The organism is Cognatilysobacter terrigena (assembly GCF_004361065.1).
Lineage (GTDB): Bacteria > Pseudomonadota > Gammaproteobacteria > Xanthomonadales > Xanthomonadaceae > Cognatilysobacter > Cognatilysobacter terrigena.
In genome coordinates, this window is sequence record NZ_SELT01000023.1 from 1 (window position 1) to 46360 (window position 46360).

General features: G+C 68.6%; 41 protein-coding genes, 1 rRNA gene and 1 riboswitch. Of the genes, 21 read left to right on the forward strand and 21 right to left on the reverse strand.

The features are described from left to right. Window positions 1-107: ribosomal RNA gene (locus tag EVS83_RS12410) — 16S ribosomal RNA — on the reverse strand; the annotation flags it as partial. Between the two features lie 485 nt (window positions 108-592). On the opposite strand from EVS83_RS12410, the gene EVS83_RS12415 reads away from it, so the two are divergent. Further along, window positions 593-1039 (forward strand): DUF192 domain-containing protein, encoded by a 447-nt coding sequence (locus EVS83_RS12415; protein ID WP_133501357.1) that lies wholly within the window; start codon window positions 593-595, stop codon window positions 1037-1039. A gap of 4 nt (window positions 1040-1043) precedes the next feature. On the opposite strand, the gene EVS83_RS12420 is transcribed toward EVS83_RS12415, so the two are convergent. Further along, window positions 1044-1238: a rubredoxin gene (locus tag EVS83_RS12420; RefSeq protein ID WP_133501358.1), complete on the reverse strand. Its 195-nt coding sequence runs from the start codon at window positions 1236-1238 to the stop codon at window positions 1044-1046. A gap of 61 nt (window positions 1239-1299) precedes the next feature. Between EVS83_RS12420 and thiE the strand changes: the two genes are divergently transcribed. Next, window positions 1300-1941, forward strand: a complete 642-nt coding sequence (thiE, locus tag EVS83_RS12425) for a thiamine phosphate synthase (RefSeq protein ID WP_133501359.1) — start codon at window positions 1300-1302, stop codon at window positions 1939-1941. Continuing rightward, window positions 1938-3221 carry a glutamate-1-semialdehyde 2,1-aminomutase gene (gene hemL / locus EVS83_RS12430; protein ID WP_133501360.1) on the forward strand — a complete coding sequence of 428 codons (1284 nt, stop codon included), beginning with the start codon at window positions 1938-1940 and terminating at the stop codon, window positions 3219-3221. The genes thiE and hemL overlap by 4 nt, the downstream gene beginning before the upstream one ends. 52 nt (window positions 3222-3273) lie before the next feature. Here the strand turns inward: hemL and EVS83_RS12435 are convergent, their stop codons facing one another. From EVS83_RS12435 to EVS83_RS12450, 4 genes are all read right to left on the reverse strand, one after another. After that, window positions 3274-4506 carry an aspartate aminotransferase family protein gene (locus tag EVS83_RS12435; RefSeq protein ID WP_133501361.1) on the reverse strand — a complete coding sequence of 411 codons (1233 nt, stop codon included), beginning with the start codon at window positions 4504-4506 and terminating at the stop codon, window positions 3274-3276. Window positions 4507-4649: 143 nt separating this feature from the next. After that, window positions 4650-5069, reverse strand: coding sequence for a VOC family protein (locus EVS83_RS12440; protein WP_133501362.1), 420 nt, complete (start codon window positions 5067-5069; stop codon window positions 4650-4652). Between the two features lie 9 nt (window positions 5070-5078). Continuing rightward, window positions 5079-5894 carry an SDR family oxidoreductase gene (locus EVS83_RS12445; RefSeq protein ID WP_133501363.1) on the reverse strand — a complete coding sequence of 272 codons (816 nt, stop codon included), beginning with the start codon at window positions 5892-5894 and terminating at the stop codon, window positions 5079-5081. A 19-nt stretch (window positions 5895-5913) separates the two neighbouring features. Continuing rightward, window positions 5914-6564, reverse strand: a complete 651-nt coding sequence (locus EVS83_RS12450; protein WP_246022933.1) for a protein kinase family protein — start codon at window positions 6562-6564, stop codon at window positions 5914-5916. A gap of 94 nt (window positions 6565-6658) precedes the next feature. Here EVS83_RS12450 and EVS83_RS12455 point away from each other — a divergent pair, with 94 nt between their 5' ends. Continuing rightward, window positions 6659-8644 carry a bifunctional DedA family/phosphatase PAP2 family protein gene (locus EVS83_RS12455; protein WP_133501365.1) on the forward strand — a complete coding sequence of 662 codons (1986 nt, stop codon included), beginning with the start codon at window positions 6659-6661 and terminating at the stop codon, window positions 8642-8644. A gap of 43 nt (window positions 8645-8687) precedes the next feature. On the opposite strand, the gene mpl is transcribed toward EVS83_RS12455, so the two are convergent. Next, window positions 8688-10088, reverse strand: coding sequence for a UDP-N-acetylmuramate:L-alanyl-gamma-D-glutamyl-meso-diaminopimelate ligase (gene mpl / locus EVS83_RS12460; RefSeq protein WP_133501366.1), 1401 nt, complete (start codon window positions 10086-10088; stop codon window positions 8688-8690). 102 nt (window positions 10089-10190) lie between these two features. Continuing rightward, entirely contained in the window at window positions 10191-10769 is a 579-nt protein-coding gene (locus tag EVS83_RS12465; protein WP_133501367.1) for an adenylate kinase, read from the reverse strand. A gap of 115 nt (window positions 10770-10884) precedes the next feature. Between EVS83_RS12465 and EVS83_RS12470 the strand changes: the two genes are divergently transcribed. From EVS83_RS12470 to EVS83_RS12480, 3 genes are all read left to right on the forward strand, one after another. Further along, window positions 10885-12141: a 6-phosphofructokinase gene (locus EVS83_RS12470; RefSeq protein WP_133501368.1), complete on the forward strand. Its 1257-nt coding sequence runs from the start codon at window positions 10885-10887 to the stop codon at window positions 12139-12141. A gap of 324 nt (window positions 12142-12465) precedes the next feature. Continuing rightward, on the forward strand, window positions 12466-12930 hold the full coding sequence (locus EVS83_RS12475; protein WP_133501369.1) for a hypothetical protein: 465 nt from the start codon (window positions 12466-12468) through the stop codon (window positions 12928-12930). Window positions 12931-12933: 3 nt separating this feature from the next. After that, entirely contained in the window at window positions 12934-13392 is a 459-nt protein-coding gene (locus EVS83_RS12480) for a DUF2846 domain-containing protein (protein ID WP_133501370.1), read from the forward strand. 73 nt (window positions 13393-13465) lie between these two features. On the opposite strand, the gene EVS83_RS12485 is transcribed toward EVS83_RS12480, so the two are convergent. Beyond that, window positions 13466-13966: a hypothetical protein gene (locus tag EVS83_RS12485; RefSeq protein ID WP_133501371.1), complete on the reverse strand. Its 501-nt coding sequence runs from the start codon at window positions 13964-13966 to the stop codon at window positions 13466-13468. A gap of 204 nt (window positions 13967-14170) precedes the next feature. Here EVS83_RS12485 and EVS83_RS12490 point away from each other — a divergent pair, with 204 nt between their 5' ends. The 3 genes from EVS83_RS12490 to ppa all read left to right on the forward strand — a co-directional run bounded on the left by EVS83_RS12490 (window position 14171) and on the right by ppa (window position 18695). Continuing rightward, window positions 14171-16207 (forward strand): sodium-translocating pyrophosphatase, encoded by a 2037-nt coding sequence (locus tag EVS83_RS12490; RefSeq protein WP_133501372.1) that lies wholly within the window; start codon window positions 14171-14173, stop codon window positions 16205-16207. A 150-nt stretch (window positions 16208-16357) separates the two neighbouring features. Further along, the gene (locus EVS83_RS12495; protein WP_166636896.1) at window positions 16358-18007 is read left to right on the forward strand and encodes a mechanosensitive ion channel; all 1650 of its coding nucleotides are present in this window, start codon (window positions 16358-16360) and stop codon (window positions 18005-18007) included. A 139-nt stretch (window positions 18008-18146) separates the two neighbouring features. Further along, window positions 18147-18695, forward strand: a complete 549-nt coding sequence (gene ppa / locus EVS83_RS12500; protein WP_133501374.1) for an inorganic diphosphatase — start codon at window positions 18147-18149, stop codon at window positions 18693-18695. Window positions 18696-18754: 59 nt separating this feature from the next. Here ppa and EVS83_RS12505 read toward each other — a convergent pair whose 3' ends face one another. The 3 genes from EVS83_RS12505 to thiC are packed head-to-tail and all read right to left on the reverse strand — an operon-like array spanning window position 18755 to window position 23339. Beyond that, window positions 18755-19699 (reverse strand): aspartyl/asparaginyl beta-hydroxylase domain-containing protein, encoded by a 945-nt coding sequence (locus tag EVS83_RS12505; protein ID WP_133501375.1) that lies wholly within the window; start codon window positions 19697-19699, stop codon window positions 18755-18757. 42 nt (window positions 19700-19741) lie between these two features. Next, the gene (locus EVS83_RS12510; protein WP_133501376.1) at window positions 19742-21424 is read right to left on the reverse strand and encodes a sulfotransferase family protein; all 1683 of its coding nucleotides are present in this window, start codon (window positions 21422-21424) and stop codon (window positions 19742-19744) included. A gap of 40 nt (window positions 21425-21464) precedes the next feature. Continuing rightward, a complete protein-coding gene (gene thiC, locus EVS83_RS12515; RefSeq protein WP_133501377.1) occupies window positions 21465-23339 on the reverse strand; it encodes a phosphomethylpyrimidine synthase ThiC in 1875 nt (624 codons plus the stop codon). A gap of 70 nt (window positions 23340-23409) precedes the next feature. Beyond that, a riboswitch (TPP riboswitch) is annotated at window positions 23410-23505 on the reverse strand. Between the two features lie 326 nt (window positions 23506-23831). Between thiC and EVS83_RS12520 the strand changes: the two genes are divergently transcribed. From EVS83_RS12520 to EVS83_RS12555, 8 genes are read left to right on the forward strand one after another with little or no spacing between them, the layout of a single operon-like run. Then, the gene (locus tag EVS83_RS12520; RefSeq protein WP_246022935.1) at window positions 23832-24980 is read left to right on the forward strand and encodes a homoserine dehydrogenase family protein; all 1149 of its coding nucleotides are present in this window, start codon (window positions 23832-23834) and stop codon (window positions 24978-24980) included. Window positions 24981-25006: 26 nt separating this feature from the next. Continuing rightward, on the forward strand, window positions 25007-25972 hold the full coding sequence (locus EVS83_RS12525; RefSeq protein ID WP_133501396.1) for a homoserine kinase: 966 nt from the start codon (window positions 25007-25009) through the stop codon (window positions 25970-25972). Next, a complete protein-coding gene (thrC, locus tag EVS83_RS12530; RefSeq protein WP_133501378.1) occupies window positions 25969-27252 on the forward strand; it encodes a threonine synthase in 1284 nt (427 codons plus the stop codon). The genes EVS83_RS12525 and thrC overlap by 4 nt, the downstream gene beginning before the upstream one ends. 51 nt (window positions 27253-27303) lie before the next feature. Next, window positions 27304-27681, forward strand: a complete 378-nt coding sequence (locus EVS83_RS12535; RefSeq protein WP_166636897.1) for a DUF805 domain-containing protein — start codon at window positions 27304-27306, stop codon at window positions 27679-27681. Continuing rightward, window positions 27668-29917: an FAD-binding protein gene (locus EVS83_RS12540; RefSeq protein ID WP_133501380.1), complete on the forward strand. Its 2250-nt coding sequence runs from the start codon at window positions 27668-27670 to the stop codon at window positions 29915-29917. The genes EVS83_RS12535 and EVS83_RS12540 overlap by 14 nt, the downstream gene beginning before the upstream one ends. Then, window positions 29914-30963: a hypothetical protein gene (locus EVS83_RS12545; RefSeq protein WP_133501381.1), complete on the forward strand. Its 1050-nt coding sequence runs from the start codon at window positions 29914-29916 to the stop codon at window positions 30961-30963. The genes EVS83_RS12540 and EVS83_RS12545 overlap by 4 nt, the downstream gene beginning before the upstream one ends. Before the next feature lies 1 nt (window position 30964). Then, window positions 30965-31957 (forward strand): alpha/beta fold hydrolase, encoded by a 993-nt coding sequence (locus EVS83_RS12550; protein WP_133501382.1) that lies wholly within the window; start codon window positions 30965-30967, stop codon window positions 31955-31957. A 52-nt stretch (window positions 31958-32009) separates the two neighbouring features. Continuing rightward, window positions 32010-32810: a class I SAM-dependent methyltransferase gene (locus tag EVS83_RS12555; protein ID WP_133501383.1), complete on the forward strand. Its 801-nt coding sequence runs from the start codon at window positions 32010-32012 to the stop codon at window positions 32808-32810. Window positions 32811-32813: 3 nt separating this feature from the next. On the opposite strand, the gene EVS83_RS12560 is transcribed toward EVS83_RS12555, so the two are convergent. Both EVS83_RS12560 and EVS83_RS12565 read right to left on the reverse strand, forming a co-directional pair. Then, the gene (locus EVS83_RS12560) at window positions 32814-36020 is read right to left on the reverse strand and encodes an efflux RND transporter permease subunit (protein WP_133501384.1); all 3207 of its coding nucleotides are present in this window, start codon (window positions 36018-36020) and stop codon (window positions 32814-32816) included. Between the two features lie 9 nt (window positions 36021-36029). Beyond that, window positions 36030-37121 carry an efflux RND transporter periplasmic adaptor subunit gene (locus tag EVS83_RS12565; protein WP_133501385.1) on the reverse strand — a complete coding sequence of 364 codons (1092 nt, stop codon included), beginning with the start codon at window positions 37119-37121 and terminating at the stop codon, window positions 36030-36032. 87 nt (window positions 37122-37208) lie between these two features. Between EVS83_RS12565 and EVS83_RS12570 the strand changes: the two genes are divergently transcribed. From EVS83_RS12570 to EVS83_RS12580, 3 genes are all read left to right on the forward strand, one after another. Next, window positions 37209-37874 (forward strand): TetR/AcrR family transcriptional regulator, encoded by a 666-nt coding sequence (locus EVS83_RS12570; RefSeq protein ID WP_133501386.1) that lies wholly within the window; start codon window positions 37209-37211, stop codon window positions 37872-37874. A gap of 136 nt (window positions 37875-38010) precedes the next feature. Continuing rightward, a complete protein-coding gene (locus EVS83_RS12575; protein ID WP_133501387.1) occupies window positions 38011-38664 on the forward strand; it encodes a protein-L-isoaspartate O-methyltransferase family protein in 654 nt (217 codons plus the stop codon). 96 nt (window positions 38665-38760) lie between these two features. Further along, window positions 38761-40179, forward strand: a complete 1419-nt coding sequence (locus EVS83_RS12580) for a TolC family outer membrane protein (protein ID WP_133501388.1) — start codon at window positions 38761-38763, stop codon at window positions 40177-40179. Between the two features lie 176 nt (window positions 40180-40355). Here EVS83_RS12580 and waaA read toward each other — a convergent pair whose 3' ends face one another. The 7 genes from waaA to EVS83_RS12615 form a co-directional block, all read right to left on the reverse strand. Further along, complete coding sequence (waaA, locus tag EVS83_RS12585; protein WP_133501389.1) at window positions 40356-41660, reverse strand: lipid IV(A) 3-deoxy-D-manno-octulosonic acid transferase; 1305 nt, start codon at window positions 41658-41660, stop codon at window positions 40356-40358. After that, window positions 41660-42580, reverse strand: a complete 921-nt coding sequence (gene lpxL / locus EVS83_RS12590) for an LpxL/LpxP family Kdo(2)-lipid IV(A) lauroyl/palmitoleoyl acyltransferase (protein WP_133501390.1) — start codon at window positions 42578-42580, stop codon at window positions 41660-41662. The genes waaA and lpxL overlap by 1 nt, the downstream gene beginning before the upstream one ends. Continuing rightward, the gene (locus tag EVS83_RS12595; protein WP_425456103.1) at window positions 42577-43896 is read right to left on the reverse strand and encodes an O-antigen ligase family protein; all 1320 of its coding nucleotides are present in this window, start codon (window positions 43894-43896) and stop codon (window positions 42577-42579) included. The genes lpxL and EVS83_RS12595 overlap by 4 nt, the downstream gene beginning before the upstream one ends. Continuing rightward, window positions 43877-44998, reverse strand: a complete 1122-nt coding sequence (locus EVS83_RS12600) for a glycosyltransferase (protein ID WP_133501392.1) — start codon at window positions 44996-44998, stop codon at window positions 43877-43879. Before EVS83_RS12600 ends, EVS83_RS12595 begins: the two co-directional genes overlap by 20 nt. A 25-nt stretch (window positions 44999-45023) precedes the next feature. Further along, window positions 45024-45230 carry a zinc-finger domain-containing protein gene (locus EVS83_RS12605; protein WP_133501393.1) on the reverse strand — a complete coding sequence of 69 codons (207 nt, stop codon included), beginning with the start codon at window positions 45228-45230 and terminating at the stop codon, window positions 45024-45026. Between the two features lie 58 nt (window positions 45231-45288). Further along, the gene (locus EVS83_RS12610; RefSeq protein WP_133499463.1) at window positions 45289-45996 is read right to left on the reverse strand and encodes a pirin family protein; all 708 of its coding nucleotides are present in this window, start codon (window positions 45994-45996) and stop codon (window positions 45289-45291) included. A 4-nt stretch (window positions 45997-46000) separates the two neighbouring features. Next, window positions 46001-46360, reverse strand: a 360-nt coding sequence (locus EVS83_RS12615; RefSeq protein WP_133501394.1) for a YceI family protein, incomplete at its 5' end; no start/stop codon positions are given.

Here is a 46360-nt window from a genome sequence, read left to right on the forward strand (position 1 = left end):
CCCGTCCGCCGCTCGCCGGCATCCCGAAGGACCCGCTGCCGCTCGACTTGCATGTGTTAGGCCTGCCGCCAGCGTTCACTCTGAGCCAGGATCAAACTCTTCACTTAAGTTTTGCAACCAATCCCGAAGGATCGGCTAAAGCTTTGAAGTGCAGAGCCCGTCCAGGCATCAAAAACTCGCTTGCATTTGCATGCATGTAAATCTTTGTGCTTGGTACGAGACATCTGCGATGGACAGTCATCCACCACCAGACGCCCGCACAAGTCACCTGCGCACACTGTCAAAGATCACCAGACTTCGGCCTCAGCGCCTCGTCCCTTTTCCCTCTCGAACCGACCTCAGTCCGTCCGAGTGAGCCGCCCATTTTAGAGCAGTTTCGATCACTGTCAACACCCTGTGATCGAGGTTTTTTTGCTCCGTTGGGGTCCCGAATCGCGCTTGGCGATGCGTTCCCTTCAGCGGGGCCGCGCATTGTGCACATGCCCCTGATGTTTGGGAAGAGGCAATTTGCGATGCGCTGAAATCGGTTCATCGACACTTGACCGAGACACGTGCGTACCGGAACGTCGTCCGCACTTTCGGAGGGCGTGCGATGAAAAACGGCTGGCTTTTGGCGTTCGCGATGCTGCTGATCAGCGGCTGTGCGACCGGTCATGACGCATGGGTCGAACTCGGCGGCAAGCGCTACGTGGTGGAGATCGCCAACACCGAGGAGACGCGCGAACGCGGCCTCATGTTCCGCGAGGAGATGGCCGCCGACCACGGCATGCTGTTCCTGCACGACCGCGAGGAACCCCTCGCCTACTGGATGAAGCACACCAAGATTCCGCTCGACATCCTCTACTTCGACACCGGCCGCAAGCTGGTCTCACAGCAGCGCGATGTGCCGCCCTGCACGCTGGGCGACGCCTGCCCGCCGTATCCCAGCGGAACGCCGGCGCGCTACGTGCTGGAGCTCAACGCGGGCCAGGCCGAACAACTGAAGCTGCAGAACGGCGCAGAACTGAAGCTCGGGCCAGGGATTCCGCCGCTCAAGTAAGCGATCAGACTTCGGTCATCTCGAAGTCATCCTTGGTGACACCGCAGTCCGGGCACGTCCACGTGTCCGGCACGTCTTCCCAGCGCGTACCCGGCGCGATGCCCTCTTCCGGGAGTCCCTTCGCCTCGTCGTAGATGAAACCGCAGACGACGCACATCCACGTGCGGTAGGGAGCGGCGTTTTCTGCGGGGATCGACATGAGCGGATAATGCGTGGATTGCGGGCCCGCATTGTCCCACCCGCCCCGTTTTGCGGAAAGCATGCCTTCCAACCAGCCGCTTTGGCCGCGCCGTGGCCTGTATGCGATCACGCCGGATGAGCCCGAGACCGGCCGCCTCGTCGCGCGCGTCGCACCCGTACTCGACGCGGGCGCCGCGGTGCTGCAGTACCGCAACAAGGCAGCCGACGACGCGCGTCGTCGCGAGCAGGCGTTGGCACTTCAACCGCTGTGTCGCGATTACCACGTGCCGCTGATCGTGAACGACGACTGGCGTCTTGCGGCCGAGATCGGTGCGGACGGTGCGCATCTCGGCGGCGATGACGGCGACCTCCACGACGCACGCCGCGCGATGGGGACAAGCGCTGTCATCGGCGCGTCCTGCTATGACGACCTCAACCGCGCGCGTCGTGCGATCGACGCCGGCGCCAGTTACATCGCGTTCGGCGCGTTCTTTCCGTCCGGCACCAAACCGAATGCGCGACGTGCATCGCCACAACTGCTACTCGACAGCGCGGCGTTCGGCGTTCCGCGCGTCGCCATCGGTGGCGTCACCCCGGCCAACGCACCGCTGCTCATCAACGCCGGCGCCGATCTCATCGCAGTGATCGGCGGCCTGTTCGAATCGCCCGACCCGCGCGCCGCTGCGCGCGCCTACATCGACTGTTTCAAGGATCCTGCATGAACCACACCACGTCCGAGCGCCTGTTCGCGCGCGCGTCCGAATTGCTGCCTGGCGGCGTGAACTCGCCGGTTCGCGCGTTCCGCTCCGTCGGCGGCACGCCGTTCTTCGCGCAGCGTGCGGAGGGTGCGTACCTGTACGACGTCGACGGCAATCGTTACGTGGACTACGTCGGCTCGTGGGGGCCGATGATCGCGGGCCACGCGCATCCGCGTGTGCTCGAAGCCGTCGAACGCACGATGCGCAACGGGCTCAGCTTCGGCGTGCCGAATCCGCTCGAGGTCGACATGGCGGAAGCGATCACGCGCATCGTGCCGAGCTGCGAGATGGTGCGCATGGTGAACTCGGGCACCGAAGCGACACTGTCGGCGATCCGCCTTGCGCGCGGCGCGACCGGCCGCTCGCGCATCGTGAAGTTCGAAGGCTGCTACCACGGGCACGGGGACAGTTTCCTCGTCAAAGCCGGCAGCGGTGTCATGACGCTGGGCCTTCCGAATTCGCCGGGCGTGCCGTCCGCTTTGGCCGATCTCACGCTCACGCTTCCGTACAACGACTTCGACGCCGCCACTGCGCTGTTCGAGGAAGTCGGTGCGGACATCGCCGCGCTCATCATCGAACCCATCGTCGGCAACGCGAACTGCATCCTGCCGCGCGACGGCTACCTGCAGCACCTGCGCGCGCTGTGCACCACGCACGGCGCGCTGCTGATCTTCGACGAAGTGATGACGGGCTTCCGTGTCGCGCTCGGCGGCGCGCAGCAGCGTTACGGAATCACGCCGGACCTGTCGACGTTCGGAAAGATCATCGGCGGCGGCATGCCGGTAGGCGCATACGGCGGGCGTCGCGACCTCATGCAGCAGATCGCGCCGGCCGGACCGATCTACCAGGCGGGCACGCTGAGCGGCAATCCGGTCGCCATGGCAGCGGGCCTCGCGACGCTGGAGCTCATCCAGGCACCGGGCTTCCACCAGGCACTGGAGCGCACGACGCACGCGCTCTGCGACGGCCTCGAAGCCGCCGCGCGCGACGCCGGCATCGCGTTCCACACCACGCGCGCACCGGGCATGTTCGGCCTGTACTTCCGCAAGGGTCCGGTGGAGACGTTCGAGGACGCGAAGGCGTCCGACACCGCGCGCTTCAATCGATTCGTCCACGCGATGCTGGAGCGAGGCGTCTACCTCGCGCCGTCCGCGTTCGAGGCCGGCTTCGTGTCGAGCGCACACGGCGAAGCCGAGATCGCGCACACGATCGCCGCAGCGCGCGAGGCGTTCGCCGCGCTGTGACGACCGGCGCGCCGTCGCGGGTGCTGTTCGACCCCGACGGCGTGCCCGCGTACTACGGCTTCGGCTGAGCGACGAAATCGCGCAGCGCGTCGCCGAGACGGCGCAGGCCGTCGGCGATGTCGGCGTCGCTGATGTTGAGCGCGGGCACGAAGCGCAGCACGTCCGGGCCGGCCTGAAGCAGCAGCAGGCCGTGGTCGACGCAACGGTCGAGGATTTCTGCGGCGCGACCGGCGAATTCCGGTCGTAGCTGCGCGCCGATCATCAGGCCGCGTCCACGCACTTCCGCGAACAGGCCGAGTTCGCGATCGAGCGCGGCAAGCGCGTCGCGGATCACCTGCGCCTGCTTCGCGACGTTGCCGAGCACAGTCTCCGACGACAGTTCGCTCAGGGCCGCAAGCGCGACGGCCGCCGCGAGCGGGTTGCCGCCGAACGTCGTGCCGTGCGCGCCGAACTGCAGCGTCTCCGCAGCGCGCGATCCGGCGAGCATGGCGCCGATCGGGAAACCGCTGCCGAGCGCCTTCGCGAGCGACACGACGTCGGGTTTCACACCGTAGTCCTGCCACGCGAACAGCTTGCCGGTGCGGCCCATGCCGCACTGGATCTCGTCGAACATCAACAGCGCGCCGTGCGTGTCGCAGAGTTCGCGCAACGCGGCGAGGAATTCGGGTGCGGCCGGCATGACGCCGCCCTCGCCCTGCACGGGCTCGACGAGCACGGCGCAGACGTCGCCCGCGGCCATCGCCGCGCGCGCGCCGTCGACATCATTGAACTTCGCGTAGCGGAAGCCCGGCGGCAGCGGTTCGAAACCTTCCTGGTACTTGGGCTGCGCCGTCGCGGTGACGGTGGTCAGCGTGCGGCCGTGGAAGCTGCCTTCGAAGGTGAGGATGGTGCGGCGCGACGGCTCGCGGCCCTGCGCGGTCGCCCAGCGACGCGCGAGCTTGATGGCGGCTTCGTTCGCTTCCGCGCCGGAATTGCAGAGGAACACGCGCTCGGCGAAACCGGACGCTTCCACCAGCGCTTCGGCCAGCCGCAGCGGCGGCTCGGAGACGAAGACATTGCTGGTGTGCCAGAGCTTGGCGGACTGCGTCGTCAGCGCGTCGATCAGGGCGGGGTGCGCATGGCCGAGCGCGTTGACGGCGATGCCGGCGCCGAAATCCACGTATTCGCGGCCGTCGCGATCCCAGACGCGGGCACCGCGGCCGTGGTCGAGCACGATGCGGCGCGGGCGGTAGACGGGGACGTAGTAGCGGTCGGCGAGACCGAGAAGCGAGTGGGAATCGGACATCGGAATGGCAGGCGGGCGCCGGCTCGGCGCGTCGCCATTGTCGGGCATCCGTCAGCGGCAGGACGCGACGCGTGACGCCTTCCGTCGAACGCTGCGTCGCAAAGCGAGCTCAGTCGAGCGCTTGCTCAGGCCGAGCCGCCGCGTTACCAGACGCCGGTATTCGCCATCGACTGCCACGGCTCCTGCGGCGCGAGCGGCGAGCCCTTCTGCAGCAGTTCGACGGAGATCAGGTCCGGCGAGCGCACGAACGCCATGTGGCCGTCGCGCGGCGGGCGGTTGATCGTGTAGCCCATCGACAGCAGGTGTTCGCACTTCGCGTAGATGTCGTCCACCGCGAACGCGAGGTGGCCGAAGTTGCGCGCGGTGCCGTAATCCTCGTCGTCGTAGTTCCAGGTGAGCTCGATCTCCGACTCCGGGTTCTCGGGCGCGCCGAGGTAGACCAGCGTGAAGCGGCCCTGCGGATAGTCGCGGCGGCGGTTCTCGACCAGGCCGAGTCCGTCGCACCAGAAGCGCAGCGAGGCGTCGAGATCGCGGACGCGGACCATGGCGTGCAGGTACTTCATCGGATCACCTCAGAGGAACAGGTCGGGCAGGAGCGGCTTGGAAGGATCGACGGCATAGCGTGCGAAATCGGTGACACCGGCTTCGCGCAGCACGTCCTCGTCGATGAAGAAGCGGCCGGTCGCTTCGCGTGCGGGGCGCGTCAGGATCGCGTGCGCGGCGTCGGCGACGATCTCGGGGCGACGGCACATTGCGGCGTCTACGCCCGGGATCATGTTGATCGCATCGGTCGCAATGATCGTCTTCGGCCACAGCGCGTTGATCGCAACGCCCTGCTCGCGGAATTCGGCGGCGAGACCGAGCGTCACGAAGCTCATGCCCATCTTCGCGAGCGTGTAGCCGGTGTGCGGGCCCCACCATTTCGGGTCGAGGCTCGGCGGCGGCGCGAGCGTGAGCACGTGCGGATCGGGCGATTGCAGCAGCTGCGGCAGGCAGGCCTGCGTCACGAGGAACGTGCCGCGCGCGTTGACCTGCTGCATGAGGTCGAATCGCTTCATCGGCGTGTCGAGCGCACCGCGCAGCCAGATCGCGCTCGCGTTGTTGACGAGGATGTCGATGCCACCAAACGTGTCGGCCGTCGCGGCGACCGCCGCACGTACTTCGTCTTCTTCACGGATGTCGCACTGGAGCGCGAGCGGATTGCCGCCGGCTTTCGCGACTTCCTCGGCGACGGTGTGGATCGTGCCGGGCAGCTTCGGATTCGGCACGCCGGACTTGGCGACGATCGCGACATTCGCGCGGTCGGCCGCTGCGCGCAACGCGATCGCGCGGCCGATGCCACGGGACGCGCCGGTGATGAAAACGGTCTTGCCGGAAAGGGTGGTCATGGGGCCGTCCGTTGGTGGATCAGGGCTTGGGACCCTGCCCTTCGTTGTCTTCCCAGTGCAGGACGCGCCGGGTGATGAAGCGGTAGCCGTGCTTGCCCGTCGCGAACCAGGCCTCGCGCACCCACGAGCGGCGTTTGAGCACGCGGCGTTCGACCGGCGTCAGCGCGTCGGGGCAGTACGTGCGCTTGTGCTTGAGCAGATGACGCAGATCCTCGCGCGCGAGGAGGCGCATCCACGGCGAGCGGGCGCGACCGCGGCTCGCGAGCTGGAAGTCGATGATCGCGGGCGAGCCGTCGTCGAGGACGAGCCAGTTCGCTTCCTTCGCGAGGTCGTTGTGCGCGAGGCCGCGCCGATGCAGCCGCTGCAGCAGGCGTCGCGCCTCGCGGAAATAGACCACGTCACCACGCGGCGGGCGCTGGTACATCGCGGCGCCGCTCATGTAGCTGCGATCGAGGCGTCGCCCGTCCCAGCGCAGCAGCTGCGGCACCGCGTCGACCCCGCGCACCGCCTCGAGCCCGCGCGCTTCGCGGCGCGCGAGCCACCATGCGGGCAGGCGCAACCACAGCGGCACATGCGCGAGGTCGCGCCGCACGAACACACGCTCGCCCTCGCGCATCAGCGCGATGCGGCCGAAGCTGTCGGCCTTGAGCGCCTCGATTTCGACGGGCATTGCGGTGGTCGGCGCTGAATCCATTGCGTGAAGTGTACGGGCCACATCGACGCGGCCGCTTCCGCTGTCGCAGCCGCTGGCGATAATCGGGCCGATGACATCCGCCTGGCTCGACTCCGCCACCGCCTGGATCAGCGCGCATCCGCTCGCGGCCGGCGCGCTCATCTTCCTCGTCGCGTTCTGCGATGCGGTCATCGTGCTCGGCATCGTGGTGCCCGCGATGCCGCTGCTGTTCGCGGTCGGCACGCTGATCGGCTTGGGCCACGTCAACGGGCCGTATGCGGTCGCGAGCGCAGCGCTGGGCGCGTTCATCGGCGACGGCATGAGCTACTGGATCGGACGCCGCTTCGGGCCGCAGCTGCGCACGCGCGGACCATTCGCGCGTTGGCCGCAGTGGCTGGAGCGCGGCGAAGGCATGTTCCGGCGCCACGGCACCAAGAGCATCTTCATCGCGCGCTTCGTCGGCGCGGTGCGGCCGTTCGTGCCCGCGATCGCGGGCATGCTGCACGTGCCGACCGTGCGCTACCTCGTGCCGAGCGCGACCGCGTGCGCGGGCTGGGCGGTCGCGTTCCTCGCTCCGGGCTGGGTGCTCGGGGCGTCGTACGAGGCGGTGGAAGCGGTCGCGGACCGGCTCGCGCTGGTGCTCGGCGGATTGCTGGTCGCGATCGCGACCGCGTGGGCGGTGGTGCTCTACACGTGGCGCTGGTTCGCGGGTCATGCGGACTCGCTGCTGGCGCGCCTGTTGCGGTGGTCGCGTCGTCATCCGCGCCTCGGCCGCTACGCCGTAGCGCTGGTCGATCCGAACCGGCCGGAGGCGCCGTCGCTGGCGGTGCTCGCCGTATGCCTGCTCGCGATCAGTTGCGTGTGGTTCTCGCTGGTGGCGCTGCTGGTCGCGAATGGCGGGCCGCTCGGCATCGACTACCGCGTGCACGACATCATGATGTCGCTGCGCAATCCGCTCGCGGATCGCATGATGGCCGCGCTGGCGAGCTTGGGCGATGCCGAAGTGCTCGGCCCCGCAGCGGCCGTCGCGCTGCTCTATCTCGCCTGGCGTCGACGCTGGATGGCGGCGGCGCACTGGCTTGCGGCCGTCGTGTTCGGCCTTGCGCTGACGACGATGTTGCAGGCGGTGGTCGACATGCCGCGTCCGCCGACCGCGCCGCCCGGCTTCGGCTTTCCGTCCGGCGCGGTGACGATGATGACGGTGGTGCTCGGCTTCTTCGCCGTGCTGATCGCACGCGAACTGCCGGGGCGGCAGCGCGTGTGGCCGTACCTGCTCACGGGCGTGTTGACGACGGTGGTGGGCGTCGCGCGGCTGTACCTGGGCGCGCATTGGACCAGCGACGTCGTCGGCGGCACGGTGTTCGGCATCGTCTGGCTGCTCGTGCTCGGCCTCGCCTATCGAAGGCACTTCACGCGCTCGTTCTGGATGCGGCCGCTGGCGACGTTGTTCTACGTCGCGCTGCTGGTGGGTGCGCTGTGGCATGCGCCGCGCGCGTCCGCGCCATTGCTCGCGCGCTTCACGCCGCCCGAAGCGACGCTCGTCCTGCAGACCGATGGCTGGTGGGCGCGCGACTGGCAACGGCTGCCCCACACGCGCGACGAAAATGCGCGCCACGGCGGTGCGCCGCTGAACGTGCAGATCGCGGGCGATCTCGCGCCGGTACGCCGCGTGCTCGAGGCGCGCGGCTGGCGCGTGCAGCCGCAGGCCGACTGGAAATCGGTGCTCGGCCTGCTCGACGACGACACGCCCGCAGGTCGCCAACCCGTCCTGCCGGCGAGCTTCGACGCCCGCGCGGAGACGCTGCTGTTCGTGCACGACGGCGCGCGATTCGACGAACGCTTCGTCCTACGCATCTGGCCTGCACCCGCGCGCCTCAGCGACGGCACGCCACTGTGGATCGGCAGTACGCAGCGGCTGGTGTTGGCGCGCCCGCTCGACGCCTTCGCGCTGTGGCGGCCCCAGCCGTTCATCGCGGTCGACGCGGAGCCGGCCTTCGAAGCGCTGCGCACGCTGCCGTCATCCGAAACAATCAATGCGCACGGCACGCATGTGCTGCGCGTGCGCACTTCGCACTAGGTTGCGGTTCAGCGCGGCGCCATCGCGCGCCGCGGCACATCGATCAACCCGCGGGCTTCACGCCTTCGGCGCGCAGCAGTTCGACGAAGCGACGCGGCGCGCCGTCGAAACCGCCGTTCGACATGAACACCACGTGGTCGCCGGGATGCACGCGCTCGCGCAGTTCGCGCATCAGCGTGTCGACGTCGGGCACGGTGAGGCCATCGCCTCGCAGCGCGCCGACGACCTTGGTCGCATCCCACGGCAGTTCCGGGCGATGCAGGAAGACGACGGCATCCGCCTGCGCGAGCGACGGCGCGAGTGCATCGGAGTGCGCGCCGAGGCGCATCGAATTGCTGCGCGGTTCCATGGCGACCGCGATGCGTGCGTCGCCCACCTTGCTGCGCAGGCCTTCCAGCGTGGTTTCGATCGCGGTGGGGTGATGCGCGAAATCGTCGTACACCGCGACGTCGCCGACGATGCCCACCACTTCCATGCGCCGCTTGACGCTTTTGAAGCGGGCGAGCGCCGGGATGACCTTGCGCGGCTCGACGCCGACCGCGTGCACCGCAGCGAGCGCCGCCAGCGCGTTCATCACGTTATGGCGGCCGAGCAGCGACCAGTGCACTTCGCCCTGCTCCTTGCCCTGGTGCAGCACGACGAACTTCGAGCCATCCGGTTCGGTCAGGCGCGCGGTCCAGTCGAATGGCTTGGCGTTCACGTCGGCATCGGCGAGACCGAACGTCTCGACCGGCGTCCAGCAGCCCATCTCCAGCACCTCGGCGATGCGCGCGTCCTCGCCGTTGACGATCAGGCGACCGCGACGCGGCACCGTGCGCACGAGATGGTGGAACTGGCGCTGGATCGCCTGCACGTCCGGGAAGATATCGGCGTGATCGAACTCGAGATTGTTGAGGATCGCGACCGTCGGCCGGTAGTGCACGAACTTGCTGCGCTTGTCGAAGAACGCGGTGTCGTACTCGTCGGCTTCGACGACGAATTCCTTGCCGCTGCCGATGCGCGCAGAGACGCCGAAATCCTCGGCGACGCCGCCGATCAGGAAACCCGGATCGCGGTGCGCGGCTTCGAGCAGGAACGAGAGAATCGTCGTCGTCGTGGTCTTGCCGTGCGTGCCGGCGACAGCCACCGTTTCGCGGCCGGGTAGCACGTTCTCGGCGAGCCACTGCGCGCCGGAGGTGTAATCCATCTGCGCATCGAGCACGTGCTCGACCGCCGGATTGCCGCGCGACAGCGCGTTGCCGACGACGACCTGGTCGCAGTCGGTGTCGATCCATTCCGGCGAATAGCCCTGCGCGAGCTGGATGCCGAGCTGCTCGAGCTGCGTCGACATCGGCGGATAGATCGCCTGGTCGGTGCCCTGCACGTCGTGGCCGAGCTCGCGGGCGAGCGCTGCGACGCCGCCCATGAAGGTGCCCGCGATGCCGAGGAGGTGGAGTTTCAAGATCGGACGCTCCGGAGTGCTACGGGCGTGAATCCTGCTCCGTGGCGGATCGCCGCGCCGTCGATGCGGTGTCGATGGACGCGGCGCCGCGGGCGCCGCGATGAATCAGCCGACCTCTTTGACCGGCGCGATCGTCTCGACGATGCGGTTGAACACGTCGTCGAGCGAGCCCACGCCGTCCACGACCTTGAGCTGGCCGTGCTGGCGGTAGTACTCGACGACCGGCGCGGTCGAGTCGTTGTAGATCTGCAGGCGCTTGCGCACGGATTCCGGCGAGTCGTCCTCGCGGCCTTCGGCCTTGGCGCGGCCGGCAATGCGCTCGACCAGCAGTTCGGTCGGCACGTCGAGGAACACGGCGTGGTCCATCGGCTGGCCGATGCGCTCGAGCAGCGTGCCCATCGCGTCGGCCTGCGCGAGGTTGCGCGGGTAGCCATCGAGGATGAAGCCGTTGCGGGTGTCGGGACGCGAGAAGCGGTCTTCCAGCATGCCGAGCAGGATGCCGTCGCTGACGAGCTCGCCGCGGGCCATCACGGCCTTGGCTTCCAGGCCCAGCGGGCTACCGGCGGCGACTTCGGCGCGCAGCAGGTCGCCCGTCGAAATGTGCGGTACCTGCAGGTGCTCCCTGAGCCGCGTGGCCTGCGTGCCCTTGCCCGAGCCCGGGGCTCCCAGAAGTACCAATCGCATTCGTCGCTCCTGATGGATCTTTCCGGCACGTTCGCGGCCGCTCCAGGCGGCCCGACGCCGTTACCGGCATGATGGCGGCAGCTTACCGCATACCGTCCCGAATCCTCGAATCGCCATGGCCGCCGGAACCCTTCTCTACGCCCAGTCGGGCGGCGTCACCGCCGTCATCAACGCCACCGCGTCCGCGGTGATCCAGGCCGGCCGCCGACACGGTCTGCGCGTGCTCGCGGGGCGGAACGGCATCCTCGGCGTGCTGCGCGAGCAGCTGATCGACACGACGCCGCTGCCGGCGTCGACGGTCAAGGCGCTCGCGCACACCCCGGGCGGGGCGTTCGGCTCGTGCCGCTACAAGCTCAAGTCGCTCGATGCCGACCGTGCGAAGTACGAGCGGCTGATCGAGGTCTTCAAGGCGCACGACGTGCGCTACTTCCTCTACAACGGCGGCAACGATTCGGCGGACACGTCGCTCAAGGTGTCGCAGATCGCCGCCGAGTTCGGCTATCCGCTGACGTGCGTTGGCGTGCCGAAGACGGTCGACAACGACCTCGCGGTGACGGACACCTGCCCGGGCTTCGGGTCCGCCGCGAAGTACACCGCGGTGTCGGTGCGCGAGGCCGCGCTCGACGTCGCTGCGATGGCCGATACGTCAACCAAGGTGTTCGTCTACGAGGCGATGGGCCGCCATGCCGGCTGGCTCGCGGCTGCGGGCGGACTGGCGGGGCGCACTGACGACGAGGCACCGCATCTCATTCTCTTCCCCGAGCGCGCGTACGACGAGGCGGCGTTCCTCGCGAAGGTGCGCGAGGTCGTCGAGCGCGTCGGCTATTGCGTCGTGGTCGCGAGCGAAGGCATCCGCACGGCCGACGGCACGTTCGTCGCGGACGCGGGTGCCGGCAAGGATGCGTTCGGCCACACGCAGCTCGGCGGTGTCGCCTCCTTGCTCGCCGCGCGCGTCAAGGACGCGCTGGGCTACAAGGTGCATTGGACGCTGCCGGATTACTTGCAGCGCTCGGCGCGGCATCTCGCGTCGGAAACGGACCTGAAACAGGCCATCGCGGTCGGCACGGCAGCCGTCGACTACGCGGTGAAAGGTCGCAACGCCGTCATGCCCGTCATCAAGCGAATAAAGGATCGCCCGTATCGCTGGACGATCGAACCTGCGCACCTGTCCGACATCGCGAACCACGAACGCACGATGCCGGACGACTTCATTCGCGAAGACGGCTACGGCATTACGGATGCAGCGCGTCGGTATCTCGAGCCTTTGATTCGTGGCGAGGCGCCGCCGCCGTATGGGCGGGATGGCGTTCCGAAGTACGCACGCATCGACGCGTCGTACGTGGATAAGCGATTGGCGTCGTACGCGCCCTGATGGCTTGCGCGACCCGCGTGGGTCGTCGAAACTCGCCGCGCCGATGTCGGGATCCGCTGGGGAGCGGTCGAGCGTCGGCGACAGGGGACTTCCATGCCGAGCAATGCTGCACGCGCTTTCGTGCGCGTGCGAACCGGCGCGTTGCTGCTTGCAGTCGCGTCGTTACCCGTCGTGGCGACCGCCACCGACGCAAACCACACCGCCGCGTCTCGCGCCGGCGCGCCACCCGCGCAAGCGGTGGCCGCATCGGGCAGCGCCGACGCCGTGACGCCCGCAGCGCCCGCCGACACTCCGACTTGTGGATGCGCACCCGCGGGAACACCGGTGGTCATCGAGGTCCTCGATCGCATCGTCTCGGACGAGCGCAAGAGCGGTGACCCGTTCTCCTTCAGGCTTGCACAGCCAGTGGTGGTCGACGGCCATGACGTGATTCCGGCTGGCACGCATGGCGTGGGTGAAGTCGTGCATGCAGCACCCGCGCACGGATCGGGCCAGGCCGGCGAGCTGATCCTCGCGGCGCGCTACCTCGAAGTCGGCGACCGACGCGTCGCCCTTCGCGGCATGAAGCTCGCCGGCGCGGGCGACGACCGCAGCGGAATGTCCGCCGGCGTCAGTATCGCCATCGGCGTCTTCGCCATGTTCATCCACGGCGGCGAAATGGAAGTGCCCGTCGGCGCGATCGCCCGCGCGAAGCTCGCGGAAGCATATGTCGTGCCGACGTCGGACGTCGTCGCGCCGTCTTCCGCCGCGACCTCTTCTTCAACCGCTGCACCGTCCACACAGGAGTGACACGTGATCCGTATTGCCTCTTTGCTTCTCGCCTTCTCGCTCGCCATGCCGTTCGCCGCGACCGCTGATGACACCACGGAAACACCCGCCGCTGCCGCTGCGATGGACGTGCAGAACCCGATCGGTCCCGCGCCCGCCGGCAAGGGCCAGATCGTCTTCTATCGCGAGCCGAAGTTCGTCGGCGGCGGTGTCGGCTTCAAGGTGCGCGAAGGCGAGAACGAGATCGTCAAGCTGAAGAACGGAACGTATTTCGTTGCGACCGTCGAACCCGGCAAGCACGAATACAACATGCACGGCGAAGTGAAGGACGTGCTGCCGCTCGAGATCGAAGCGGACGAGACCTATTACGTGAAGGCCAGCATCTCGATGGGCATCGTCGCGGGCCGCCCCAACCTCGCGCCATCGGACGAAGCCGGCTTCCTGGCCGCGCTGAAGAAGCTGAAGCCTGCCAAGGCGCCCTGATCCAACCGATGCGTCGCAAAACGAACGGGCCGCGTGAGCGGCCCGTTTTCATGTCACACCCGACGAAGCGCGATCACCCGCCGCACGGCTTTCCCTCGATCGCAAGCTTCGCCGTGTACGCCGGCGTCGGCGCCGCCTTTCCGGCCGCGGCCTTCGCGTCCTGCAGGTACAGACGCGCGCGACCCTGCTCGTCGAGCTTCAGCGTCTTCGCGTCGGCCTGCAGACGCCAGATCTCCACGACGGCCTGTAACCCCTGGCAATCCTTCGACGGAATATGCACGACATCGTTGAGTTTCCAGCCCGAAGCTTCGCTCGGCTTCGCCTTTTCCGGATTCAACAGACGCGCGCGCGCCTGGCAGGTGGGGCTGCTGCGCACGGGCGTGAGCTTGTACGGCGTCTTGGCGTCGCCGGTGAACGTGCCTTCGAGCCACGCGCAGGCTTCGGGAATGCCGCGTGCCAGATGGGTGACGCCATTGGCCTGCGGCGTGCCGACGGGGCGCTGGATCTCGGGCGTCGCGGCGGACGCGAGGCCCACGCCGAGGACGAGGCTGGAAGCGAAGACGGCAACGCGCATGGATTCGATCTCCGGTCGATTGGCGGCGAGCCTCGCACGCACGCACTGAACCGCGCATTCACCCGTCCGCCCGCTTGCCATCACGCAGCGCAGCATTCGTTGTCGCAACGCCTGTGCCATAGTCGGACGGTCCGCGCGGTCGAGGCCGCTGGGGGCCTCAAACACCGTTGTCCGATGTCCACTTTCTAGTTGGGGAGGGGGTTCATGCTGGAGCAGCACGGTTTGACCTTGGCGGTGGCCTGCGCCGTCGTCGCGATCCTGTACGGGATCATTTCCGCGCGGTGGATTACCGCGCAGCCTGCCGGCAACGAACGCATGCAACAGATCGCCGGCGCGATCCAGGAAGGCGCGCGGGCCTACCTCAATCGCCAGTACACGACGATCGGCGTCGCGGGCATCGTCCTGTTCGTGCTGATCGGCGTGTTCCTGTCGTGGCCGACCGCCATCGGTTTCCTCATCGGTGCGGTGCTTTCGGGCGCAGCGGGCTATATCGGCATGAACGTGTCGGTCCGTGCGAACGTGCGCACGGCGGAAGCGGCGCGTCGCGGCATCGGGCCGGCGATGAACGTCGCCTTCCGGGGCGGTGCGATCACCGGCATGCTCGTCGTCGGCCTCGGCCTGCTCGGCGTCGCCGGCTACTTCGCACTGCTCCACCTGCACATGGGCTACAGCGAGGAGGACTCGCTGCACGCGCTGGTCGGCCTCGCGTTCGGCTCGTCGCTCATTTCGATCTTCGCGCGACTCGGCGGCGGCATCTTCACCAAGGGCGCGGACGTCGGCGCGGATCTCGTCGGCAAGGTCGAGGCCGGCATTCCGGAAGATGACCCGCGCAACCCGGCGGTGATCGCGGACAACGTCGGTGACAACGTCGGCGACTGCGCGGGCATGGCGGCCGACCTCTTCGAAACCTACGCGGTGACGGTGATCGCGACGATGCTGCTCGGCGGCCTGATGGCGGCGGACGCGGGGCGCAATGCGGTGCTCTACCCGCTCGTGCTCGGCGGCGTGTCGATCATCGCGTCGATCTTCGGCACGTTCGTGGTGAAGGTCGGCCCTGGCGGTTCGATCATGGGCGCGCTGTATCGCGGCGTGATCGTGTCGGCGGTGCTCGCGGCGATCGCGTTCTTCTTCGTCACGCAGCAGCTGATGGGCGATTCGAAGTACGGCGCGATGTCGCTGTACTACTGCGCGCTGATCGGCCTCGCGCTCACCGGGGCGATCGTGTGGATCACCGAGTACTACACCGGCACGCAGTACAAGCCGGTGCGCCACGTAGCGCAGGCGTCGACCACCGGCCACGGCACGAACATCATCGCGGGCCTGGGCGTGTCGATGAAGTCGACGGCGATGCCGGTCATCGCGGTGTGCATCGCGATCTGGGGTGCCTACGCGCTGGGCGGCCTGTACGGCATCGCCATCGCGGCGACGGCCATGCTGTCGATGGCCGGCATGATCGTCGCGCTCGACGCCTACGGCCCGATCACCGACAACGCCGGCGGCATCGCGGAGATGAGCGAGCTGCCGAGCGAAGTGCGTGACGTCACCGATCCGCTCGACGCGGTGGGCAATACGACGAAGGCGGTGACCAAGGGCTATGCGATCGGCTCGGCCGCGCTCGCCGCGCTCGTACTGTTCGCCGACTACACGCACAACCTGCAGACGACGCATCCGGGCGTGACGTTCGCGTTCGACCTGTCCGACCACATGGTGATCATCGGCCTGCTCATCGGCGGCCTGATCCCCTATCTGTTCGGCGCGATGGCGATGGAAGCGGTCGGTCGCGCGGCGGGTGCGGTGGTCGAGGAAGTGCGTCGCCAGTTCCGCGACATCCCGGGAATCATGCAGGGCACCGGCAAGCCGCAGTACGACCGCGCGGTCGACATGCTGACGAAGTCGGCGATTAAGGAAATGATCCTGCCGTCGCTGCTGCCCGTGGCGGTGCCGATCCTCGTCGGCCTGCTGCTCGGCCCGCGTGCGCTCGGCGGCGTGCTGATCGGCACGATCGTCACCGGCCTGTTCGTCGCGATCTCGATGACCACCGGCGGCGGTGCCTGGGACAACGCCAAGAAGTACATCGAGGACGGCCACTTCGGCGGTAAGGGCTCCGAGGCGCACAAGGCGGCGGTCACCGGCGACACGGTCGGCGATCCCTACAAGGACACGGCGGGCCCGGCGGTGAACCCGCTGATCAAGATCATCAACATCGTCGCGCTGCTGCTGGTGCCGCTGCTGGGCAACTGATCGACATTGCCGGTGTGATCGCGAAGGGCGGCCTGCGGGTCGCCCTTCGTCGTTTCGCGCCCGTCCTCACCGAAGTTCGACGCGGCGTTGATCGCGCCTTCGCTACGGTCCCCGATCTGCCGCGCGCCGCGCGGTCATCGGAGCGCGACCGTGAACGACGCCAACTGGCAAGCCTCGTTGCAGAACTCGCTGGGCGTGTACCTGCCCAGCGTCCTCGGCGGGATCGCGATCCTGCTGGTCGGCTGGATCATCGCGCTGGTCGCCGCCGCGGCGACGCGTCGCGGGCTCGCCGCGATGGGCACCAACCAGCGCGTCGGCGCGCATACGCAGAGCCGCGTCGACTTCGAACGCATCGCGGGCCGCGTGGTGTTCTGGGCGATCATGCTGCTCGCGCTGATCGGCATGTTCAGCGTGCTGCGCGTGCAGGGTGTGTCCGGCCCATTGAGCACGCTCGCGACCACCGTGATGCTGTACCTGCCGCGCTTGCTGGTCGCGGCCGCCTTGGCCGTGGTGGCGTGGCTCGTCGCCACCGTCGTGCGCACGCTGGTGAACCGCACGCTGTCGACCACGCGCGTCGACGAAAAGCTCGCGAGGACGGCCGACATGCGCCCGGTCTCGCAGTCGATGGGCAACGTCGCCTACTGGCTCGTGCTGCTGCTGTTCCTGCCCGCGATCGTCGGCGCGTTGCAGATCGAAGGCCTGATGACGCCGCTGACGGGCATGACGTCGACGCTGCTCGGCATGCTGCCCAACCTGTTCGCCGCGGTGATCATCGCCGGCGTCGGCTGGCTGATTGCGAAGGCCGTGCGCGGCCTCGTCAGCAACCTGCTCGCGACGACCGGCATCGATCGCTGGAGCCAGGAACATCCGGATACGCGCGACCTGAAGCTGTCGGATCTCGGCGGCACGCTCGCGTTCGTGATGGTGATCGTGCCGGCGCTGATCGCCGCGCTCGACGCGCTGCGCATCACCGCGATCTCCGCACCGCTGACGCGCATGCTCGGCATTTTCTTCGACGCGATTCCGAACCTTCTCGCGGCGGCGGCGATCCTGATCCTCGCGTGGTTCCTCGGCCGCTTCGTCGCGAGCCTGGTCGAGCGTTTGCTGTCGGATCTCGGCTTCGATCGCCTGCCCGCGCGACTCGGCCTCGGCCATGCGTTCCGCGATCCGGATGCGACGTCGACGACTGCCGACGCGCCGTCCGACGTGCTGATGGCGACGTCGACCATGGAGCGCGCCGCCGAAGCGGAAGGCGCGCTTTCGACGCCGTCCGACGCGATGGCGCGCACGCCCGAGCCCACGCCGACATCGTCCGCTGCAACCGCGGCGCGCGCGTCGAGCGGCACGCTGTCGGCGTTCGGCGGCAGGGTCGCGCTGTTCTTCATCATGCTGTTCGCGACGGTCGAAGCGGCCTCGCTGCTCGGCTTCGCCGGCATCAATGCGCTGCTGCAGCAGTTCATCGATTTCGGCGCGGACGTTCTGCTCGGCCTGGTCATCCTCGCCGTGGGCTGGTGGCTGGCCGACATCGCGGCCCGCGCGATCGAGCGGGCGAATCCGGAAGGCCGCGGCCTGGCGCGCATCGTCCGCTTCGCGATCCTCGGGCTAGTCATCGCCATGGGCCTGCGTGCGATGGGCGTGGCCGACGACATCGTGAACCTCGCCTTCGGGCTGGTGCTGGGCGCGGTCGCGGTGGCGTTCGCGCTGGCCTTCGGCCTCGGCGGCCGCGACGCCGCGGGGCGCATCACCCGCCGCTGGGCGGACGACTACCTCGAACGCCGCCCGACCGACCGCACGGAATAAGGGCGCCGGCGGAGGACGGCCGCGTCGCCGCCCTCCGCCGGCCGGGGCCCGGCTGCTGCAGCGCAGCACGAGGACCGCTAAAATCCGCACCCCCGCGCCCGCCGACCGGCGGGCGCATCGCTATCTGGAGCACATCGTCATGGGTCTGGACCTCGTTCCCACCGGCAAGAATCCGCCGGACGAGATCAACGTCATCATCGAGATCCCGAAGGACTCGGAACCGGTCAAGTACGAAGTCGACAAGGAAACCGGCGCGATCTTCGTCGACCGCATCCTGTCCACGCCGATGCGCTACCCGTGCAACTACGGCTACGTGCCGCACACCGTCTGCGGGGACGGCGACCCGGCCGACGTACTGGTCATCCTGCCGCTGACCCTAGTGCCGGGCTCGGTGATCCGCTGCCGCCCGGTCGCGGTGCTGAAGATGACCGACGAAGCGGGTTCGGACGAGAAGATCCTCGCCGTGCCGGTCACCAAGGTGTTCAACGGCTACCAGCACATCGAGGACATCGAGCAGGTGTCGCAGCACTGGCTCGACCGCATCGGCCACTTCTTCGAGCACTACAAGGATCTCGAGAAGGGCAAGTGGGTGAAGGTCGAAGGCTGGGGCAACGCCGCCGAAGCCAAGGCCATCATCGTCGACGCGATCAAGCGCTACGACGAGTCGGCGGACAAGCCGAATTACTGATTGGTTGCTGCGACGATCGAATGAAAAAGGCCGCCTTCGGGCGGCCTTTTTTTTGGTTTTCAGACCGCGTCGGGTCTCACCGCGACCTGCGCGATCGTCGAGATCATCGCGCCGTGCCACGGCAGCTCGTTGTCCAGCGCAAGCGTCTGGCTGATCGGCGTCACCGCTTCGACGTAGCGGTGCAACGCTTCGCGGAAGCGCTCACGGCCCGTGGGTTCGTCACCGAACTCGAACCACAGGCCCTGCCACTGACGCGCGAAACGCCCGGTCAATTCGTGCACAGTGCGCCACGCGGGATGGGGCACGGCGTGCGAGAACAGCAGGCCGAACAGCGAGTTCATCTCCCACGGGCTCATGACCGTGGGCAGGTTGCGCGTCTCGCACGCGAATTCGACGTTCGCATCGTCCGCTGCCGGCTCGATCAGCGTCGGCGACCAGTCCGGCCTGCGCTCGTCGTGGCGACGCCCACGGCCCACCGCATCCCAGAACGCACCGCCACCCACCGTGTCGACAACGAGATGGATGCGCTCTTCGACGGCGTCGTTGAGTACGCGATGCTGCCGCCACGTGTCGAAGATCCAGCATTCGCCCGCCGCCATGTTGATGGCCGCGCCGCCGCATTCGAAGCGCACGGTCGGCTGCGTCACGATCGGCACGTGCACGCGCACGCGCTCGGCCCAGTAATAGAACTGGTCGGCGTGGCGCGTGACCTCGGCATGCCCCGAAAGGCGCATCAGCCGGCTGCGACCCACTGTCGCACCCAGGCTCGCGAACACGCGGCGCAGATAGGGCGAACGTTCGAGCGCAGGCGTGGGCCGCATCACGCCGGTGAACGACTCGTCGTCAGGATCACCCTCGACGGCCACCAGCGGGAGCATCGAATTGCCGGCGAATCCTTGGGGATGCGGCTTCCAGGCGCCTTCGCCGAGCGCCGCGACCTCGCGCGCGAGCGCCTCGGCGTCGAAGCGCAGCGGCAGCTGGATGAATGGGGCGTGGAGTTTCATGCGGGCACGTGCATTACGACGCCGCCATCGTACCGCGACGCCTCAAGGCCCCGTATGCACCGCCGCCCCGGCGCGTGCGACCAGCCCCGCGCGCGGCGCGAGCTGCGCTGCGACGTCGGCCTGGTGACGCCGCCACTTCGAGGCATCCGGCTTGCTCATCGTGTAGCGCGACAGCGGCAGTTCGCCCTCCAGCGAGCGATCCCATTCGAAACCGGCCCAGGCACAGATGCGGCGCAGCTCCGCATCGGGATTGGCCAGCAGGGTCGCGTAGTCGACACCGAGTACGCGGTCCGACGGCAGGGCCGCAAGATCGTCGAGCATCGTCTGCACGGTGGTCGCCCACTGATGACCGACGACATCGGCCAGCGACCTCCCGACCAGCTCGCGCCATCCGGGCACGAGCAGTAGCGACCATGGCGGGCCGCTCCACCCCGGCAACGTCGGATAGGTGTTGAACCGCCCCGACGTCCAGCTTTCGATCATGCTGGCGATGACCTGGTGCGGATCGCGATGCAGGTAGATGAAGCGCGCTTCGGGGAACACCGCACGCAGGAACGGAATGCGCAACGCGTTCTTCGGCGTCTTCTCGAGCATGCGAACCGGCGACATGCCGTCGACGCGATGTCCGTCGCGATCGCGGAGCTGGTCCATGAAGCGCGTGCGCAGCGCGGCGGCGACCGCAGGGGTCGCGTCGCACGCGTCCAGCACATTGGACTGGTAATTTCGCGCCGCCGGCGCAAGCGACGGCAGTCCTTCGATCAGCGTGTGGCTCTCGTCGCCGATCGTGACGACGCCCTTCGCCTGTGCAAGGGTCTCGAACAACAGCGTCGAGCCCGCGCGCGGCGGGCTGACGATGAAGACGGGACGATCGAACTCGGGGTCGCGTCCGGCAAGTGACGTCGCGCATTTCGTCACCGCATCGTCGAGACGCGTGAGCGGTTCTAACACGTGACGTTCGAGCACCTCCGCGAAACCGAGGCCGTTGCGCATCGGAATGCGCCGGGCGTCCGCCTCGTCCAGCGCCGCACGCGTCTCGGCGATCCACGCGGCACGTCGACGCGCGTCATCGCCCGCGTCCGCGCTCGCCCATTCACCGCGCCACCCCCGCACGAACCGCGCGAGAGGCGCATGCACGCGCTGTGCGTCCTGCGGCGGCACATCGGCGATGAGGCCGCCGATCAACGATTCGATTTCCCACGGGTTCGGCGCGGACATCACGTCGCGTGCGCGACGGGAACCAGCCGCAGCTTCGGCAGCCCGCGGCTGCAGATCGCCATACACCTCGGCGACCAAAGCGAAACCGGGCGCATCCGACAGCTGCGCAAGTCGATGGCGCTGCCACGTATCGAGCACGCCACCGCGACTCGCATCGAGCGGCATGCGCGCGCCGTCGACCTCGAGCAGCCAGCCCGCGGTGAGCGGCAGAATAATTTGCAGCCGATCGCGCGCCACGCGACGCGCGTCGACCTGGAGGGGCGTGTGGGCCCCGGAAGCGAAGCGCAGCAGAGCCGCATCGGCCCACACGACGTCCAGCGACGCCATCCACGGTGCGACCGCCGACGCGGCCTCGATCAACGTGGCGCCATCGAACAACTCGAGACGCGCGCGCTGACCGGTGCCGTCGACGGCCCGCCAAGCGCCCTCGTCTGCCGTCCGCGCGATCGCAGCGAACGCCTCCGCCGGGCACGCGAACGGCAGCGACATCCACGGTCGCGGCAGCCTCACCGCGACGCTCCGTCCATGTGCAGGCGCGAGGCGATCCGCATCAGGCCTTGTGATACACCTCGGCGCCCGTCGCGCGGAATTCCGCCGACTTCTCCGCCATGCCCTTCTCGACCTCGGCAATCGACTCCGGGTGCTCCTTGGCGTAGTCGCGCACGTCCTGCGTGATCTTCATCGAGCAGAAGTGCGGGCCGCACATGGAGCAGAAGTGCGCGACCTTGTGCGCCTGCTTGGGCAGCGTTTCATCGTGGTACTCGCGCGCACGCTCCGGGTCGAGGCCGAGGTTGAACTGGTCCTCCCAGCGGAACTCGAAGCGCGCCTTGCTCATCGCGTTGTCGCGCGCCTGCGCACCGGGGTGGCCCTTCGCGAGATCGGCCGCGTGCGCGGCGATCTTGTAGGCCATGAGGCCTTCGCGCACGTCGTGCTTGTTCGGCAGGCCGAGGTGCTCCTTCGGCGTGACGTAGCAGAGCATCGCGGTGCCGAACCAGCCGATCATCGCCGCGCCGATCGCGGACGTGATGTGGTCGTAACCGGGCGCGATGTCGGTGGTCAGCGGGCCCAGCGTGTAGAACGGCGCTTCGCCGCACTCGCGCAGCTGCTTGTCCATGTTCTCCTTGATCAGCTGCATCGGCACGTGGCCGGGGCCTTCGATCATGGTCTGGACGTCGTGCTTCCACGCGATCTGCGTGAGCTCACCGAGCGTTTCGAGTTCACCGAACTGCGCGGCGTCGTTCGCGTCGGCGATCGAACCCGGGCGCAGACCGTCGCCGAGCGAGAAGGCGACGTCGTACGCCTTCATGATTTCGCAGATTTCCTCGAAGTGCGTGTAGAGGAAATTCTCCTTGTGATGCGCGAGGCACCACTTCGCCATGATCGAACCGCCGCGGCTGACGATGCCCGTGACGCGGTTCGCGGTGAGCGGCACGTAGCGCAGCAGCACGCCGGCGTGGATGGTGAAGTAGTCGACGCCCTGCTCCGCCTGCTCGATCAGCGTGTCGCGGAAGATCTCCCAGTTGAGTTCTTCGGCGCGGCCGTCGACCTTCTCCAGCGCCTGGTAGATCGGCACGGTGCCGATCGGCACCGGCGAGTTGCGGATGATCCACTCGCGCGTCTCGTGGATGTGCTTGCCCGTGGACAGATCCATCACCGTGTCTGCACCCCAGCGGATCGACCACACGAGCTTCTCGACTTCCTCCGCGATGCCCGACGACACCGCGCTGTTGCCGATGTTCGCGTTGACCTTGGTGAGAAAGTTGCGGCCGATGATCATCGGCTCGCTTTCCGGGTGGTTGATGTTGTTCGGAATGATGGCGCGACCGCGCGCTACTTCGTCGCGCACGAACTCGGGCGTGATCAGCTTCTGGATGTTCGCGCCGAAGGTCTCGCCTGCATGCTGGCGCAGCAGGTGCGCCTCGCGGATCGCTTCGATGCGCTGGTTCTCGCGGATCGCGATGAACTCCATCTCCGGCGTGACGATGCCCTTCTTGGCGTAGTGCATCTGCGAGACGTTCGCGCCGGCGACCGCGCGACGCGGCAGCGCGCGGTTGCCGAAGCGGATGTGCGCGAGCTTTGGATCGTGCTCGCGCGCGCGGCCGTATTCGGAGGACAGGCCCGGCAGCGCCTCGGTGTCGCCGCGCTCGGCGATCCACTGCGCGCGCAGCGCCGGTAGGCCGCGCGACAGATCGATCGTCGCGTTCTCGTCCGTGTACGGGCCGGAGCAGTCGTACGTGACGAACGGCGCGTTCTCCTCGCCGCCGAACAGCGTGGGCGTGCGGGCGAGTGCGATCTCGCGCATCGGCACGCGGAGGTCGGCACGCGAGCCTTCGACGTGAATCTTGCGCGAGCCCGGAATCGGACGGACGACGTCGGCCGAAAGCTTTTCGGCCTGCTGGAGGAGTTCGGTGGCGACTGCGTTCATCGGATCGTCCGCTGCATGGAAGGTCGAACGTCGGGTGGACGTTCACTGCGAGCGGGCGGCGCGCGGACGCAACGCGCCCCGCGAAGCTTCCCTACGGCGGTCTCAACCGCATCAGGTTCGAAGGGTCTGTCTCAACCGGCCTCGGCCGGTACCCCCGCTTCGAGGCGCATTTCACCATGCGCGGCCCCGCGGAGCCACCGGCCGTACTGCGAACGCGTCGACGAAAGGCTTTGACAGGCGCCGCGCCGCGGGCGTTTACTCGGGCCATGACCTTCCAGGCCGCCCCTGCCGTCGTCTCGACCCTCGCACCGCGAGTGGCGGACGTCTGCACGCGCAACGGCCTCGGTACCAGCACCCGCACCACCACGACGACGTCGTGGCGGATGCGGACGCGCGTGATTCCGGACTGATCGTCCGCCACCCGCCCCGCATCCGATCGGATGCGGGGAACGCATCCGACGGCACGGGGCTCCTGACAGGGAGTGCTCCACCATGTCCGCCGTCCTGACCGACCGCCGAATCGCCCCGTTTCCGCCGCACATGGGCGCGCGCGGTGCCTGCGCGCGCACCGCGACGACCACGATCGCGCTCGGCCTGATCGGTCCCGGCAAGGTCGGCCGCGCGCTGCTCGCGCAATGGGCCGACGTCGCGCCGCGTCTTCGCGCGCAGGGCGTCGACGTCGTGCTTCGCGGTGTGATGGACCGCCGCCGCATGTGGCTGGGCGCTGCGCGCGGGTCGCTCGACGCGGTGATGAGCGACTTCGACGCCGCGCCGTCGCCCGACGTCCACCGCTTCGGACCGCACCTCGTCGACGAAGGGCGCCTGCAGGCGGTGGTCATCGACTGCTCGGGCAGCGACGAGGTGGTCGATCACTACGCGCGGTGGCTGTCCCAGGGTCTGCACGTCGTGACCCCCAGCAAACGCGCGGGCAGCGGCCCGATCGAGCGCTGGCATGCCATCCGCAATGCGACGCGCAACGGCGCGCGCTTCCGCCACGAGGCCAGCGTGGGTGCGGGGCTACCGGTCATCCAGACGCTGCGCAGCCAGCTCGACACCGGCGACGACCTGCTCGGCGTCGACGGCGTGCTCTCCGGCACGCTCGCGTGGCTGTTCCATCGCTTCGATGGCAGCCGGCCGTTTTCGCACCTCGTTCGCGAGGCGCATGACCTCGGCTACACCGAGCCGGATCCGCGCGACGACCTGTCCGGCCTCGATGTCGCCCGCAAGCTGGTAATCCTCGCGCGCGAGGCCGGGCATTCGATCGCGCTGGACGACGTCGAGGTGGAAAGCCTGGTGCCGGCGCACCTGCGCGAGGTTCCGCCTGACGCGTTCCTCGCGCAGATCGACGCGCTCGATGCCCCCATGCAGGCACGCTTCGACGCGGCCCGCGAGCGCGGCCGCGCGCTGCGCTACGTCGCCAGCTTCGACGGCCGCGACGCACGCGTCGGCTTGGCGATGCCGGGCCCGGATGATGCGACCTCGCATGGACGCCTCACCGACAACCTGATTCGGTTCCGCACCCGCCGCTACGCGGATAATCCACTGGTGGTGCAAGGGCCCGGCGCGGGCCCCGAGGTGACGGCGGCCGGCGTGTTCGGCGACGTCCTCGCGATCGCCCAGTACCTTGGAGCCCGCCTGTGAGTCCACCCGATGCGAACCGTCGCGACATGACCGATTCCGATACGCGCCCCAGCCAGGCTGTCGACCGCCGCAGCGCGCGTGCGTTCGCGCCCGCGAGCATCGGCAACATCGGCGTCGGTTTCGACCTGCTCGGACACACGATCGAAGGCCCGGGTGACGCGGCGACCGTGCGCGCCATCGACGAGCCGATCGTGCGCATCGATGCGATCGACGGCGACGTGCCGGGGCTGTCGCGCATTCCGCTCGTCGCCGAGGGAAACACTGCGGGGCGTGCGCTGATCGAGCTGCGCGCGCATCTCGGCCTCGCGCATGGCTTCGCCGTCACGTTGCACAAGGGTATTGCGCTGGGCTCGGGTCTCGGCGGCTCGGCGGCGTCGTGCGTTGCGGCGCTCGTTGCGGCGAATGCATTACTCGACGCGCCGCTGTCGCGTGAAGCGCTGTATCCGTTCGCATTGCTCGGCGAATCCGTCGCCAGCGGCAGCCTGCACGGCGACAACGTCGCGCCGATGCTGCTGGGCGGCGTCGTGCTCGCCACGGAGACGCGCGCCATCCGTCTCGACGCGCCCGACCTGTACTGCGCCGCGGTGCATCCCGCGTTCGTGCTGGAAACGCGCGACGCGCGCGCGGTGCTCGCACCACCGTATCCGCTCGGCGAACTCGTGCACCAGACGTCACATCTCGCGCTCTTCCTGACCGGCCTCGCGCGCGGCGACCGCGCGCTGATCGCCGATGGCCTGCACGACGTGCTCGTCGAACCGCGCCGTGCCGCCCTGATACCCGGCTTCGCCGACGTCAAGCGCGCAGCGCTCGAATCCGGCGCGCTGGGTGCGAGCATTTCCGGCGCCGGGCCCACGGTGTTCGGCTGGTTCGACACGCGTGCGCAAGCCGACGTCGGCGGCGAAGCGATGGTTGCGGCGTTCCGTCGCGCCGGACTCGACAGTCGCGCCTACGTATCGCCGGTCAACGGACCGCGCGCCGAGGTCATCGCGTGAAGTTCGTCAGCACGCGCGGCAGCGCGCCTGCAGTCGACATCGATACCGCACTCGCGTCGGGCCTTGCACCGGATGGCGGGCTCTATGTTCCGGAGATCATTCCGGCAGCCCCCGCCATCGATCCGGCGTGCGGCCTCGCGGCCACCGCAGCGACGTTGCTCGCGCCCTACTTCGAAGCGTCGCGCATCGCCGCGGCGCTTCCGTCCATCTGCGACGACGCCTTCGACTTACCCGCGCCGCTGCATCGACTGCGCGACGACACGTTCGTCCTCGAGCTGTTCCACGGCCCGACTGCCGCGTTCAAGGATTTCGGTGCGCGCTTCCTTGCACGGGCGTTGGGCGCGCTCCGTCGACCCGGCGATGCCGAGACCACCATTCTCGTCGCGACCTCCGGGGACACGGGCGCGGCCGTTGCTGCGGCATTCCATCGACGGCCGGGATTCCGTGTCGTCGTGCTGTATCCCGACGGCCGCGTCTCGCCGCGCCAGGCACACGGGCTCGGGTGCTGGGGCGATAACGTGCGCGCGCTGCGCGTCGCCGGCACCTTCGACGACTGCCAGCGCCTGGTGAAGCAGGCGCTGACCGACACCGGACTCCGCGAGCAGGTCGCTCTCGGCTCCGCGAACAGCATCAGCCTCGGCCGCCTGTTACCGCAGGCCGCGTACTACGCGCAGTCGTCGCTCGAGTTCGAGCGCGAGCGTGGTGAGCCGCTGAACTTCGTCATTCCGACCGGCAACCTCGGCAACGCGACCGCCTGCTGGCTCGCACGTCGCATGGGCCTACCGATCGGCGACATCGTGCTCGCCTGCAACGCGAACGACGTGCTGCCGCGCTACTTCGGCGGCGCCGATTACACGCCCGCCGAGACGCGCGCCACGCTCGCGAATGCGATGGATGTCGGCGCGCCGAGCAATTTCGAGCGCTTGCGTCATTGGTATCCGGATGACGCTTCGCTGCGCGCCTCGATGCGAGCGGTCAGCGTGGACGATGCGGCGATTCTCGCGTCGATCGAGCGCAGCGATCGCGATCTCGCCTACGTCCCCTGCCCGCACACCGCGACGGCGCTCGACGTACTGCAGCGCCTGCGCGACGCAGGCGACACACGCAATTGGGCCGTCGTCGCCACCGCACACGCAGCCAAGTTCGAGACGATCGTCGAGCCGCGCATCGGTCGCACCGTCGAGCCGCCACCCGCGCTCGCCGACTGCCTGGCGCGCCCTGCGCATTCTGAGCCGCTGCCCGTGGACTACGACGCGCTGCGTCGCGTGTTGCTCGCCTGACCGCCCGCGCCGCTACCATGCGGCGTCAGGTTCGCGATGGGGAGATCGCCGATGGGAAAGGGAGTGCTGGACTGGACGCGATGGCGCGGACGCCTGCGGCGGCGTGATTTCGTCCTGCGGCTGCTCGCGGCCACGCTCGTGTTCGTCGTGCTGTTCGTGTTCGTCGACCGCACCGTCGGCTACGACGGCACGCTGGTGCTGTACCCGCCCTACTTCATCGTGCTCGCGTCGTTGCTCGTGCGGCGGCTGCACGACCAGGCGCGATCGGCGTGGTGGCTGCTGGTCCCAGTCGTCCCGATCCTCGGCCCGCTCATCCTCGCCTGGCGTCTGCTGCTGACGCGCGGTACGCACGGCGCCAACGAGTACGGCGACGATCCGCGTCTGCGCGGCTACGACTACCTGCAGGTGGCGATCCATGAACCGGCCTGACGGTCCCGCGTTCGACGCGGGCGTGATCGTCAACGACGTCACGCGCCTCAACCCGGTGCGCGTCTGGGCGGTAGCGACCCCGACGTCCACGGACGATGTCGTCGACGCCGTGCGCCGCAGCGAGGGCGCGATCTCCGTCGGCGGTGGCCACTTCAGCATGGGCGGCCAGACCGCGAGCCCCGGCAGCCTGCACCTCGACATGCGCCGCATGAACAAGGTGCTGAATTTCGATCCGATCGAACGCACGATCCGCGTGCAGGCCGGCATCCGCTGGTGCGACATCCAGCGCTTCGTCGATCCGCATGATCTATCCGTGCGGATCATGCAGACGTACGCGAACTTCACGGTCGGCGGCTCGCTGAGCGTCAACGTGCACGGCCGCTACATCGGATTGGGGCCTCTGATCCTGTCGGTGCGCTCCATCCGGCTGGTGCTCGCCGACGGGTCCATCGTCGACGCGGGCCCGGACGAGAACGCCGAAATCTTCTACGGCGCGATCGGCGGTTACGGCGGGCTCGGCGTCATCGTCGAGGCGGAACTGTCGCTCGACGAGAACGTGCGCGTCGAGCGGACGCATGCCTGCATGCCGACGTCGAACTACGCACGCTGGTTCCGCGAGCACGTACGCGACGATCGGGACACCGTTTTCCACAACGCGGACCTGTACCCGCCGCTGTACCAGCGCGCCCGGGCAGTGACGTGGCGACGTACGCAGCGCGCCGCGACGGTTCCAGATCGCCTGCAGCCGCTTCGTAAGCATTTCCCGCTGCACCGCTACTTCTTCTGGGCGTTCACCGAGACGCCCGGCGGCAAGTTCCGCCGCGAGCGCATCGTCGATCCACTGCTCTATCTGTCGAAGCCCGTGCACTGGCGCAACTACGAGGCCGGCTACGACGTCGCCGAACTCGAGCCCGCTTCGCGTCGCAAGTCCACGTACGTGCTGCAGGAATACTTCGTGCCGGTCGAGCGATTCGACGAGTTCGTCCCGCGCATGGCCGAGATCCTGTCGCGCCATCGCGTCAACGCGGTGAACGTGTCGGTGCGCCACGCGTTTACTGACGCCGGCTCGCTGCTCGCGTGGGCGCGCGGCGAGACGTTCGCCTTCGTGCTGTACCACAAGCAGCGCACGCGCGAGAACGCCAAGGCGCGCGTCGCGGTGTGGACGCGCGAACTGATCGACGCCGTGATCGCCTGCGGCGGCACCTATTACCTGCCCTACCAACCGCACGCCACGCGCGACCAGTTCCACCGCGCCTATCCGCGCGCGAAGGAACTGTTCGCACTCAAGCGCCGGCTGGACCCCGACTTCCGCTGGCGCAACGTCCTCTGGGACACCTACTACGCGCCCGAGCTTGCCGAGACCCCGATGACGACTACCACCGCGCCCGCGGGCGACTTCCACGCCGTGTACGGCACCACGACCGGTAGTGACGCGTTCTACCGCTTCCTGCAGAACATCTACCGCCTGTACCCCGAGGATCGCTTCCACACGCTCATCCGCGACGCGGTGCGCGAGCATGGCGACGACGAAGCGATTTACCGCACGCTGCAGGCGAGGCTCCCGACCATCAAGCCCTTCCTGTCGGAGCTCACGTATGCCGTGCCGTCGCTCTCCAAGCAGAAGAAGGAGATGTCGCGGCAGATGCTGACGCTGCTCGGCGATCGCCGGCACTTCGATGGCCACATGGAGATCGGCAGCACCGGCCGCTACGCGAGCGACCTGCGCAAGCACGTCGATCTGCGAGGCGACCTCGTGTTCCTGCACGACGCCGCGCCCACCTACTCACCAGTGGACATCGTCGAGCGCGGCGGGTTGCGCAAGCTCGGCCGTTTCGTTCCGCTGGACGATTACGCGCCGATTCCGCAGGCGGCCGTCCGCGACGAAAGCCTCGATCTCGTCACCTGCCTGATCGGCCTGCACCACGTGCCGCTCGACCGTCTCGATGCGTTCATCGCCTCGCTGCGCCGCGTGCTGCGCAAGGACGGCGTGCTGATCCTGCGCGATCACGATGTCGCCGACGCACCGATGAATGCGCTCGTGAGCCTCGCGCATGCGGTCTTCAACGCGGGCCTCGGTGTCCCGTGGGCGACCAACGCGAAGGAGTTGCGCCACTTCCGCACGGTCGCCGAGTGGATCGAGATCCTGCGTCGACATGGCTTCGAGCCCATGGGCGAGGGCCTGCTGCAGGATCACGATCCGACGCTCAATACCCTGCTGGCCTTCCGTCGCACATGAGGCGCGGAATCGCCGCCGTCGTGGTTGCGATGCTGCTGGGCGTACTGCCGGCGGCTTCCGCGGTGCCGGCCACAGCTGCGGACCCGCTCGCGATCCCGGCGTCCGAACAGCGCACGGGCGACCAGACGTTCCTCACGTTCCCGGAATGGTTCCTCGTCTTCAGCCCGGACGAATATGCCGACATGCTGGAGGCACGTCAGTCGCCGAGCCGCTTCCCGTTCTTCGCGCACGTCGCGCAGTTCTGGCAGGCGTACGGCCGCGTGATCGATTCGGTGCGCGGGCGCTGGCCGTTCAACGGCGAGTACCACACGATGATCGTCGTGATCGGTACCAGCACGACCGTGGAATACGGCCTCAAGGGCGCGTACGAAACGTTGATCGGCCGCCTCAGCGAATTCGGCGCACCGCCGATGTCGACGCCCGAGGATCGTCTGGCGACGAAGCAGGCGCGTGACTACGTCGAGTTCATCCGCGTGCGGCCGTGGTACGAGTTCGATTTCGTCACGCCGCTCAAAACGCTGTGGCGCGACACACCGGCGACGGGCCCACACGTCGTGCGCAAGTGGGAGCGTCGCTATCTGCTCACCAGCGAATGGCTGATCAAGGCCGGCTATGCGTGGGTGATCGAGAAAGCGACGCACACCGCGTTCGACGTCGCAAAGCCCACCACTGCGACGGTGATCGACACGCTGCCGGACGGCCTCGAACGCGCGCTGCCGGAGATGCACGTGGACGTGCGCAGCGGGACCACGGCGCGCGTCGACCTGCCCCGCTACCAGGCCTTTACGCCCTATGCGACGGCCATCGCCCGCAAAGGCGGCACGTTCCGCGACATCGCCGGCAACCGCGGCGATCTGCTGGTGAGCGTGGTCATGCCTCAGACCACCGACCTTCCGACCGGCACGCGCCTGCTGTTCCGCCAACCCATCCTCACGCGCCCGGGCTACGAGCGCCGCGCGCTGGTGACGTCGGTCTCGGGACTCGCGCCGCTGCTCGCTTCACGCGACGCGGCCGGCGACGAAGTCGAGCACGTGTTCGACTACTGACATGTCACCGCTGCGCATCATCCGTCGGATGATCTTCGTGGCGCTGGCAACTGCCGTGCTCTACATCTGCGCGAGCGTCGCCTGGGTCGAGTCCAACGAGCGTCTCTCGCCGCGTGACGCGGCACCAGCGAACGGACGGTTCGTCGACGTCGACGGCGTATCCGTCTTCGTGCAGGTCAGCGGACCCGCGACGGGCGAACCGGTGCTGCTGGTGCACGGCACCGGCGCATGGAGCGGCACCTGGTTCACGCTCGTGCCGGCGCTGACACAGGCGGGCTACCGCGTGATCGCGGTCGACCTGCCGCCGTTCGGCTATTCATCGAAATCGACACGTGCAGATTACTCGCGCCCGGCGCAGGCGCTGCGCCTTCTTCGCGTGCTGGATGCGCTGCACGTCGCGAAGGCGCGCGTCGTCGGCCATTCGTTCGGCGGCGGGCCCGCTCTGGAACTCGCGCTGCTCGCGCCCGAGCGCGTCGAGCGTTTGGTGCTCGTCGATGCCGCGCTCGCGCTGGATGCGCCGCAGAACGATCGGGACACGCTCGCGTGTCGGGTCCTCGCGCACCGCGGGCGCGAGCCGCTGCTGGCATCGACGGCCACCAACCCGCTGTGGAGCCGCCACCTCCTCGAAAGCTTCGTCGCACGCAAGGAGGCGGTGACGGACGCGCGCCTCGCCGCGTATCGCGAGCCCATGCAGCTGCGCAATGCCACCGACGCGCTCGGCGCGTGGGCGCACGCCTTCGCCTGCGACCCGCGCTCCGGTCGGAGTACGGAACCGGCGAACGTCGCGAAGCTCGCCGTCCCACTGACGCTGATCTGGGGCGACGCCGACACCGTCACGCCGATCGCACAGGCCGAACGCCTGCGGGCGCTGGTGCCGGGGACGCAACTCCGCGTGCTGCACGGCGTCGGCCACATTCCGCATCTCGAGGACCCGACCTCGTTCGAGCCGGTTCTGCTGCAAGCGCTGGCGACACCGTCACCGCGGCATCGCTGACGCGGCCGACCACAGGCGGTCGCGCGATGGCTTGTCTCCGTATGATCCGCCCATGACGCCCACCTGCCTCGTCTGCGAATCGCCGACCGACCATTTCGCGCGGCATGCGGTGCTGGGTCGACACGACGGCGAGTACCGGCGCTGCACGCGATGCGGCTACGTCTTCGTCGTTGCGCCGCACTGGCTCGACGAGGCCTACGGCACGGCGATTGCCGCGCTGGATACCGGCATCGTGGTGCGCAATCTCTGGCTCGCCGACGTAACGAGCGCGCTGCTCGGACTCGAGTTTCGCGAAGTGGAGCGCAGTGTCGACTACGGCGCGGGCACGGGCCTGTTCGTGCGGCTCATGCGCGACCGCGGCCACGACATGTACTGGCACGACGCGTACAGCCCGAATCTCCTGGCCATCGGTTTCGAAGCGGACGTCACGCAGCGTTACGACCTCGCGACCGCGTTCGAGCTCGTCGAGCACCTGCCGAATCCGCGCGACGGCTTCGAGATGCTCGGACGCCTCGCGCCGCGGATCCTGCTGTCCACCGAGCTGCTGCCCGACCCGGCGCCGGCGATCGCCGACTGGCCGTATTACGCGCCCGAAGCCGGACAGCACATCGGGTTCTTCACGCGCGCCGCTTTGCAGGTCATGGCCGAGCGTCTCGGCCGTCGCCTGTCGAGCAACGGTCGCAACCTCCACGTCATCGCGGACGAGCCCGTCAACGAACGACTGCTGCGTCTGCTGCGTCGACCGAAGCGCGCACGATGGCTCGCGCGGTTCGGGCGCCGTGCGTCGCGCACTTACACGGACGCCGACCTGATGGCCGATCGACTGCGCGCCGCACAGTCGATCGACGCCTAGGGCTCACTGCGCGGGCTCGCGCTCCAGATCGTCCCCAACCGGCACGGCGCGCGGCAGTTCCGCGGGCACCTTCACCCGGAACCACGCCGCGTACAGCGCCGGCAGGAACAGCAGCGTCAGGAGCGTCGCGACCAGCAGGCCGCCCATGATGGCGACGGCCATCGGGCCGAAGAATGCGCTGCGCGATAGCGGGATCATCGCGAGGATGGCCGCGAGCGCGGTGAGCACGATCGGGCGGAAGCGGCGCACGGTGGCTTCGACGATCGCGTCCCACGCCTCGCGCCCGTCGTGGCGGTCCTGTTCGATCTGATCGACGAGGATGACCGAGTTGCGCATGATCATGCCGGCCAGCGCGATCGTGCCGAGCATCGCGACGAAGCCGAACGGCACGCGGAACACGAGCAGGAACAGCGTGACGCCGATCAGCCCCAGCGGCGCGGTCAGGAACACCATCACGCTGCGCGAGAACGAGCGCAGCTGCAGCATCAGCAGCGTGAACACGACGAACACGAACAGCGGCATGCCGGCCTTGATCGAGTTCTGGCCGCGCGCGGAATCTTCCACGGTGCCGCCGACGTCGATCGAATAGCCGACCGGCAATTGCGCGCGCAGCGATTCGACGGCCGGCATGAGCTGTTCGACGACGGTGGGCGGCGTCAGCGCATCGCGGATGTCCGCGCGCACCGTCATCGTCGGCAGGCGGTCGCGGTGCCAGATGATGCCGTCCTCGAAGCCGTAGTCGAGCGTTGCGACCTGCGTGAGCGGCACGCTGCGGCCGTTCGTCGTCGGCACCATGAGCGAGCGCAGCGCGTCGAGATCGCCACGGTCACGCGCGGAGCCGCGCACGTCGATCCCGATCAGCTCGGTGCCTTCGCGATACGTGCCGACGTTGGTGCCGGACAGCGCGCCGGATAGCGCCTGCGCGAGCTGCGCGGAGCTGATACCGAGTGCGCGTGCACGCTCCTGGTCGAGCTTGAGGCGCACGACCTTGCTCGGCTCGTCCCAGTCGAGGTTGACGTTGGTGACGTGCGGATTCGCGAGCACCTTCTGCTGCACGAGCGCGGCGATGCGACGCACCTCGTCGATGTGCTCGCCCGACACGCGCAACTGCACCGGATAGCCGACCGGCGGGCCATTCTCCAGTCGTGTCACACGCAACTGCAGTTCGGGGAAACGCGGGAACACGTCGTCGATCAGCCAGCTGCGCACGGCTTCGCGTGACTCGATGTCCTTCGGCGTCAGCACGAACTGCGCGAAGTTGGCCGACGGCAGTTGCTGGTCGAGCGGCAGGTAGAAGCGCGGCGAGCCCGTGCCGACATAGTCCACGTAGCTCGCGAGGTCCTTGCGCGTCGACAGGATCTTTTCGAGCTTTTCCACCTGTGCCGCGGTCTGGCGCAACGAGCTGCCTTCGGCGAGCTCCACGTCGACCATCAGTTCCGGCCGCACCGAATCGGGGAAGAACTGCTGCGGAACGAAGCGGAACAGCAGGATGGACGCGACGAACGCCGCCGCCGTGATCGCCAGCACCGTCTTGCGGCGACGGACGCACCACAGCACCCAGCCGCGGAAGCGTGTATAGAACTTCGTCGAATACGGATCGCGCGCGTGCGCGTCGTGCGGCTTGGGCGCGACGACGTCGGCGAGCACGGGGACACGGGTCGCGAGACGGTGGCGGAAGGCCTCCCAGCGCGCGGCGATCGAGCCGGGCTTCGGCGGACCGGCATGGCCGTAGTCCGGCAGCAGTCGATCGCCGAGGTACGGAATGAACATGACGGCCGCGACCCACGACACCAGCAGCGCGATCGTCACCACCTGGAACAGCGAGCGCGTGTATTCGCCGGTGCTCGACTGCGCCGTCGCGATCGGCAGGAAACCGGCGGCGGTAATCAGTGTGCCGGTGAGCATCGGGAACGCGGTCGATTCCCATGCGAATGCGGCGGCTTTCAGGCGCGAATAGCCCTGCTCCATTTTGATCGCCATCATCTCGACGGCGATGATCGCGTCGTCGACGAGCAGGCCGAGCGCCAGCACGAGCGCGCCGAGCGAGATCTTGTGCAGGCCGACGTCGAAGTCGCTCATCACCGCGAACGTCATCGCGAGCACGAGCGGAATCGACAGCGCGACGACGAGGCCGGTGCGCAGGCCCAGCGAGAAGAAGCTCACCAGCAGCACGATCGCGACGGCTTCCGCAAGCACGCGAATGAACTCGCCGACCGATTCCTCGACGGCCGCCGGCTGGTCGGAGACCTTGCGCAGTTCCATGCCGACCGGCAGCGTGCGCTGCAGCGACTCGCGTTGCGCTTCCAGCGTCTTGCCCAGCGCGAGGATGTCGCCGCCGTCCTTCATCGACACGCCGAGACCGATCGCGTCCTCGCCCATGAAGCGCATGCGCGGCGCCGGGGGATCGGCGAAGCCGCGCTGCACGGTGGCGATGTCGCCGAGGCGGAAGGTGCGGTCACCGACGCGGATGGGGAACGCGCGGATGTCGTCGACGCGATCGAAGCGGCCGTCCACGCGCAACGCAATGCGCGACGAGCCGGTTTCGAAGAAGCCCGCGGGCGCGACGGCGTTCTGCGCGTTGAGCGCGTCGAACACGGCCTGCGCCGGCACGCCGAGCGTCGCGAGCTTGGTGTTGTCGAGCTCGATCCAGACTTTCTCGTCCTGCACGCCGAACAGCTCGATCTTGCCGACGTCGGGTTGCTTCTGCAGTTGCAGCTGCACGCGCTCGGCGTAGTGCTTGAGCACCGCGTAGTCGAAGCCCTTGCCGGTCAACGCATAGATGTTGCCGAACGTGTCGCCGAACTCGTCATTGAAGAACGGGCCCGGCACGTCGCGCGGCAACATCGGCTTGATGTCGCCAACCTTCTTGCGCACCTGGTACCAGAGCGGCGCGATCTGATCGGAATGCAGCGAATCCTTGGCCATGAAGATGACCTGCGATTCGCCGGGCCGCGAGTACGAGCGGATGAACTCGTACTGCCCGGTCTCCATCAGCTTCTTTTCGATGCGGTCGGTGACCTGCGTCGACACCTCGTCCGCCGTCGCGCCCGGCCACAGCGTGCGGACGACCATCACCTTGAAGGTGAAGCGCGGATCCTCGCTGCGCCCGAGCTTCATGTAAGCGAGCGCACCGGCGATCGCCAGCACCACCATCGCGTAGACGACCAGACTGCGATGCCGCAGCGCCCATTCGGAGAGGTTGAAGCGCATGGCGTGGCCTCAGCGGATCGGGTGGTTGTTGCGGTCGACCGGCGCAACTGCCTGGCCGTCGCGCAGCAGATGACCGCCGGCCGCGACGATCCAGTCGGACGGCGCGACACCGCGGACGATCGGCACGCGGTCGCTGCCGAACGCGCCGGCCTGCACGGGGCGCAGGCGGACGGTGGAGGTGCGCGCGTCGACGACGAACACGGCGTCGCCACCGGACGCTCCGCGCTGGAGCGCGGCGAGCGGCACGCTCATCGTCGAATCGCCTTCGCCCTGCAGGTAGACGCGCGCGCTGGCGCCGAGTTCGGCGGCGGTCGCGTCGTCGAGCGTCGCGCGCACCGCGAACGTGCGCGACGCGGCGTCCGCGGCGGGTGCGATCTCACGAATGCGACCGGCGATGCGCGTGCCCGGGGCGGACCACAGTTCGACCTGCACGGGATCGCCGGGTCGCACACGGCGCACCAGACCTTCCGGCACCGCGAACGAGACTTCGCGTCGACCGTCCGCCGCGAGCGTGAACACCGGCTGCCCCGCACCGACCACCTGCCCGGCTTCTGCCTGGCGCGTCGCGATGGCGCCGTCGCGCGGCGCACGCAGCTGGGTGTAGGCCGCGTGGTTGCGGGCGACCTGCAGGCTTTCGCGGGCCGCGTTGACTTCGCCCTGCGCGGCCGCGGCGGCGGCGTTCTGCGCGTCGATGGACGAGCGGCTCACCAGCTGGTCGCGACCGAGCTTCGCGTAACGGGCCTGGTCCGAACGCGCGCGCTCGAGCTGCGCCTGCGCCGCGGTGAGCTGCGCCTGGGCGGCACGCGCCTGCGCCTGCAGGTCGCCCGCATCGAGCACCGCAAGCAGGTCGCCGCGACGCACGCGGTCGCCGACGTCGACCCGGCGCTCGACCAGGTTGCCACCGACGCGGAAGGACAGCGTCGTCTCCTCGGCGGCACGGATCTCGCCGGCGAACGACGCTGCGGCGCCGTCGGCGCTCTCGGGATGCACGACCAGCACCGGACGCGGATGTTCGACCGCCGCGGGCGCCTGCCCGCAGCCCGACAGGAGGACGGCCGACATCGCGGTGGCGAGCGCGGCGGCAAGGGGGGCGGAACGCATGGCGGCCTCAGGGTCAATTAATGAACCGGTCGGTACTGTAAAATTACCGAACGCCTCGGTCCAGTATTTCGAGTAGGATTCCGACCAATGGCCCCGATCCGCCCCTATCGCTCCGACGACACCGCCGCCCGCGCGGCCGGTCCCGGTCGTCCCAAGGATCTGGCCAAGCGCGAAGCCATCCTCGATGCATCGAAGACGCTGTTCGTGCAGTTGGGCTTCGACGCGGTGTCGATGGACCAGATCGCGTCGGCGGCCGGCGTCAGCAAGCTCACCGTGTACAGCCACTTCGGTGACAAGGAGACGCTGTTCGCCGCGGCAGTCGAATCGCATTGCGCGAACGGAATGCCGGCATCGCTGTTCGAAGACCGCCCTTCGACGCCCGTGCGCGAACGCCTGATGGAGATCGCGACGGCGTTCTACGCGATGATCTCGTCGCCCGAGGCCATCGCCGGACACCGCATCCTGTGCAGCCCGCAGCTCGCGAATTCGCACCTGCCGCAGTTGTTCTGGGAGTCCGGCCCACGGCGTGTGCAGGACGGCTTCGCCGCGTTGCTCGACGGTCGCGTCGCCGCGGGCGAACTGGACATCGCCGACACCGCACTCGCGTCGTCGCAATTCTTCACGCTGCTCAAGGGCGAGCCGCACGCACGCATGGTGTTCGGCTGCGGTTGCGGCGGCGACGTCAACCTCGAACCCGCCACGCACGTTGCTGCATGCGTCGACATGTTCCTGCGCGCGTATGGCCGGCGATGAGGGACCAAGGCGTGACCACCGTCCCGGTGACTTCCGGCACTCGGGCCTTCACATGCCCGCACGCGATCCTGAACACCCCGGGCGCCTGCGCCCATCCCGGTAGAATTGCGGTCCTTTTCCCCACCGATCCACGCCGATGACGCCCGACTACGCCCACGCCCGCGAACTCATGGTGGAACAGCAAGTCCGCCCCTGGGACGTGTTGGAACCGCGCGTGATCGACGTGCTGGCCACCGTGCCGCGCGAACTGTTCGTGCCGACGCCGTATCTCGGCAGCGCGTACGCCGACATCGCGCTTCCGCTCGCGCACGGCGACTACATGCTGAAGCCGGTCGTCGCCGGCCGCGCGCTCGAAGCGCTGCGCCCGCAGGACACCGACGACGTGCTGGAGATCGGCACCGGCAGCGGTTACGTCACCGCCTGCCTCGCCGCGCTCGCGCGCGAAGTCACGACCATCGACCAGCATGCCGACTTCATCGACGCCGCGCGTGCGCGACTCGAGAAGGTCGGTGCCGCGAACGTTCGACTCGAAGTCGGCGACGCGCTGACGTGGTCGACCGATCGCCATTTCGACGCGATCTGCGTCAATGCGGCGGTCGACACGATTCCGTCGCAGTTCCTCTCGATGCTGAAGCCGGGCGGCCGCATGTTCATCGTCCGCGGTCGCTCGCCGGCGATGGAAGCGGTGCTCGTGCGCAACGAAAAGTCCGCGCCGCGCATCGAATCGTTGTTCGAAACCGATATCCCGTACCTCGTCGGCGCCGCCCCGGTGCCGGTGTTCCAGTTCTGAGTCCGATGCCCGCGGGGGGACCGCGCGGGCAGAGGAAGCCGGTTTTGCCATGACGACGCCGCGCCGAACGCGCGGTTTTCCAGGAAGCCTTCCGACATGATCCGCCGCCCGCTCGTCCTTGCCCTCGTGATCGCCCTGGCTCCCGCGGCCGCCTCCGCGGAAGACCTGATGCAGGTCTACTCGCTCGCCCGCGAAAACGACCCGCAGCTCGCGGCCTCGCAATCGAGCCGTCTCGCCACCCGCGAGGGTGAAGTGCAGGCGCGCGCGGCGATGCTGCCGCAGATTGGGGGTTCGGCGTCGTTGACGCGCTCGCGCAGCGAAGGTCCGTCGACGTCGACGCAGTTCGACCCCGCAACGGGCGCACCCGTTCGCTTCACCGGCGACAGCGAGAGCAATACGACCTCGCGCACGCTCGGCGTCGACGTGCAACAGATGCTTTTCGACCGCTCGCGCTTCACCGTGCTCAAGAGCCAGCAGGCGCTGAGTCGCGCCAGCGACTTCAACGTGCAGGCGGCGGATGACACGCTGATCACGCGGACGTCGGCGGCCTACTTCAACACGCTGGTCGCGATCGAGACGCTGACCGCAGCGGAAGCCTCCGAGGCCGCACTGAAGAAGCAGTTCGACGCCGCGTCCAAGCGCCTCGAAGTGGGCCTGGCGCCGATCACGGACGTGCACGAAGCCCGCGCGCAGTACGACAGCGCGCGTGCGAACACGATCGTCGCGCGCAACGCGGTGCTCGACGCCTATCAGGCGCTGGCCGAGATCACCGGCAAGCCCGTCGGCGCGCTCAAGGCGCTGCCGGAGGATTTCCAGCCGACGCTCGCCGAGTCGGGTACCGCCGCGAGCTGGGTCGCCCGTGCGCTCGAGAACAACCCGTCGTTGCACGCCGCCGAAGAGCAGCTGGCATCGGCCAATGAGAACGTCGAGACCGCACGTTCCGGTCACTGGCCGACGCTGTACCTCAACGGCTCGTACGGCGATCGCAAGACGACGGGCGACAGCACGTTCAGCGCCGGCAGCCTGTCGTCGACCAACCCGATCGACAGCCAGAGCCGCGGCCCGTCGGTGGGTGTCACGCTCAACGTGCCGATCTTTTCCGGCGGTGCCGTGTCGTCCCGCGTGCGCCAGGCGCTCGCGAACCGCGACGTCGTCGCTGATCAGGTCGAGCAGCAGCGTCGTGCGCTGATTCGCAACACCAACGCCGCGTATCAGGCGCTGGCCGCGGGCATCACCGAAGTCGAATCGCGTCGCGCGGCGCTGACCTCGGCTCGCGCCGCGTTCGAGGCATCGCAGGTCGGCCTTGAGGTCGGCACGCGCACGGTGCTCGACGTGTTGAACAATCAGCAGAACGTGCTGGTTGCCGCCCGCCTCTACTCGCAGGCTCGCTACAGCTTCCTGCAGGCTCGCCTGCTGCTCGATCAGTCGGCGGGCACGCTCGATGTGGCCGACGTGCAGGACGTGAACCGTCTGCTGACCGTCACGGCGCCGACGCCGGTGCCGGTCACGCCGTAATCGCGGTGCTGTCGTAATCAAAAGGCCGTCGGAAACGACGGCCTTTTTGTTTGTCGAGGACGCCGCCCGGAGTCGGCAACTTTATGCCTCGCTCAAAGCGAGCCGCGAACCGGGCATCGCGACACCGCGTGGGTAGAAGCGCCACGGCATTCCCGTGCATGGCGCGGCTAAAGCCGTTACGGCTTCGCGGGCAAGTCGCCTTCCACCAACGCGAGCGTGCGCTCTAGCGCACCGCGTCCTGACTCGACCAAGGCGCGTCCACTCGCGGCCATTGAAGCTCGCAACGCTTCATCGCCCAGCATCGTCGCCAATGCGTCCGCGACACCCGCCTCGTCCTGCGCGATCTTCAACGCGCCGGCCGCGGCCAAACGGTGCGAGATGTCGGCGAAGTTGTGCAGGTGGGGGCCGGTCGCGATCGGCGTACCCGTCGCCGCGGGCTCGAGCAGGTTGTGCCCGCCGATCGGTTGCAGCGATCCGCCGACGAACGTGACGTCCGCGCAGGCGAAGAAATTCAGCAGTTCGCCGAGGGTGTCGATGACGAAGACGTCGCAGCTCGGAGTCGCCCACCGTTCGACCGAACGTCGTGTCGTGCGGAAACCGAGCGCGGACGACTGCTCGAACGCCGCACGGAAACGCTCCGGATGACGCGGCGCCCACATGAGCAGCAGGTCCGGCCATCGACCGCGCAGGCGACGATGGATCGCGAGCACGGCGGCCTCTTCGTCGGGATGCGTGCTCGCCGCGATCCACGCGAGACGGCCCGCACGGCGCGCGCGGCAATCACGACCGAACGCTTCGACCGTCGGCGGCAACGTCAGGTCGAACTTCAGGTTGCCGGTGTCGTGCACGCATTCGGGACGCGCACCGAGCGCGACGAAGCGACGCGCATCCGCATGCGACTGCGCACCGACGCCACGCAGCGTGCGCACGGCGCGGCGCACGAGTGGCGCGAGCACCTGGTAGCCCCTCAACGAACGCGCGGAGAGGCGTGCGTTCAACACATACGCCGGAACGCCGTGGTCGCGGCAGCCGAACAGCAGGTTCGGCCACAACTCGGTTTCCATGATGAGCGCGGCGTATGGGCGGAAATGACGGAGAAAGCGCGACACCGCGCCGGGCAGGTCATACGGCAGATAGACGTGGTCGACGCGGTCGCCCCACAGCGCACGGACGCGTGCCGAGCCGGTCGGCGTAATCGTCGTGACGAGCAAACGCAGGTCGGCGCGACGCTCGAGCAGCGCGTTGACCAGCGGAATCGCGGCGTTAACTTCACCGACGGAGACGGCGTGCACCCACAGCACACGCTGGTCGCGCGGCGGGCCGAAACTCGCATATCGCTCACTCCAGCGTTCGAAGTACGCGGCCTGGCGGAAACCGCGCCAGATCAGGTGGTAGACCGTGAACGGCGTGAGCACGTACAGCGCGAGCGAGTACAGCGCACGCAGCAGAGGCTCGAGGCGGTCGCGGACGGGCGCGTCCATCAGTACGGGGCGGCCTCGCCGTCGGGACGACGCTTGAAGCGTCGATGGATCCACAGGTACTGCGACGGCGCTTCGCGCACCATCGCTTCGATCGCGGCGTTGACGCGCGCGCTATCGATGGCGGCATCGGTCGACGGAAAATCCTCGAGCGGCGGCGCTATGCGCAGGATGTAGCGATCGCCTTCGCGTCGATGGAAGAACGGCACGACGGCACAGCCACTCACGCGTGCGAACTGGTGCGTCGCCGTGATCGTCGCCGCGGGTACGCCGAAGAACGGCGCGAACACCGTGTCCTTGCCGCGCATGTCCTGGTCGGGCGCATACCAGAGGAACCCGCCCTGCTTCAGGTGGCGCATCGCCGCGCGGATCTCGTCGTTGGCGAACATCGCCGCGGCGTAGCGCAAGCGTCCTCGCTTGACGGCCCACTCCATGACCGGATTGCGATAGCGCCGGTACATGCCCGCCAGAGGCACGTGGTCGCACAGCAGGCGCCCGGCCATTTCCAGCGTCATGAAATGGCCGGAAATCATCAGCACGCCGCGACCTTGCGCTTGCAGCGCGCGCAGATGCTCCAGCCCTTCGATCACGACGTCACGACGCATCGGCGCGATGTCGCCCCACCAGGCGCGCGCGAATTCGAACAGACCGATGCCGAAGTCGCGGAACGTCTCGTGCAGCAGGCGCGTGCGCGACGCCTCGTCGAGCTCCGGAAAGCACAGGCGCAGGTTCACGCGCGCAGCATGGCGACGCGGCGGCGCGAGCACGAAGGCGATCGCGCCGAGCAGGCGTCCGACCCCGCGTTGCACGGGCCACGGCACACGCCCCGCCGCGGCGAGCACCGCGACACCGGCGCGCATCGGCCAGTGCCGCAGGCCGCGGGGCACCGGTCCAGCCGAGGTCGGGCTTGCGGCGTCGGTCATGCGTCGGCGGTGACGGTCGGCGTGCGATCCGTCGCGTAGAGGCTGCCCGCGTACAGCGCGAACAGCATCAGCGTCAGCCCGCCCCAGAACGTCGAATAGAACGCGAGGTGCGTGTTGAAGGGGAACACGGTGACGACCAGCGCATACATGGCCGGCCGCGCGTGCATGCGTGCTTCGGGGTCGGCGTAGCGCCATGCCCGCCACGCCTGCGCGGCGCCGGCCAGCCACAGGATCAGGCCGAGGAAGCCCGTCTCGCTGAGGATCTCCAGCACGATCTGATGCGCATGCAGCGCGGGCCCTTCGCCCCATTCCGCGCGCTGGCCGGGCAACGGATCGCAGGACGGAAACGCGTCGCGGAAGCGGCGCACGCCGACGCCGTTGAACGGATGATCCTTGACCATGCACGTCGCCGCCGACCAGATGCGGCCACGACCCGAGAGGGCGCTGTCGACATCGCGATGGTCGCCCGCAAGCACGAGCGTCGTGCGCTCGATGCGCTCGCGCACCTGCGGCACGCTGACGGTGAGCAGCGCAAGCGCGACCGCGCCGAAGGCGAACACGCCCATCAGGCGCTTCCAGCCGAGCAGGCGCCAGCCCGACAGCACCAGCACGAGCCCGTAGGTGATCCACGAGGCGCGTGAACCCGCGAGCACGATGACGATGCCCACCCCCGCCGCCGCGACCAGCCAGCCCGCCGCGCGGAAGCGTCGCGCCGCTTCGTACAGAAGGAACGGCGAAAGGCTCGCGACGACCTGTCCGAGCTTGAGATTGCACGGACCCAGGAAGCCGCTGAGGCGATCGACCACGAGCGACGCATCCGCCGGACACATGCCCCGCCCGCTGATCGCATGTTTCGCGTGGTCGAGCAGGTTGAAGATGGGACTCGTGCCGGTCATCGCCTGCAGCAACGCGTCGGCGACCCACACCAGCACGATGATGCCCAGCCCTGCGAACGTCTTGCGTCGGCTGTCGGCGTTGGCGACCGACGCCGCGACCAGCCACAGGAACGGCAGATGGCGCAGGTCGGCGGCGGCGTCGAGCAGCGCGCGCGGCGGGTCGAACGTGTCGAACGCGGACACCAGGCGCGGCACCCAGTACGCGGCGAACATCAGCGTCGTCAGCGCCCACGCCTGTCCGCTCAGCAGCTGCGTGCCGCCGCGGAAGCGCGCACGCACGAGCATGTACATCGCGATCAGCGCGCCGATGACGAGCACGGCTTCCGCATAGCCCGGCGCCGGCCACAGCGCGACGAACGCGAGCACCCACGCGGGCGCCCAGCGCCAGCCGGTGACGCGGTCAGCCGGCGAGTTCGTGATAGACGCCAAGCGTCGCCTCCTGCATGGCCTTCAACGTGAGCGGAATGCTAGCCGGCAGTACCGGGGGCCGCGCGAGAAGATCGCGCGCGGTGGCGTACAGGCGGTCGAGATCGAACGGCGCGACGGCGCCCTGCGGCTCGAAGTCCTCGAGCAGTTCGCCGACGCCGCCATGCGCCCAGCCGAGTACCGGGCGGCCGACGGACAAGGCCTCGATCACCGTGCGTCCGAACGATTCCGGCTTGCGCGACAGCTGCAGCACGAGGTCGCTCGCGGCATAGGCGCGTGCGATGGCGTCGGTGGGCGGCGTGAATGCGATTGCGTCGGCGATGCCGAGCTGTGCGGCGTCGCGCTCCAGCTCGGCGATGTAGGCCTCGCGACCGGCTTCGCGTGCGCCCGGCAGCCACAGGCGTGCGTCGGTGCCGTCGGCGCGGAGCTTCGCGAGCAGCGCGAGGCCGTCGCCATGCCCTTTCAGTCGCGTGCCGCGACCGGGCAGCAACAGCAGCGGGCCGTCGCCGTGCAACGCGGGATGCTGCGACGCGGCCCAGGCGCGTGCATCGGAATCCGGATGCGGTGCGCGCGGAAATGCGGTCGCATCGATACCGCGCGGACTGACGCGCAGCTTCGCAGGATCGGTCGACGGGTAATGCTCGAGCACGTAGTCGCGAACGGTGCGCGACACGCAGATCACGCGTTCGCCCCGCGTCATCACCGCGCTGTAGCGCGACGGCGAATTCAGGCCGTGCACGGTGGTGACGAGGCGCGGACGTCGCAAGGCTTCGATGCCACGAAGCGCCATCACCCCGACCCATGCGGGCATGCGCGAACGCGCGTGGACGATGTCCGCGCCGTCGATCGCGCGTCGCAATGCCGGTACGTGGCGCAGCACGAACGGCGACTTCGCGCCGATGTCGAGCGTCACGTGGCGTGCGCCCATCGCTTCGAGCCGCGGTACCAACCGCCCGCCGCGCGACACGACAATGGCGCGATGGCCGGCGTCGACCAGCGCCTGCGCGATCTCGAGAGTGGAGCGTTCGACGCCGCCGGACTCCAGCGCGGGCAGCAGCTGGACGACGGTGAGTGGCCGATGCGGAGCGGGCGTCATGCCGGGCGCGGAGCCGCGGAGCGCCTCAGTCCTCCAGCGCGAAGTGCGCGCCACAGTACGGGCACTGGCACTCGCGCTCGGCCTCGATCGGCAGGTAGACGCGCGGATGCGAGTTCCAAAGCGCCATTTCCGGCAGCGGGCAGCTCAGCGGCAGGTCCTTGCGGCCGACGACGTAGCGCTGGCGGGCGTTGGCCGGCTCGGCATTCTGCGGAGAGGCGGTGCGGTCGGTCATGGACGGCAGGACGGTGCGGTGAGGCGGCGGATTCTACCAGCCGGCCCGTGGGCGCCCGTCAGTGCGGCAGGTCGAACAGCAGGACTTCGGCGTCGCCGTTCGCTTCGACCACCAGCGGCCCGCCCTCCTCGACGAAGCCGAGCGCGTCGCCGGCGCGGAGCACATGGTCGGACGCCAGCACCGTGCCGCGGGCGACCTGCAGCCAGTAGCGACGGTCGCTGTCGAGCACGCGGTGCAGGGTTGCGTCGCCGGCGAGCGTGGCGCGGTAGAGACGCGCGTCCTGGCGGATGCCGATGCTGCCGTCCGCGCCGTCGGGCGATGCGAGCAGCACCCAGTCGCCGCTGTCGTCGCCCGGCTGCGGCGCGCGTTGCGCGTAGGCCGGCGGCGCGTTCACGCGATCGGGCTGGATCCAGATCTGCAGGAAGTGGACGCCTTCGGTCTTCGACGCATTGAACTCGCTGTGCTGCACGCCGTGTCCGGCGCTCATCCACTGCACTTCGCCGCGACCGATGGTGCCGCCTCCGCCGCTGCTGTCCTGATGGGCGAGCTGCCCGTCGAGGACCAGCGACAGGATTTCCATGTTCGCGTGGCCGTGGGGCGGGAACCCGCCGCCACCGGCTACGCGGTCTTCGTTGATCACGCGGAGCGGCCCGAAGCCCATCCACTGCGGGTCGTAATAGTTGCCGAACGAGAACGTGTGGCGGCTGTCGAGCCAGCCGCCATGCTTCGCGTGGCCCCGTTCCTGCCCCGGGCGCTCGATGATCATCGTCCTACTTCTTCTTCGATGCCGGTGCGCCGTCGGCCTTGGGCACGGACGCCTCGGTCGTGATGCGGATCTGGATGTCGTCGCTGACGTTCGGCACGTAGGCGCCGACGCCGAAGTCGGCGCGCTTGATCGTGGTGGTCGCGTCGAAGCCGACTGTCTCGCGCTTGGTCATCGGATGCGGACCCGCGCCGTTGAGCGTGACGTCGAGCACCGCCGGCTTGGTCACGCCGTGCACGGTGAGGTCACCGGTGACGCGCAGCTTCTTGTCGCCCGCGGCTTCCACCTTCGTGCTGTTGAAGGTGATGGTCGGGTACTTCTCGGCTTCGAAGAAATCCTTGCTGCGCAGGTGCTCGTCGAGCGCCGG

Bases quoted from the DNA above. Each gene is read 5' to 3' on its own strand.
- EVS83_RS12465 (WP_133501367.1), bottom strand. From the start codon at position 10,769: ATGCGATTGGTACTTCTGGGAGCCCCGGGCTCGGGCAAGGGCACGCAG.
- EVS83_RS12525 (WP_133501396.1), top strand. From the start codon at position 25,007: ATGACCGATTCCGATACGCGCCCCAGCCAGGCTGTCGACCGCCGCAGC.
- EVS83_RS12450 (WP_246022933.1), bottom strand. From the start codon at position 6,564: ATGCCCGTCGAAATCGAGGCGCTCAAGGCCGACAGCTTCGGCCGCATC.
- lpxL (WP_133501390.1), bottom strand. From the start codon at position 42,580: ATGACCGACGCCGCAAGCCCGACCTCGGCTGGACCGGTGCCCCGCGGC.
- EVS83_RS12520 (WP_246022935.1), top strand. From the start codon at position 23,832: ATGTCCGCCGTCCTGACCGACCGCCGAATCGCCCCGTTTCCGCCGCAC.
- EVS83_RS12575 (WP_133501387.1), top strand. From the start codon at position 38,011: ATGACGCCCGACTACGCCCACGCCCGCGAACTCATGGTGGAACAGCAA.
- hemL (WP_133501360.1), top strand. From the start codon at position 1,938: ATGAACCACACCACGTCCGAGCGCCTGTTCGCGCGCGCGTCCGAATTG.
- EVS83_RS12490 (WP_133501372.1), top strand. From the start codon at position 14,171: ATGCTGGAGCAGCACGGTTTGACCTTGGCGGTGGCCTGCGCCGTCGTC.
- EVS83_RS12560 (WP_133501384.1), bottom strand. From the start codon at position 36,020: ATGCGCTTCAACCTCTCCGAATGGGCGCTGCGGCATCGCAGTCTGGTC.
- EVS83_RS12555 (WP_133501383.1), top strand. From the start codon at position 32,010: ATGACGCCCACCTGCCTCGTCTGCGAATCGCCGACCGACCATTTCGCG.
- EVS83_RS12420 (WP_133501358.1), bottom strand. From the start codon at position 1,238: ATGTCGATCCCCGCAGAAAACGCCGCTCCCTACCGCACGTGGATGTGC.
- EVS83_RS12415 (WP_133501357.1), top strand. From the start codon at position 593: ATGAAAAACGGCTGGCTTTTGGCGTTCGCGATGCTGCTGATCAGCGGC.
- ppa (WP_133501374.1), top strand. From the start codon at position 18,147: ATGGGTCTGGACCTCGTTCCCACCGGCAAGAATCCGCCGGACGAGATC.
- EVS83_RS12600 (WP_133501392.1), bottom strand. From the start codon at position 44,998: ATGACGCCCGCTCCGCATCGGCCACTCACCGTCGTCCAGCTGCTGCCC.
- EVS83_RS12610 (WP_133499463.1), bottom strand. From the start codon at position 45,996: ATGATCATCGAGCGCCCGGGGCAGGAACGGGGCCACGCGAAGCATGGC.
- EVS83_RS12535 (WP_166636897.1), top strand. From the start codon at position 27,304: ATGGGAAAGGGAGTGCTGGACTGGACGCGATGGCGCGGACGCCTGCGG.
- EVS83_RS12435 (WP_133501361.1), bottom strand. From the start codon at position 4,506: ATGTCCGATTCCCACTCGCTTCTCGGTCTCGCCGACCGCTACTACGTC.
- EVS83_RS12550 (WP_133501382.1), top strand. From the start codon at position 30,965: ATGTCACCGCTGCGCATCATCCGTCGGATGATCTTCGTGGCGCTGGCA.
- EVS83_RS12565 (WP_133501385.1), bottom strand. From the start codon at position 37,121: ATGCGTTCCGCCCCCCTTGCCGCCGCGCTCGCCACCGCGATGTCGGCC.
- waaA (WP_133501389.1), bottom strand. From the start codon at position 41,660: ATGGACGCGCCCGTCCGCGACCGCCTCGAGCCTCTGCTGCGTGCGCTG.
- EVS83_RS12455 (WP_133501365.1), top strand. From the start codon at position 6,659: ATGACATCCGCCTGGCTCGACTCCGCCACCGCCTGGATCAGCGCGCAT.
- thiE (WP_133501359.1), top strand. From the start codon at position 1,300: ATGCCTTCCAACCAGCCGCTTTGGCCGCGCCGTGGCCTGTATGCGATC.
- EVS83_RS12440 (WP_133501362.1), bottom strand. From the start codon at position 5,069: ATGAAGTACCTGCACGCCATGGTCCGCGTCCGCGATCTCGACGCCTCG.
- EVS83_RS12570 (WP_133501386.1), top strand. From the start codon at position 37,209: ATGGCCCCGATCCGCCCCTATCGCTCCGACGACACCGCCGCCCGCGCG.
- EVS83_RS12485 (WP_133501371.1), bottom strand. From the start codon at position 13,966: ATGCGCGTTGCCGTCTTCGCTTCCAGCCTCGTCCTCGGCGTGGGCCTC.
- EVS83_RS12540 (WP_133501380.1), top strand. From the start codon at position 27,668: ATGAACCGGCCTGACGGTCCCGCGTTCGACGCGGGCGTGATCGTCAAC.
- EVS83_RS12580 (WP_133501388.1), top strand. From the start codon at position 38,761: ATGATCCGCCGCCCGCTCGTCCTTGCCCTCGTGATCGCCCTGGCTCCC.
- thiC (WP_133501377.1), bottom strand. From the start codon at position 23,339: ATGAACGCAGTCGCCACCGAACTCCTCCAGCAGGCCGAAAAGCTTTCG.
- EVS83_RS12470 (WP_133501368.1), top strand. From the start codon at position 10,885: ATGGCCGCCGGAACCCTTCTCTACGCCCAGTCGGGCGGCGTCACCGCC.
- EVS83_RS12445 (WP_133501363.1), bottom strand. From the start codon at position 5,894: ATGACCACCCTTTCCGGCAAGACCGTTTTCATCACCGGCGCGTCCCGT.
- EVS83_RS12505 (WP_133501375.1), bottom strand. From the start codon at position 19,699: ATGAAACTCCACGCCCCATTCATCCAGCTGCCGCTGCGCTTCGACGCC.
- EVS83_RS12545 (WP_133501381.1), top strand. From the start codon at position 29,914: ATGAGGCGCGGAATCGCCGCCGTCGTGGTTGCGATGCTGCTGGGCGTA.
- EVS83_RS12605 (WP_133501393.1), bottom strand. From the start codon at position 45,230: ATGACCGACCGCACCGCCTCTCCGCAGAATGCCGAGCCGGCCAACGCC.